This is a genomic window from Pseudomonas sp. B20 (assembly GCF_020515755.1).
Lineage (GTDB): Bacteria > Pseudomonadota > Gammaproteobacteria > Pseudomonadales > Pseudomonadaceae > Aquipseudomonas > Aquipseudomonas syringae.
In genome coordinates this window covers 1-55,013 of sequence record NZ_JAHPJG010000030.1, presented here as the reverse complement: position 1 = coordinate 55,013, position 55,013 = coordinate 1, and the positions used below count along the sequence as shown (strand labels likewise).

57 protein-coding genes (1 of these 57 running past the window's edge) are annotated in these 55,013 nt (G+C 60.0%); 29 read left to right on the top strand and 28 right to left on the bottom strand.

Annotation, left to right across the window (positions count from 1 at the left end):
- Positions 1-529: the 3' portion of a transglutaminase N-terminal domain-containing protein gene (locus LIX91_RS23935; protein WP_046236082.1), read on the top strand. 365 nt of this gene lie to the left of the window's left edge; only the last 529 of its 894 coding nucleotides appear in the window; the start codon falls outside the window, past its left edge; its stop codon occupies positions 527-529.
- Positions 530-681: 152 nt separating this feature from the next.
- On the top strand, positions 682-1,128 hold the full coding sequence (azu, locus tag LIX91_RS23930) for an azurin (protein ID WP_003414493.1): 447 nt from the start codon (positions 682-684) through the stop codon (positions 1,126-1,128).
- A 198-nt stretch (positions 1,129-1,326) separates the two neighbouring features.
- Here the strand turns inward: azu and nadE are convergent, their stop codons facing one another.
- The 3 genes from nadE to LIX91_RS23915 form a co-directional block, all read right to left on the bottom strand.
- Positions 1,327-2,154 (bottom strand): ammonia-dependent NAD(+) synthetase, encoded by an 828-nt coding sequence (gene nadE, locus LIX91_RS23925; protein ID WP_003414496.1) that lies wholly within the window; start codon positions 2,152-2,154, stop codon positions 1,327-1,329.
- Between the two features lie 26 nt (positions 2,155-2,180).
- Entirely contained in the window at positions 2,181-3,404 is a 1,224-nt protein-coding gene (pncB, locus tag LIX91_RS23920) for a nicotinate phosphoribosyltransferase (RefSeq protein ID WP_003393514.1), read from the bottom strand.
- 99 nt (positions 3,405-3,503) lie between these two features.
- Complete coding sequence (locus tag LIX91_RS23915) at positions 3,504-4,409, bottom strand: LysR substrate-binding domain-containing protein (protein WP_003393513.1); 906 nt, start codon at positions 4,407-4,409, stop codon at positions 3,504-3,506.
- 498 nt (positions 4,410-4,907) lie between these two features.
- Here LIX91_RS23915 and LIX91_RS23910 point away from each other — a divergent pair, with 498 nt between their 5' ends.
- The 6 genes from LIX91_RS23910 (at position 4,908) to LIX91_RS23885 (ending at position 11,506) form a co-directional block, all read left to right on the top strand.
- Positions 4,908-6,044 carry a branched-chain amino acid ABC transporter substrate-binding protein gene (locus LIX91_RS23910; RefSeq protein WP_003414500.1) on the top strand — a complete coding sequence of 379 codons (1,137 nt, stop codon included), beginning with the start codon at positions 4,908-4,910 and terminating at the stop codon, positions 6,042-6,044.
- A gap of 161 nt (positions 6,045-6,205) precedes the next feature.
- Entirely contained in the window at positions 6,206-7,120 is a 915-nt protein-coding gene (locus LIX91_RS23905; RefSeq protein ID WP_003317221.1) for an ABC transporter permease subunit, read from the top strand.
- A 2-nt stretch (positions 7,121-7,122) separates the two neighbouring features.
- Positions 7,123-8,436: a high-affinity branched-chain amino acid ABC transporter permease LivM gene (gene livM, locus LIX91_RS23900; RefSeq protein WP_100072777.1), complete on the top strand. Its 1,314-nt coding sequence runs from the start codon at positions 7,123-7,125 to the stop codon at positions 8,434-8,436.
- Positions 8,433-9,308, top strand: coding sequence for an ABC transporter ATP-binding protein (locus tag LIX91_RS23895; protein ID WP_003317225.1), 876 nt, complete (start codon positions 8,433-8,435; stop codon positions 9,306-9,308). Before livM ends, LIX91_RS23895 begins: the two co-directional genes overlap by 4 nt.
- Positions 9,305-10,021, top strand: coding sequence for an ABC transporter ATP-binding protein (locus tag LIX91_RS23890; protein WP_003317226.1), 717 nt, complete (start codon positions 9,305-9,307; stop codon positions 10,019-10,021). The genes LIX91_RS23895 and LIX91_RS23890 overlap by 4 nt, the downstream gene beginning before the upstream one ends.
- A gap of 720 nt (positions 10,022-10,741) precedes the next feature.
- A complete protein-coding gene (locus tag LIX91_RS23885) occupies positions 10,742-11,506 on the top strand; it encodes an SDR family oxidoreductase (RefSeq protein WP_003317227.1) in 765 nt (254 codons plus the stop codon).
- Positions 11,507-11,542: 36 nt separating this feature from the next.
- On the opposite strand, the gene LIX91_RS23880 is transcribed toward LIX91_RS23885, so the two are convergent.
- The 7 genes from LIX91_RS23880 to yghU form a co-directional block, all read right to left on the bottom strand.
- A complete protein-coding gene (locus tag LIX91_RS23880; RefSeq protein ID WP_003414515.1) occupies positions 11,543-12,757 on the bottom strand; it encodes an AGE family epimerase/isomerase in 1,215 nt (404 codons plus the stop codon).
- Positions 12,758-12,829: 72 nt separating this feature from the next.
- A complete protein-coding gene (gene dxs, locus LIX91_RS23875; protein WP_003414517.1) occupies positions 12,830-14,722 on the bottom strand; it encodes a 1-deoxy-D-xylulose-5-phosphate synthase in 1,893 nt (630 codons plus the stop codon).
- 162 nt (positions 14,723-14,884) lie between these two features.
- The gene (locus LIX91_RS23870; protein WP_226489298.1) at positions 14,885-15,772 is read right to left on the bottom strand and encodes a polyprenyl synthetase family protein; all 888 of its coding nucleotides are present in this window, start codon (positions 15,770-15,772) and stop codon (positions 14,885-14,887) included.
- Positions 15,769-16,014 carry an exodeoxyribonuclease VII small subunit gene (locus LIX91_RS23865; RefSeq protein ID WP_002551852.1) on the bottom strand — a complete coding sequence of 82 codons (246 nt, stop codon included), beginning with the start codon at positions 16,012-16,014 and terminating at the stop codon, positions 15,769-15,771. The genes LIX91_RS23870 and LIX91_RS23865 overlap by 4 nt, the downstream gene beginning before the upstream one ends.
- A gap of 102 nt (positions 16,015-16,116) precedes the next feature.
- A complete protein-coding gene (gene metC, locus LIX91_RS23860) occupies positions 16,117-17,283 on the bottom strand; it encodes a cystathionine beta-lyase (protein ID WP_226489297.1) in 1,167 nt (388 codons plus the stop codon).
- A 79-nt stretch (positions 17,284-17,362) separates the two neighbouring features.
- On the bottom strand, positions 17,363-18,379 hold the full coding sequence (locus LIX91_RS23855; protein ID WP_226489296.1) for a YhcG family protein: 1,017 nt from the start codon (positions 18,377-18,379) through the stop codon (positions 17,363-17,365).
- A 202-nt stretch (positions 18,380-18,581) separates the two neighbouring features.
- On the bottom strand, positions 18,582-19,424 hold the full coding sequence (gene yghU, locus LIX91_RS23850) for a glutathione-dependent disulfide-bond oxidoreductase (protein WP_057458432.1): 843 nt from the start codon (positions 19,422-19,424) through the stop codon (positions 18,582-18,584).
- A 306-nt stretch (positions 19,425-19,730) separates the two neighbouring features.
- Here yghU and LIX91_RS23845 point away from each other — a divergent pair, with 306 nt between their 5' ends.
- From LIX91_RS23845 to LIX91_RS23800, 10 genes are all read left to right on the top strand, one after another.
- A complete protein-coding gene (locus LIX91_RS23845; RefSeq protein ID WP_226489300.1) occupies positions 19,731-20,507 on the top strand; it encodes an ABC transporter permease in 777 nt (258 codons plus the stop codon).
- The gene (locus LIX91_RS23840) at positions 20,504-21,208 is read left to right on the top strand and encodes an ABC transporter ATP-binding protein (RefSeq protein WP_003414533.1); all 705 of its coding nucleotides are present in this window, start codon (positions 20,504-20,506) and stop codon (positions 21,206-21,208) included. The genes LIX91_RS23845 and LIX91_RS23840 overlap by 4 nt, the downstream gene beginning before the upstream one ends.
- A gap of 66 nt (positions 21,209-21,274) precedes the next feature.
- Positions 21,275-22,036: a glycosyltransferase family 2 protein gene (locus LIX91_RS23835; protein WP_103696018.1), complete on the top strand. Its 762-nt coding sequence runs from the start codon at positions 21,275-21,277 to the stop codon at positions 22,034-22,036.
- A 1-nt stretch (position 22,037) separates the two neighbouring features.
- Entirely contained in the window at positions 22,038-22,652 is a 615-nt protein-coding gene (locus tag LIX91_RS23830) for a phosphodiesterase (protein WP_103696017.1), read from the top strand.
- Positions 22,653-22,659: 7 nt separating this feature from the next.
- On the top strand, positions 22,660-23,298 hold the full coding sequence (locus LIX91_RS23825) for an HAD family hydrolase (protein WP_003414540.1): 639 nt from the start codon (positions 22,660-22,662) through the stop codon (positions 23,296-23,298).
- Positions 23,295-24,026, top strand: coding sequence for a glycosyltransferase family 2 protein (locus tag LIX91_RS23820; protein ID WP_003414542.1), 732 nt, complete (start codon positions 23,295-23,297; stop codon positions 24,024-24,026). The genes LIX91_RS23825 and LIX91_RS23820 overlap by 4 nt, the downstream gene beginning before the upstream one ends.
- Positions 24,023-24,343 (top strand): hypothetical protein, encoded by a 321-nt coding sequence (locus LIX91_RS23815; RefSeq protein WP_003317241.1) that lies wholly within the window; start codon positions 24,023-24,025, stop codon positions 24,341-24,343. Before LIX91_RS23820 ends, LIX91_RS23815 begins: the two co-directional genes overlap by 4 nt.
- Before the next feature lie 2 nt (positions 24,344-24,345).
- Positions 24,346-26,121 (top strand): hypothetical protein, encoded by a 1,776-nt coding sequence (locus LIX91_RS23810; RefSeq protein ID WP_226489295.1) that lies wholly within the window; start codon positions 24,346-24,348, stop codon positions 26,119-26,121.
- Complete coding sequence (locus tag LIX91_RS23805; RefSeq protein WP_046236091.1) at positions 26,118-26,723, top strand: hypothetical protein; 606 nt, start codon at positions 26,118-26,120, stop codon at positions 26,721-26,723. Before LIX91_RS23810 ends, LIX91_RS23805 begins: the two co-directional genes overlap by 4 nt.
- 54 nt (positions 26,724-26,777) lie before the next feature.
- Positions 26,778-27,821, top strand: coding sequence for a WavE lipopolysaccharide synthesis family protein (locus LIX91_RS23800; protein WP_003414549.1), 1,044 nt, complete (start codon positions 26,778-26,780; stop codon positions 27,819-27,821).
- Between the two features lie 31 nt (positions 27,822-27,852).
- Here LIX91_RS23800 and LIX91_RS23795 read toward each other — a convergent pair whose 3' ends face one another.
- The 8 genes from LIX91_RS23795 to LIX91_RS23760 form a co-directional block, all read right to left on the bottom strand.
- The gene (locus LIX91_RS23795) at positions 27,853-28,098 is read right to left on the bottom strand and encodes a helix-turn-helix domain-containing protein (RefSeq protein WP_226489294.1); all 246 of its coding nucleotides are present in this window, start codon (positions 28,096-28,098) and stop codon (positions 27,853-27,855) included.
- Between the two features lie 408 nt (positions 28,099-28,506).
- A complete protein-coding gene (locus tag LIX91_RS23790) occupies positions 28,507-29,238 on the bottom strand; it encodes a helix-turn-helix transcriptional regulator (protein ID WP_226489293.1) in 732 nt (243 codons plus the stop codon).
- Between the two features lie 355 nt (positions 29,239-29,593).
- A complete protein-coding gene (gene ppa, locus LIX91_RS23785; protein ID WP_003317259.1) occupies positions 29,594-30,121 on the bottom strand; it encodes an inorganic diphosphatase in 528 nt (175 codons plus the stop codon).
- 110 nt (positions 30,122-30,231) lie between these two features.
- On the bottom strand, positions 30,232-31,041 hold the full coding sequence (locus tag LIX91_RS23780) for a zinc-dependent peptidase (protein WP_226489292.1): 810 nt from the start codon (positions 31,039-31,041) through the stop codon (positions 30,232-30,234).
- A 3-nt stretch (positions 31,042-31,044) separates the two neighbouring features.
- Positions 31,045-31,692 carry a DedA family protein gene (locus tag LIX91_RS23775; RefSeq protein WP_004414903.1) on the bottom strand — a complete coding sequence of 216 codons (648 nt, stop codon included), beginning with the start codon at positions 31,690-31,692 and terminating at the stop codon, positions 31,045-31,047.
- A gap of 242 nt (positions 31,693-31,934) precedes the next feature.
- Positions 31,935-32,798, bottom strand: coding sequence for an ethanolamine ammonia-lyase subunit EutC (gene eutC / locus LIX91_RS23770; protein ID WP_046236097.1), 864 nt, complete (start codon positions 32,796-32,798; stop codon positions 31,935-31,937).
- Complete coding sequence (locus LIX91_RS23765; RefSeq protein ID WP_226489291.1) at positions 32,795-34,189, bottom strand: ethanolamine ammonia-lyase subunit EutB; 1,395 nt, start codon at positions 34,187-34,189, stop codon at positions 32,795-32,797. Before LIX91_RS23765 ends, eutC begins: the two co-directional genes overlap by 4 nt.
- Positions 34,190-34,619: 430 nt before the next feature.
- Positions 34,620-36,146, bottom strand: a complete 1,527-nt coding sequence (locus tag LIX91_RS23760; RefSeq protein WP_226489290.1) for an aldehyde dehydrogenase family protein — start codon at positions 36,144-36,146, stop codon at positions 34,620-34,622.
- A 225-nt stretch (positions 36,147-36,371) separates the two neighbouring features.
- Between LIX91_RS23760 and mpl the strand changes: the two genes are divergently transcribed.
- The 3 genes from mpl to LIX91_RS23745 are packed head-to-tail and all read left to right on the top strand — an operon-like array spanning position 36,372 to position 38,624.
- Positions 36,372-37,721: a UDP-N-acetylmuramate:L-alanyl-gamma-D-glutamyl-meso-diaminopimelate ligase gene (gene mpl / locus LIX91_RS23755; protein ID WP_226489289.1), complete on the top strand. Its 1,350-nt coding sequence runs from the start codon at positions 36,372-36,374 to the stop codon at positions 37,719-37,721.
- Positions 37,718-38,347: a flavin prenyltransferase UbiX gene (gene ubiX / locus LIX91_RS23750; protein WP_226489288.1), complete on the top strand. Its 630-nt coding sequence runs from the start codon at positions 37,718-37,720 to the stop codon at positions 38,345-38,347. Before mpl ends, ubiX begins: the two co-directional genes overlap by 4 nt.
- Positions 38,340-38,624, top strand: a complete 285-nt coding sequence (locus tag LIX91_RS23745) for a YceK/YidQ family lipoprotein (protein WP_226489287.1) — start codon at positions 38,340-38,342, stop codon at positions 38,622-38,624. Before ubiX ends, LIX91_RS23745 begins: the two co-directional genes overlap by 8 nt.
- A 251-nt stretch (positions 38,625-38,875) precedes the next feature.
- On the opposite strand, the gene LIX91_RS23740 is transcribed toward LIX91_RS23745, so the two are convergent.
- From LIX91_RS23740 to LIX91_RS23730, 3 genes are all read right to left on the bottom strand, one after another.
- Positions 38,876-39,517: an NAD(P)H-binding protein gene (locus tag LIX91_RS23740; protein ID WP_100072765.1), complete on the bottom strand. Its 642-nt coding sequence runs from the start codon at positions 39,515-39,517 to the stop codon at positions 38,876-38,878.
- A 25-nt stretch (positions 39,518-39,542) separates the two neighbouring features.
- Positions 39,543-41,270 carry a C13 family peptidase gene (locus tag LIX91_RS23735; RefSeq protein WP_100072764.1) on the bottom strand — a complete coding sequence of 576 codons (1,728 nt, stop codon included), beginning with the start codon at positions 41,268-41,270 and terminating at the stop codon, positions 39,543-39,545.
- Between the two features lie 140 nt (positions 41,271-41,410).
- On the bottom strand, positions 41,411-41,866 hold the full coding sequence (locus tag LIX91_RS23730) for a MaoC family dehydratase (RefSeq protein ID WP_100072763.1): 456 nt from the start codon (positions 41,864-41,866) through the stop codon (positions 41,411-41,413).
- 190 nt (positions 41,867-42,056) lie between these two features.
- On the opposite strand from LIX91_RS23730, the gene LIX91_RS23725 reads away from it, so the two are divergent.
- From LIX91_RS23725 to LIX91_RS23715, 3 genes are read left to right on the top strand one after another with little or no spacing between them, the layout of a single operon-like run.
- The gene (locus LIX91_RS23725; protein WP_003414586.1) at positions 42,057-42,419 is read left to right on the top strand and encodes a CidA/LrgA family protein; all 363 of its coding nucleotides are present in this window, start codon (positions 42,057-42,059) and stop codon (positions 42,417-42,419) included.
- Complete coding sequence (locus LIX91_RS23720) at positions 42,416-43,132, top strand: LrgB family protein (RefSeq protein WP_003414587.1); 717 nt, start codon at positions 42,416-42,418, stop codon at positions 43,130-43,132. The genes LIX91_RS23725 and LIX91_RS23720 overlap by 4 nt, the downstream gene beginning before the upstream one ends.
- Positions 43,133-43,146: 14 nt before the next feature.
- On the top strand, positions 43,147-43,737 hold the full coding sequence (locus LIX91_RS23715) for an LON peptidase substrate-binding domain-containing protein (RefSeq protein WP_003414590.1): 591 nt from the start codon (positions 43,147-43,149) through the stop codon (positions 43,735-43,737).
- Positions 43,738-43,778: 41 nt separating this feature from the next.
- Here LIX91_RS23715 and LIX91_RS23710 read toward each other — a convergent pair whose 3' ends face one another.
- The 6 genes from LIX91_RS23710 to LIX91_RS23685 form a co-directional block, all read right to left on the bottom strand.
- Positions 43,779-44,345, bottom strand: coding sequence for a DUF4136 domain-containing protein (locus tag LIX91_RS23710; protein WP_010436967.1), 567 nt, complete (start codon positions 44,343-44,345; stop codon positions 43,779-43,781).
- 18 nt (positions 44,346-44,363) lie between these two features.
- The gene (locus LIX91_RS23705; RefSeq protein ID WP_003414595.1) at positions 44,364-45,002 is read right to left on the bottom strand and encodes a DUF4136 domain-containing protein; all 639 of its coding nucleotides are present in this window, start codon (positions 45,000-45,002) and stop codon (positions 44,364-44,366) included.
- Between the two features lie 19 nt (positions 45,003-45,021).
- Entirely contained in the window at positions 45,022-45,771 is a 750-nt protein-coding gene (locus tag LIX91_RS23700; RefSeq protein WP_003414598.1) for a methyltransferase domain-containing protein, read from the bottom strand.
- Positions 45,768-46,073: a MazG-like family protein gene (locus LIX91_RS23695; RefSeq protein WP_010407916.1), complete on the bottom strand. Its 306-nt coding sequence runs from the start codon at positions 46,071-46,073 to the stop codon at positions 45,768-45,770. The genes LIX91_RS23700 and LIX91_RS23695 overlap by 4 nt, the downstream gene beginning before the upstream one ends.
- Positions 46,074-46,194: 121 nt before the next feature.
- Positions 46,195-47,052 (bottom strand): MaoC/PaaZ C-terminal domain-containing protein, encoded by an 858-nt coding sequence (locus tag LIX91_RS23690; protein WP_226489286.1) that lies wholly within the window; start codon positions 47,050-47,052, stop codon positions 46,195-46,197.
- A gap of 30 nt (positions 47,053-47,082) precedes the next feature.
- Positions 47,083-48,438: a 3-oxoacyl-ACP reductase gene (locus tag LIX91_RS23685; protein WP_226489285.1), complete on the bottom strand. Its 1,356-nt coding sequence runs from the start codon at positions 48,436-48,438 to the stop codon at positions 47,083-47,085.
- Between the two features lie 108 nt (positions 48,439-48,546).
- Here LIX91_RS23685 and LIX91_RS23680 point away from each other — a divergent pair, with 108 nt between their 5' ends.
- The 3 genes from LIX91_RS23680 (at position 48,547) to LIX91_RS23670 (ending at position 51,718) form a co-directional block, all read left to right on the top strand.
- Entirely contained in the window at positions 48,547-49,824 is a 1,278-nt protein-coding gene (locus LIX91_RS23680) for an acetyl-CoA C-acetyltransferase (protein WP_003393440.1), read from the top strand.
- A gap of 185 nt (positions 49,825-50,009) precedes the next feature.
- A complete protein-coding gene (locus LIX91_RS23675) occupies positions 50,010-50,288 on the top strand; it encodes a hypothetical protein (RefSeq protein WP_226489284.1) in 279 nt (92 codons plus the stop codon).
- Between the two features lie 32 nt (positions 50,289-50,320).
- Entirely contained in the window at positions 50,321-51,718 is a 1,398-nt protein-coding gene (locus LIX91_RS23670; RefSeq protein ID WP_226489283.1) for a DUF726 domain-containing protein, read from the top strand.
- Positions 51,719-51,725: 7 nt separating this feature from the next.
- Here the strand turns inward: LIX91_RS23670 and LIX91_RS23665 are convergent, their stop codons facing one another.
- Positions 51,726-52,754 (bottom strand): bile acid:sodium symporter family protein, encoded by a 1,029-nt coding sequence (locus LIX91_RS23665; protein WP_226489282.1) that lies wholly within the window; start codon positions 52,752-52,754, stop codon positions 51,726-51,728.
- An 85-nt stretch (positions 52,755-52,839) separates the two neighbouring features.
- Here LIX91_RS23665 and LIX91_RS23660 point away from each other — a divergent pair, with 85 nt between their 5' ends.
- Positions 52,840-53,643, top strand: coding sequence for an AraC family transcriptional regulator (locus LIX91_RS23660; protein ID WP_096133307.1), 804 nt, complete (start codon positions 52,840-52,842; stop codon positions 53,641-53,643).
- 244 nt (positions 53,644-53,887) lie between these two features.
- A complete protein-coding gene (locus LIX91_RS23655; protein ID WP_003414611.1) occupies positions 53,888-54,784 on the top strand; it encodes a PA4780 family RIO1-like protein kinase in 897 nt (298 codons plus the stop codon).
- Positions 54,785-55,013 lie beyond the last annotated feature (229 nt).

Sequence of the window (55,013 nt, the reverse complement as noted above, 5' to 3'; positions counted from 1 at the left end):
CTATCGCTTCGAATCTCCCTACGTTCACCTGAAGCGCTCGTTCGTCGAGTTCTCGCAGGTCTGTTTCCCGCCGGGCCGCCCGCTATTGCTGTGCGTACAAGCGTTGATGGAAAAGATTTTCGAGGAATTCACCTTCGATGAAGAGGCCACTCAGGTCGCTACGCCGCTGGTGGAGGTGCTGGAGCGGCGGCGGGGCGTGTGTCAGGACTTCGCCCATTTGATGCTGGCGTGTCTGCGCTCCCGTGGCCTGGCAGCGCGCTATGTGAGCGGCTATCTGCTCACCCAGCCGCCGCCGGGCCAGCCCCGGCTGATCGGTGCCGATGCCTCGCACGCCTGGGTCTCGGTATTCTGCCCGGCCTCTGGCTGGGTCGATTTTGACCCCACCAACAATGTGCAGCCTGCGCTGGAGCACATCAGCCTGGCCTGGGGGCGCGATTTCTCCGATGTCTCGCCGTTGCGTGGCGTGATTCTGGGCGGCGGCACGCATGATCCTGAGGTGCGGGTCACGGTGATGCCGGTCAGCGGCTAATTACCGGGTCCCGTGAATCGTTCTTCAAAAGGGCGCTCTCTCGCGAGCGTCCGCGGGACCATTTGACGCACGTTCTTGGAACCCCGGCCCTGATCGGGCACTCTCTTCTTACATCAGTTTTACGTTAATCAAGTCCTGCCCTGGAGATTCAAATGATTCGCAAGCTTTTAGCGATTTCGCTGTTGTCGTTGGCCAGTGGTCAATTGCTGGCTGCCGAGTGCTCGGTCACAGTCGATTCGACCGATCAAATGATGTACGACACCAAAGCCATTGAGATCGACAAGAGCTGCAAGGAATTCACCGTCAACCTGACTCACTCCGGCAGCCTGCCGAAAAATGTCATGGGCCATAACTGGGTGCTGGGCAAAAAAGCCGACACCCAGGCAATCGTTACCGACGGCATGGCGGCGGGCATCGACAAGGACTATTTGAAGCCGGACGACAGCCGCGTCATCGCCCACACCAAAGTGATCGGCGCTGGCGAAAAGGATTCGGTGACCTTTGACGTGTCGAAGCTCGACCCGGCACAGGAATACCAGTTCTTCTGCACATTCCCCGGGCACATCAGCATGATGAAAGGCGCTGTGACCCTGAAGTAACGACAGGTCTCCGGAGCGTCTGAGAGTATCGTTCCTCACGCTCCGCGTGGGAGTGCCGTTCGTGACGCTCTGCGTCACAGATCTGAGCCGCTGCGCACATTCAGGATCGGACGCGGAGCGTCCAGAACTGCATGCCGACGCAGAGCGTCGGCACGATAACCAGCAATGAGCGTCACAAATCCGTGCCGCGCAGATCACTCACGGCGCGTACGGCAACTCGCGTTTGTGCTGGGTCTTGGCGTAGGTTTCGCAAATGATCCGGAAGGCTTCCTCGCGTACCGGCTCGCCGTGCAGGAAGGCGTCGATCTCGGCGTAGGTCACGCCGTGCGAGGCTTCGTCCGGTTTGCCGGGTGACAAGTCCTCCAGGTCCGCAGTCGGCACTTTTTCGACCAGTGATTCCGGTGCGCCGAAATGGCGGGCGATGGCGCGTACCTGGTTTTTCACCAGACCGCTCAACGGTGCCAGGTCGCATGCGCCGTCGCCGAACTTGGTGAAGAAACCCATCACCGCTTCGGCCGCGTGATCGGTGCCGATCACCAGCCCATGGTAAGCACCGGCGACGGTGTACTGCGCGACCATGCGCATGCGCGCCTTGGTGTTGCCGAGCACGAAGTCCACCGAGGTCGCTGGAAGCCCGTCGAAGGCCTTCACCTCGGCGGCCAGGGCCTTGACGCTGCTGCCGATGTTGATGGTATGGCGCTCGTCCGGCTCGATGAAGTCGACAGAGGCCTGGGCTTCGTGCTCATCGGCCTGCACCACATAAGGCAGACGCACCGCGATAAAACGGTAGGCGTTGTCACCCGTGCTTTCACGCAGTTCCTTGACCGCACGCTGGGCGAGCAGACCGGACGTCAGCGAGTCGACCCCGCCGCTGATGCCGAGCACCAGCGTCTTGAGCCGTGCGTTCTGCAGGCACTCCTTGATGAAGTTGACGCGGCGGGCGACCTCGGCCTGCAGCGCGTTCTGGTCCGCGAAAGGTGGCTGGACCTTGAGCTGTTCAGCAATCTGGCGCTGTACGGCGTGCATGATTCACTCCTCGTAGATAGGACAATTCAAGCGGGTTTTTCCGGGCTCGGCAAATTCGGCACCTTGAACACATGCCGCAGGTAGGCGACAAAGTTCGGGTCCTTGCACTGCGTCTTGCCGGGTTCGTCAGAGATTTTCGCCACGGCCTGACCGGCGCACGCCGTCATTTTCAATACCATGTTCATCGGCGCAATGCCGGGGATGTCGGCCGTCAGGTTGGTGCCGATCCCGAAGCTGACATTGATGCGTCCGCGCAACGCACGAAAGATATCGAGCGCCTTGGGCAGGTTAAGCCCATCGGAAAACACCAGGGTCTTGCTCATCGGGTCGATACCGAGCTTCTGGTAATGCGAGATGCATTTTTCGGCCCACTTCACCGGGTCGCCCGAATCATGGCGCAGACCGTCGAACAGCTTGGCGAAGTACAGATCGAAGTCGTTCAGGAAAGCATCGGTGGTGATGCAGTCGGTCAGCGCGATCCCCAGCAGGCCGCGATATTCGCGGACCCAGCAATCGAGCGCGGCAATCTGACTGTCGATCAGGCGCGGTCCCAGCTGCTGATGCGCCATGATCCATTCGTGGGCCATGGTGCCCAAGGGTTTCAGATCAAGCTGACGGGCCAGATGCACATTGCTGGTGCCGACGAACTGACCTGGGAAGTCGTTTTTCAGGACGCCAAGCATTTCTTCCTGCACGCGGTAGGAAAACCGCCGACGCGTGCCGAAGTCTGCCACTTTCAGCTCGGCCAGTTCGTCCGTCGTGGCATGCGTGGTCAGCCACTCGAACTTGTCATACAGACGATTCCGCGCCTGACTCAGCAGGGTGTCCGGGTAACGATGCCGGTTGCGCACTTCGCTGACGATGGCCAGCAGCGGCACTTCAAACAGGATGACGTGCAGCCACGGTCCGTGCAGGCGAATGCACAGTTCGTCATTCTCGATGGTGGTTTTCACGTAGCGGGTATTGAAGCGGAACAGCCCGAGAAAGCGCAGGAAATCCGGTTTGATGAAGGTGATGCGCTCCAGAAAAGCCAGGTGTTCGGGGCTCAGCGACAGCTCGCACAGCAGCTCGATCTGGTGCTTGATTTCATCCAGATAGGGGCGAAGGTCCTCCCCGTTGCGGCAACGAAACTCCCACTCGACGTCCACGTTCGGGTAGTTGTGCAGGACGGCCTGCATCATGGTCAGCTTGTAGAAATCGGTATCGAGCAGGCTTTGCACGATGCGATTGGAAAAGGCGCTCTCGCTCATTGAATCAGGCTCTCCAGAGCAGCCGGATAAAGTGGGGCGCGTGACTTCCTGTCTGTCACCATGGAAGGCTCACGGCCGGATGGGTGTGCATTGTCGCCCTTAAGCGGGGGGTTGATCCAACTGTTCCAGCATCCACTGTAGAAAAACCCGGATTTTGGGCACGTCGGCGGTGTGTTCCGGATAGGACAGGTAGTAGGCGCTGTTAGTGCTGGGCAATGCGTAATCCCAGGCAATCACCAGTTTGCCCTCGGCCAGTTCCTCCTCGACCAGAAAGCGCGGCAGCAGCGCAACACCGCAGCCGACCTGGGCTGCGCGGATACACATATAGAAGGTTTCAAAGCGTGGCCCGTGATAGCTGTGGTCGGTGTGATAGCCCTGGCTTTCGAACCATTCATGCCAGGCTTCGGGGCGGAAGGCATTCTGCAGCAGGACCAGCTCGCTCAGTTGGGTCGGGTCGCCAAGCGGCTCGTCGGGCAGGCTTTCGGGGGCGCACACCGGCACCAGTTCCTCGCCGAACAACTTCACGCTTTCGGCACCGGGCATGGCCGCCTGGCCGAAATAGAACGACACGTCGCAGCGGCCCTTGATCAGGTCATCGGACTCCTGCTCGTTGATCAGGTCCAGGTGAATGTGCGGGTGACGCAAGCGCCAGCCCTTGAGGCGCGGCACCAGCCAGCGGGCGCCGAATGTCGACGGGGTGGACACCCGCAGCACTTCGGTCTCTCCGCCATAGGAGCGCAGGAAGTGGGTGGACATCTCGATCTGGGTCAGGATCTTGCGCACTTCGGCCAGGTACAGCGCCCCGGCTGGCGTCAGTTGCAGACGGCGGCGCACGCGCTGAAACAGCAGGTGCTGAACCAGCTCTTCGAGTTGCGCGACCTGCTTGCTGACAGCGCTCTGGGTCAGGTTGAGTTCTTCTGCTGCGCGCGTGAAGCTCAGGTGCCGGGTCACTGCCTCAAAGCATTGCAATGCGGCTATCGAGGGCAGATGACGTTTGTTCAGCATGATGACTTCTCTGTTTGCGGCGCGAAGGGGCTGGCGTAAGCAATATGAATTATCGGAATGATATCTCGCTTAAAGGTCGTTTGTCGGGCGTATGCAGGGACGTTATTACTGGCGTCGCGTGACGCGCGTTTCAGATCTGACGATGGCTGCGGCAGGTCGCGTTTAATCCGCGAGCCTCAAATGGTGCGTCTCGTAGCGTTCGCGCACCGGGCGTGTGCAATTCGGTGACGTGTGCTGTTACAGGTGGGTTGCCCATCACGGCATGCGCTGGTTGCTACTCGAGTGCGCTTGGGTTGCTCTTTTCTCGTCCGGGGTTGCACCTTGCGCGCTCGAAGCAACCAGAGTGCCCTGTTGCGCGGCGTTGCATGATGGATCGACACGAAAAATGCGACATCTCCTTCAACTAAAAAGCGATGGCACGCGCCTTGCTCTGAGCAACTCTGTATCTGTTCGATCATGAAAGTGCCAACTAAAAAAATATCCTCAGGAGCACCACTTATGTCGCATACGTTTTACAGGAAAGGTTTTCTGGCAATGGCAGTGGCTACTGCATTGGGCGTGTCTTCGTTTGCACAGGCGGACGTGAAAATCGGCGTAGCGGGCCCAATGACCGGCGCGAATGCGTCGTTTGGTCAGCAGTACATGAAGGGCGCGCAGGCAGCAGCCGACGCGATCAATGCGGCAGGTGGTGTCAACGGGGAGAAAATCGTACTGGTCGCGGGCGATGACGCCTGTGAGCCGAAACAGGCCGTCGCCGTTGCGAACCGCTTGGTGGATCAGGAAAAAGTGATTGGTGTAGTCGGTCACTTCTGCTCGTCGTCGACCATCCCTGCTTCGGAGATCTACGGCGATGCTGGCGTTATTGCCATTACGCCAGGCTCGACCAACCCGGCCGTGACCGAACGTGGCCTGAAAGAGATGTTCCGCATGTGCGGTCGGGACGACCAGCAGGGTATCGTTGCCGGCGACTACATCGTCGACGTGCTCAAAGGCAAGAAAGTCGCCGTTATCAACGACAAGGACACTTACGGTAAGGGCCTCGCTGACGCAACGGCCAAGCAACTGACCGCGCGTGGCGTCAAGCCGATCCTCGAAGAGGGTCTGACCCGTGGCGAGAAAGATTTCAGTGCGCTGGTGACGAAGATTCGTTCGGTGGGCGCTGACGTCGTGTACTTCGGCGGTCTGCACCCGGAAGCCGGTCCACTGGTTCGGCAGATGCGCGAGCAAGGCCTCAAGGACGTCAAGTTCATGTCCGATGATGGTGTCGTGACCGACGAGTTGGTGACCACTGCAGGTGGCGCACAGTACGTCGATGGCGTGTACATGACCTTCGGCGCTGACCCGCGCGCATTGCCGGACAGCAAGGCTGTCGTAGACCAGTTCCGCAAGGCCGGTTACGAGCCTGAAGGCTACACCCTCTACGCGTACGCTTCGGTACAGGCCCTGGCGGCCGGTTTCAATGGTGCCAAGTCCAACAAGGGGGACGCAGCCGCCGTCTGGCTCAAGGCCAACCCGGTCAAGACCGTCATGGGTGAAAAAGCCTGGGATGCCAAGGGTGACCTGAAAGTCTCCGACTACGTGGTTTACCAGTGGGACGCCGCCGGCAAATACAAGCAACTCGAAAAGCAGAAGTGAGATAAACCTCGCGTCGGCCCTGCGCGTCAGGCGCTGACCCGATGATGGGCTCGCCCAGGAGCGAGCCTGCATCTCTTTTATCGTTTTCGGACCTGTCGGTCATGCCTCACGAGGGTGTGACTGACGGGGTGCTGAGCTGCCTTTTTGTGTGAGCGTGCGTGATGGATGGAATCTTCCTGCAACAAATGGTCAACGGACTCACTCTCGGGTCTGTCTACGGCCTCATCGCCATCGGCTATACGATGGTCTACGGCATCATCGGCATGATTAACTTCGCCCATGGCGACGTGTACATGATTTCTGCCTACCTGGCCGCCATCGGCCTTGCGGTTCTGTCTTTCTTCGGAGTGGAATCCTTTCCGTTCCTGATTCTCGGTACGCTGATCTTCACCATTGTGGTCACTGGCGTTTACGGCTTCGTCATCGAGCGTGTGGCGTACAAGCCACTGCGCAACTCGACCCGTCTGGCGCCGCTGATCAGCGCCATCGGCATTTCCCTGATCCTGCAGAACTACGCGCAGATCAGCCAGGGCGCGCGCCAGCAAGGCGTGCCGACGCTGCTCGAAGGTGCGTGGCGCTTTGAAGTCGGCAGCGGCTTCGTGCAGATCACCTACACCAAGATCTTCATCCTCATTGCCGCCTTCGTCGGCATGGGCGTGCTGACCTACATCATCAAGTACACCAAGCTTGGCCGCATGTGCCGGGCCACGCAGCAAGACCGCAAGATGGCCTCGATCCTCGGCATCAACACCGACCGGGTCATTTCCTATGTGTTCATCATCGGCGCTGCCATGGCTGCGCTGGCCGGTGTGCTGATCACCATGAATTACGGCACGTTCGACTTCTATGCCGGCTTCATCATCGGCATCAAGGCGTTTACTGCGGCCGTGCTGGGCGGGATCGGTTCGTTGCCGGGTGCCATGCTGGGCGGTTTGATCCTGGGGGTTGCCGAGTCGCAGTTCTCCGGTCTGATCAACTCCGATTACAAAGACGTGTTCAGTTTCGGCCTGCTGGTGCTGATCCTGATTTTCCGTCCCCAAGGCCTGCTGGGTCGCCCACTCGTGGCGAAGGTATAAGTATGTCCGCTCCTGTTGCTGTTCCTGTTTCCAAGCCTGTTGAAATCAAGAAGAGTCTGATCGATGCCGTGGTTGCCGGGTTGCTGGCGCTGATCGTGTTCGGCCCCATCGTCGGGATCGTGCTCGATGGCTACAGCTTCAACCTGCAGCCGACCCGCGTGGCCTGGCTGGTGGGCGTGGTCATGATCGGTCGCTTTCTGATCAGTCTGTTTCTGCAAACACCCAGAGGCCTGCGTGTTTCCCAGAGTTTCGAAAGCTCCGACTCCGGCGTGCATGTGCTCAAACCGGATCATCGATCGAGCCTGTACTGGATCATTCCGCTGCTGATCGTGATTGCCATCGTGTTCCCGATCTTCGCCAACAAGTACATTCTGACCGTGGTCATCCTCGGCCTGATCTACGTGCTGCTGGGCCTGGGTCTGAACATCGTGGTCGGTCTGGCGGGGCTGCTCGACCTTGGCTACGTGGCGTTTTACGCCATCGGTGCTTATGGTCTGGCGCTGGGCTATCAGTATCTGGGTCTGGGCTTCTGGTCGGCTTTACCGCTGGCGGCGATTGCGGCGGCGCTGGCCGGATGCATTCTCGGCTTCCCGGTGCTGCGCATGCATGGCGACTATCTGGCCATCGTGACCCTCGGGTTCGGCGAGATCATTCGCCTGGTGCTGAACAACTGGCTGTCGTTCACCGGCGGTCCGAACGGTGTGCCGGTGCCCGCGCCCACCTTCCTCGGGCTGGAATTCGGCCGACGCGCCAAGGATGGCGGGGTGCCGATCCATGAATATTTCGGCTTCGATTACAACCCGGACCTGAAATTCATCTTCATCTACGCCGTGCTGTTCCTCGTCGTGCTGGCGGTGTTGTTCATCAAGCATCGCCTGACCCGCATGCCGATCGGGCGTGCCTGGGAAGCCTTGCGCGAAGACGAGATCGCCTGTCGTTCGATGGGCCTCAATCACGTGCTGGTCAAACTGTCGGCGTTCACGATTGGCGCATCGACCGCAGGCCTTGCCGGGGTGTTTTTTGCCAGCTACCAGGGCTTCGTCAACCCGACCTCGTTCACCTTTTTCGAGTCGGCGCTGATTCTGGCGATTGTGGTGCTGGGCGGCATGGGCTCGACCGTCGGTGTAGTGATCGCCGCGTTCGTGCTGACCGTTGCGCCTGAGCTGCTGCGCAGCTTCTCCGAGTACCGCGTGCTGCTGTTCGGGATTCTCATGGTGCTGATGATGATCTGGCGACCACGCGGCCTGATTCGCATCAGCCGCACCGGGGTGCAACCGCGCAAAGGCGCGCTGGTGACAGAGAGGGCTGCGCGATGAGCACTGAAGTGATTCTCTCCGTCGAGCACCTGATGATGCACTTTGGCGGCATCAAGGCCCTCAGCGACGTCAGCCTCAAGGTCCGTCGCAATTCGATCTTCGCCCTGATCGGCCCCAACGGTGCGGGCAAGACCACGGTCTTCAACTGCCTGACCGGTTTCTACAAGGCCACTGGCGGACGCATCGAGCTGCACACCCGTGGCAAGACCACCAACGTGATCAGGCTGTTGGGCGAACCGTTCCAGGCGACCGACTTCGTGTCGCCAAAAAGCTTCCTCAGCCGGGTGTACTACAAGATGTTCGGCGGCACCCATCTGGTCAACAGGGCAGGGCTGGCGCGCACGTTCCAGAACATTCGTCTGTTCAAGGAAATGTCGGTGGTCGAAAACCTGCTGGTCGCCCAGCACATGTGGGTCAACCGCAGCCTGATCAGCGGGATTCTGAATACCAGGGGCTATCGCAAGGCCGAAGAGGACGCGCTGAATACCGCGTTCTACTGGCTGGAGGTGGTCGATCTGGTGGACTGCGCCAACCGTCTGGCTGGCGAGTTGTCCTACGGGCAGCAACGCCGTCTGGAGATTGCGCGAGCCATGTGCACGCGGCCGCAGGTGATCTGCCTGGATGAGCCTGCTGCCGGTCTCAACCCGCAGGAAACCGAGGCACTCAGCGGCATGATCCGCCTGCTGCGTGACGAGCACGACATGACCATCGTGCTGATCGAGCACGACATGGGCATGGTCATGGGGATTTCCGACGATATTGTGGTGCTCGACCATGGCAACGTGATTGCGATGGGCGGGCCGGAACAGATCCGTAACGATCCTAAGGTGATCGCTGCGTATCTGGGCGCTGATGAAGAGGAGCTGGTATGAGCAAGCCGATCCTCGAACTGAAAGAGATCGATGTGTTTTACGGGCCGATTCAGGCCCTGAAGAAAGTCTCGCTGCACATCAATGAGGGTGAAACGGTGAGCCTGATCGGCTCCAACGGCGCGGGCAAGTCCACGCTGCTGATGTCGATCTTCGGTCAGCCGCGCGCGGCCAGCGGGCAGATCATCTATCAGGGCACCGACATCACCCAGAAGTCCTCGCATTACATCGCCTCCAACGGCATTGCGCAGTCGCCGGAAGGGCGGCGGGTCTTTCCCGACATGTCGGTCGAAGAAAACCTGATGATGGGCACCATTCCGATTGGCGACAAGCATTCGGCCGAAGACATGCAGCGCATGTTCGAGCTGTTCCCCAGGCTCAAGGAACGCCGCAATCAGCGCGCCATGACCATGTCCGGAGGCGAGCAGCAAATGCTCGCCATCGCCCGCGCGCTGATGAGTCGTCCGAAACTGCTGCTGCTCGATGAGCCAAGCCTGGGTTTGGCCCCGATCATCGTCAAACAGATCTTCTCTACCCTGCGTGAACTGGCAGCCACGGGCATGACGATATTCCTGGTCGAGCAGAACGCCAACCATGCGCTCAAGCTGTCCGACCGCGCCTATGTCATGGTCAATGGCGAGATCCGCCTGTCCGGCACCGGGAAGGAATTGCTGGTAAATGAAGAGGTAAGGAACGCTTATCTGGGCGGGCATTGAGTTCGTCAAAACCCTGCCGTTTTCTTCGCGCGCCCCGGATGCTCAAACATCCGGGGCGCGGTCGTATGCAATTGTGGAAAACAATTTTGGCGCGCCTGATAAGTGCGACATAAAACCGCTGCAAATGGTTGTTTTGTCACCGTTTTGACTTGTTCAGGTTTACTGTGGAACCGGCTGTTAATAACTTGGGAGTATTTACCTGCAGGCCTTTATGCGTAAGGCCTGTAGAAGAGTGGTTAAATTTCGTACAGAGGTTTTCGGCCGGCTTTATGGGGCATTTGTCAACTGTATTGGGGCTGGTCGTTCATACAGGTTTTACAGGCGAACAGCCTGTGGATAAGTCTGTTAACAAGCCTTGGAAAGACTGCCCCGGACGTTATAGGGTCTGGGCTACAGGCCATCACCGTTTTCTGACGCTTTCAACCCTCTTGGCAGTGTCGGGCAAAGTCAAGGGAAAAACTTCGCCTGATACGCTGCAGGCCCCGAAACACGTGATGTTCAGCGTTACTGACTTGCCCCCAGAGATTGTGGGTCTGACTGTGGATAAGGTGGGCAAAAGTGCCTGTGAGGCCCGTAGCGCAAGGCTCGCTCCGGGTTGGTTGTTTTTTGTACAAATACACTGGGTTGTTGCATCGATGTCCCGCTGACGGGCATTCTGCTGCCCTTGCCAGAAACTTATTAACAGGCAGCGCCGTTTGTGCGCCATGTCAGGAGAATGAAATGACTTCCACTGTATTCATCACGGGCGCCACTTCCGGTTTTGGCGAGGCGTGTGCCCGCCGTTTCGCCGAGGCAGGCTGGTCGCTGGTGCTGACCGGTCGACGCAAGGACCGCCTTGACGCCCTGAGCGCCGAGCTGTCGAAGCAGACCAAGGTGCATACGCTGGTGCTGGATGTGCGTGACCGCAAGGCGATGGAGAGCGGCATTGCAGGTTTGCCTGAAGAGTTCGGCAGCATTCGCGGGCTGATCAACAATGCCGGCCTGGCGCTGGGAATCGATCCTGCACCCAAGTGCGATCTGGATGACTGGGACACCATGATCGATACCAACGTCAAAGGTCTGGTCTACACCACGCGTCTGCTGCTGCCACGCCTGATCGCGCATGGTCGCGGCGCGAGCATCGTCAACCTGGGTTCGGTCGCCGGTAACTACCCGTATCCGGGCGGTAACGTCTACGGTGGCACCAAGGCCTTTGTCGGGCAGTTCTCGCTGAACCTGCGCAACGATCTGATCGGCACCGGCGTGCGCGTCACCAACCTTGAGCCGGGGCTGTGCGAGAGCGAGTTTTCGCTGGTACGTTTCGGTGGTGATCAGGCCAAGTACGACGCCACCTACGCAGGTGCCGAGCCGATTCAGCCTCAGGACATCGCCGACACCATCTTCTGGATCATGAACACACCAGCCCACGTCAACATCAACAGCCTGGAACTGATGCCTGTCAGCCAGACCTGGGCCGGCTTTGCGATTGACCGCAACCGCGGTTGATTGACGTGCTGATCGGGCCGCGCAGCTGCGGCCCGATCAGCTGTCTGCCGGCGTTGGCGGCGGGAATGCGCTGACGAAGCGATTTTCGACGAAATCCGCCAGGCCGATGTAGCAAGTGGCCAAGTGGTAGGGCGTGGTCGACGGCATGTCGCTACGGCTGACCCTGCCATCGGGCTCGACGCACTCGTTCCAGCCCCTGGCATGCAGAAAGCGCTGCTCGAAGGCCGACAGTTGCTGAGTCAAGGCCGCTTCGCAGTCCGGGCGCAGGGCCATGGCCCGCAAGTATTCCGCCTGGGCCCAGATACGCTGGGTGGCATCGCGCACCGTACCCTCGAGCGCCAGCATCGCCGTCACCGCCCCGCTGTGTGGATCGACGCCCTGCGCCTGGGCGTAGGCGAACGCGCGGGTCATGGATTCATGCAGCTCGCGCCCGTGCAGTTCCGGCGACGATTGCAGCAGGAAGAACCATTCGAACTGATGACCTGGCTCGTACCAGTTATCCACAGCGCCCAGAGGCTTCTCCAGCATCACGCCGGTTGCCGTATCGACGAAACGGCGTTGCATGTGGATAACCAGCGCGTCCAGTGCCGCCTGCGTGGCAGGGTCGGCACGCACCGACAGGGTGGCCAGAAAGGCCTCTGCCAGGTGCATCAAGGGGTTTTGCAGCGGTCCGGTGCCCAATACCGACCAGTCTTCATCGAGCTGCGCCTCGTACAGCCCGCCGTCGTCGGCAAAGCGTTCTGCCACAACGTTAAGCGCTGCGTTGAGCACCGACTCTGCCAGCGGGTCCTGCACTTTCGCCCAGTAATGCGCGCAGGCAAAAATAATGAAGGCGTGGGTGTAGAGGTCCTTGCGGCGATCCAGCGGCTTGCCCTGTGGATCGATGCTGTAGAACCAGCCGCCATGCTCGGCATCGTGGAAGTGCTGTTGCAGAGAACGGAACAATTCGCCGGCCCGCGCCCGTGCCCCCGGCACTTGTGCGTGACCGATGAGGCTGGAAAACAGAAACAGCTGACGCGCACATGCCATGGCGCGATAGCGTTGCGGCGGCAACGGTTGATCACTCGCGTCGAGTGCTTCGTAGGGCAATGCCAGTTTCGCGTTCCACCCAGGACCCTGCCACAGCGGAACGACGACCTGCATGAAGTGCTGCTGCAAGGCGGCGAACAACGAGGTCAATTCAGGCGTGGAGGCGGAGCGGGTCACATGAGGCATCGGCTGGCATCGCGGCAGTGTCGAAGTGCGCAGCATGTTATCAGGATTGCTGCACGAAGACGGGTGATGATCGTTCCTCACGCCAGGCGCGTGAGGAACCTCTGGCAGTCAGCCAATCAGCGCCAGTCGCTCGTTGATCGCGGCTTCGATCCCTTGGGCATCCAGGCCGCACTCGGTGAGCATCTGCGCAGGCTTGGCGTGCTCGACGTAGACATCCGGCAGGCCCAGGTGCAATACCGACTTGAGGATATTGGCGCGTGCCAGGAACTCGCTGACCGCAGCACCGGCGCCGCCCATGACGGCGTTTTCTTCCAGTGTGACCAGCAACTCGTGATTGGCGGCAGCTTCGCTCACCAAGGCTTCGTCCATTGGTTTGACGAAGCGCATGTCGATCACTGTTGCGTCGAGCTTCTCGGCCACCACCAACGCCTCGGCCAGTTGCACGCCGAACGCCAGTATCGCAACGCCCTGGCCTTGACGCCGCACAACGCCCTTGCCGATCTCGACCGGTTCAAGATTGGCCTCGATCACCGCATTAGGGCCGGTGCCGCGTGGGTAGCGTACTGCCGCAGGGCCGGTATGCAGGTAACCGGTGCTGAGCAGCTTGCGCAGTTCGTTTTCATCGCTAGGCGTCATCACCAGCATGCCGGGGATGCAGCGCAGGTAGGAGAGGTCGAAGCTGCCTGCGTGAGTCGGGCCGTCTTCGCCTACCAGTCCGGCGCGGTCGATGGCGAACAGCACGTCGAGGTTCTGTACAGCGACGTCGTGGATCAGCTGATCGTAACCACGCTGCAGGAAGGTCGAATAGATCGCCACCACCGGCTTGCTGCCTTCGCAGGCCATACCGGCTGCCAGGGTCACTGCGTGTTGTTCGGCGATGGCCACGTCGAAGTAACGCTCGGGGAAGCGTTCGCTGAACGCGACCAGGTCCGAACCTTCCTTCATCGCGGGCGTGATGCCGACCAGCCGTGCGTCAGCGTCGGCCATGTCACAGATCCACTGGCCGAACACGCCGGAGTATTTCGGTGCGCTGATCTTTTTCTGCGCGGCAGGCGCATTCAGCGGCTCGAGCTTGGTGATGGCGTGATAGCCGATCGGATCGACTTCGGCCGGCTCGAAACCCTTGCCCTTTTTGGTCACCACATGCAGAAACTGCGGGCCTTTCAGGTCACGCATGTTGCGCAGGGTGGCGATCAGGGTCGGCAGGTCGTGGCCGTCGATAGGACCGATATAGTTCCAGCCCAGCTCTTCGAAGAGCGTGCCCGGGACCAGCATGCCTTTGGCGTACTCCTCGGTGCGCCGCGCGATTTCCCAGGCACCGGGAAGGCGCGAAAGCACCTTCTTGCTGCCTTCACGCATGCTGCTGTAGGTGCGGCTGGAAAGAATCTTGGCCAGGTAATTCGACAGCCCGCCGACATTGCGCGAGATCGACATGTCGTTGTCGTTGAGGATCACCAGCATGTCGGCGGCTACTTCCGGCGCGTGGTTCAGCGCTTCGAAGGCCATACCGGCAGTCAGCGCTCCGTCGCCGATCACGGCAATCGATTTGCGCTCGCTGCCCTGCAGGCGCGAGGCAATCGCCATGCCCAGCGCGGCGCTGATCGAGGTGCTGGAGTGCCCGACACCAAAGGTGTCGTACTCGCTTTCGCTGCGACGCGGAAAGGCCGCAACCCCGTCCTTCTGGCGCAGGGTGGACATGCGCGCACGACGGCCGGTGAGGATCTTGTGCGGATAGGCTTGATGACCCACGTCCCACACCAGACGGTCGTCCGGGGTGTCGAAAACGTAATGCAGCGCGATGGTCAGCTCGATGACCCCGAGACCGGCACCAAAATGCCCTCCGGTCTGGCCAACGGAATACAGCAATTCCAGGCGCAGCTCATCGGCCAGGGTTTCCAGCTCGGCTTCGCCCAGACGGCGCAGGCCGTGCGGGGTATCGGCTCGGTCGAGCAACGGCGTGACCGGGCGCTCGCGTGGGATCTCTTTGAACGTCGTGGGCATCAGGCGAATCGTTATAAGTAAAAGAGGCGGCAGTTTACCTTATGCATCGTACGCTGCCCATGAAGTGAGTCGGCGGATGATCTGCCGACTGACATGTGTAATGACTGAGACCACGATAAAGCGTGGTTGATTCAGCGGATTTTCCGGTTCGGGTGACAGTGATCAGTGGCGACGTTCGACGATATAGAGCGCCAGCTGGCGCAGCGGCTCTGCGGCGGCATCGAACGGGCTCAGCGCCAGAAGCGCCTGATCACGCAGTTCCAGTGCGTAGTGTTTGGCCGCTTCCAGGCCCAGCAGCGCCGGGTAGGTCGGCTTGTCGCGGGCGATGTCGGCACCCTGGCGCTTGCCGAGGGTCGCGGTATCGCTTTCGACATCGAGAATGTCGTCCTGAACCTGAAAAGCCAGGCCGATTGCACGCGCGTAGACCTGCAGAGCATCGAGCCGCGGCTGATCGGCGTGACCGCTGGCCAGTGCGCCCAGCCGGACGCTGGCTTCGATCAATGCACCGGTCTTGTGGCGATGCATGTATTCCAGCGCGACCTGATCGAGCTTCACCCCCACTGAACCCAGATCGATAGCCTGACCACCCACCATGCCCGCCGGTCCGGCCGCAGTCGCGAGGGCGGTGACCATCTGCAGACGCGTCTCGGCATCGCGTGACGTCAGGTGGGGGGCGAGCAGGGCCGTGAAGGCCAGGCTCTGCAGGCCGTCACCGGCGAGAATCGCGCAGGCTTCATCGAAGGCCTTGTGTGTGGTCGGCTGGCCGCGACGCAGGTCGTCGTCGTCCATTGCCGGCAAATCGTCATGTACCAGCGAGTAGGCATGAATCAGTTCAACGGCACAGGCGGCGCCGTTGGCATCCTCGGCTACACCGCCCAGTGCTTCGCAGGCGGCATACGCGAGCAGCGGGCGCACGCGCTTGCCGCCGTTCATCACGCTGTAGCGCATGGCTTGGTAGAGGCGTTCGAGCTCAGGGCCCGGAGCCTTGAACAGCCCGTCGAGTGCTGCGTTGACGCGAGTCTGGCTTTGCGCTTGATAGCTCGCGATCATTCGGGGAGTTCCGCATCGTCGAACGGCTCTTCGCTCAGCTCGCCATCGCGTTCCAGCAATACCTGAACCTTCTGCTCGGCCTGGGTGAGGGCGCTCTGGCAGTCGCGGGTAAGGCGTACACCTTGCTCGAAGGCGGTCAGGGAGTCTTCCAGCGACAACTCGCCATTCTCCAACCGCTCTACCAGCGCTTGCAGATCAGCGAGTGACTGTTCGAAATCCAGTGCAGCTTTCTTGCGGGCCATGAGGGCATTTCCGGTAGAGGTTAAACCGGGCGACACTAGCAGAGCGATGGCGTCTGGGCAAATTGCGGCGACGGAGCCGCGCTCTTCAAGCGCCTGCCGGGGTCAACCTGCGGCAAACCCGTTGCGCAGGTCTGCGATCAGGTCTTCCGGACTTTCCAGGCCGACCTGCAGCCGCAACATCGGCCCTGCGCCGCGCTCGGGACCGTGTTGTTCGACTTCCGTGATGAGGCTTTCAAACCCACCCCAGGAGTAGCCGACGCCGAACAGTTTCAACGCGCCGGTAAAGCGATCCAGCACCTGCCGGTCGGTGGTATTGAATTCAAAACTGAGCAAGCCGTTGCAGCCATGGAAGTCGCGCTTCCAGATCGCGTGCCCCGGATCGTCCGGCAACGCAAGATAGAGCACGCGGGCAACCTGGGGCTGGGCGTGCAGCCATTGTGCGATCTGCAGCGCGTGACGCTCATGCATGGCCATGCGCGCCGCCAGACTGCGGGCGCCACGCAGCACCAGATAGGCATCATCGGGGCTGACGGTATTGCCCACGGCGGTGTTCATGGTTTTCAGGGCATGCCAGTGCGCTTCGGTGGTGCTGACGCTGCCCATCATAACGTCGGAGTGGCCGGCCACGTACTTGGTCAGGGCCATCAGCGAAATGTCCGCGCCCAGCTCCAGCGGCTTGAACAAAACCCCCGAGCCCCAGGAGTTATCCACAGCCAGTAGCAGATTCCTTGCTTTGCACAGCTGTGACAGGGCAGGCAGGTCACACATGTCGAATGTCAGCGAGCCGGGCACCTCGGCATAGATCATCCGGGTGTTGGCCTTGATCAGCGATTCCACGTTACTGCCGTCGGCCGCGTAGAAATCGAACTGGATGTCGAAGGCGGTCAGCATGGTTTTCGCCAGCCGCCGAACAGGGCCATAGACCGATTCGGTGATCAGGGCATGATCGCCGGGACGCAGAAACGATTGAAACATCTGCGCCACTGCGGCCAGCCCGGTCGGGTACAGGCAGGTGCCGTGTGCGCCTTCGAGCTCGGAGATCAGGTCCTGCAAGGCAAACGCAGTCGGGTTGCCGTTGGCGCCGTAAGTCAGCGAGCGCTCAGGCCCCGCTGTGCGAATTTCCGCCTGCCGCAAGCTTTCCAGACTGTCGAACAGCACCGTACTGAGGCGCACGACGGGTGGGTTGACCGCAATCCCGGGCCCGCTGCTGGCACTGCGGCCGCTCTGCGACAGGGCGGTGTGGGCACGAGGGTCTTTGTCTTGCGGCATTGGAGGCTCCGGGTGGAAAAGGCTTGCAGGCTGCGGCTCAGGTACCCGCAAGCGTAATGCATCGTGCGCCTGGCAGGTATCACTGATCGTTCAACACAGCGCTCGCGTAGAATTCATGCAGTTTCGCTTGCAGTAACTGTCTGTCCGGCAGGCGGGTCTGGTACTCGGCAATCAACGCGGGTGAAAGCGAGCGGTTCAGAGCGTACTCGACGACTTCGTCGTTTTTGCTGGCGCAGAGTAAGACGCCAATGGCCGGGTTTTCATGGGGTTTGCGTTCGTTGCGGTCCAGCGCTTCCAGGTAAAAGTCCAGCTTGCCGAGGTATTCGGGCTCAAAGCGGCCGACCTTGAGCTCAATGGCAACGAGGCAGTTGAGGCCTCGATGAAAAAACAGCAGATCCAGAGCAAAGTCCTGGCCGCCGACCTGCAACGCGTACTCGGAGCCGACAAAACAGAAATCGCGGCCTAGCTCAATCAGAAAGTCCCTCAGGCGTTTCAACAAGCCGCCATGCAGGTCCGCTTCGGCGTGCCCCGGTGGCAGCTCCAGAAACTCCACCATGTAGGCATCACGGAATATATCCAGTGCGGCCGGCGGGGTTTCCTTGAGCATCGCCGAGGCTTTGGCTGGCTGGGTGACAGTGCGCTCGAACAGAGCGTTCTTGAATTGGCGCTCAAGTTCGCGACTGGACCACTTTTCCCTGATTGCCATACGCAGATAAAACTCACGCTCTTCGGGGCGCTTGCTTTGACTGAAGATGATCAGGTGATGGGTCCAAGGCAATTGTGTCAGCACCGCTGACACTATCTCATCGTCGCGGTAGACCTCAAAGAATTGGCGCATGCGAAACAGATTACGACGTGTGAAACCACGCAGTCCTGGCTGGGTGGTGGCCAGATGCTCGGCAAGCTGGGTGACCACCGCGTCACCCCATTCAGCGTTTTCAAGCTTGCGACTGATGTAAGCGCCGACTTGCCAGTAAAGCTCGATCAATTGGGTGTTCACCGCTTGTGCGGCCTGCTGTCGAGCGCTCCGGATCATGGCGAGCACTTCATCAAAACGATCATGTACAGGCGTATGCGGTGTGTTGGGAGTACTCATACTGAAAGTACTCCACTGCGTGGCAACCTGATGGGCGATTGCAGGCGAAAGTCTGGAAGAACAGTTGTTCGGCTCATAAAGGCGCGTCCTTGGGCGGTGGCTAAGGTCGGCTACTTTACGTGCAGATCAGGACGTTCTGTTCCAGAGTTTCCTGTGGGTTTGTAGCATCAGGTTTCTGTCCGCGAAGGACTTGACGTGTGCCTTATTTATCCAGATCGGACGCCTGATGCCGCTCCGGAACCTGATCGGCTTCTTCGCCCCAGGTGCGGTTGACCTTCTGGCCTCTGATGACGGCAGGACGTGCGGCGATTTCTTCTGTCCAGCGAATCAGGTGCGGGTATTCGTGTACCGATAGGAATTCGGCAGCCGAGTACACCTTGTTCTGCACCAGTGCGCCATACCATGGCCAGACCGCGATATCGGCAATCGTGTAGGTGTCGCCAGCCAGGTAGCGGTGCTCGCCCAGACGACGGTTCAGCACATCGAGTTGGCGCTTGGCTTCCATCGCGAAGCGGTTGATGGGGTATTCGAGTTTCTCGGGCGCGTAGGCATAGAAATGCCCGAAACCGCCACCCAGATAAGGAGCAGCGCCCATCTGCCAGAACAACCAGTTCAGCGTTTCGGTACGGCCTGCCGGGTCGGCGGGCAGGAAGCTGGAAAACTTCTCTGCCAGGTACAGCAGGATGGATCCGGACTCGAATACCCGAACAGGTGTTTCATGGCTTCGGTCCAGCAATGCCGGGATCTTGGAATTGGGATTGATCTCGACAAAGCCGCTGGAGAACTGATCGCCCTCGGAGATGCGGATCAGCCAGGCATCGTATTCCGCGCCGCTGTGCCCGAGCGCCAGCAGCTCTTCGAGCATGATCGTGACCTTCACACCGTTGGGGGTGGCCAGCGAATAAAGCTGCAGCGGGTGCTTGCCGACCGGCAGCTCCTTGTCGTGCGTGGGGCCGGCGACGGGCCGGTTGATGCTGGCGAACGTGCCGCCCGCTTTTGTTTCCTGCTGCCAGACCTTCGGCGGGGTATAGGACGTTTGGGTCATGAGAAGCCTCGCTTGTTCAAGGGTGATCGCTGGAGCGGTCGTGTTGCAAAGGACCATTGACGTTATAGATCAACGCGCGTGCAGGGAAGTGCCTTGCGATCGTGAACGAGTGTGGCGAGGGGCGCATTTCGCTGCCGTTGGTAGCTTGTAGAATATTCCTACAGGAACTAAGGCGGCATCCTATAGCTGTAGCTGGGTAAAAGAAGAGAACATGTGTTCGCAACGTGAGGCCATAAGGTTATCCATTCATGATCTTGGTTGTCAAAGTCGCTCTCTCTGATTTACCTATTAATAGCTGGATACCGTATGCCGTCTTTTTGCAGTCCGGGCGTTATGAAGTGGCGTGACCTGATCATCAATCTTGTTTCCAAGGAAATAAAAATCCGTTACATGGGCGCAGCGTTGGGCTTTGTCTGGTCGTTGGGTAATCCGCTGGTTGTAACGCTCACGTATTACACCGTGTTCACCTATATTCTGCCCAGTAGTCAGGACCGCTTCGCGCTGCACCTGGTGACAGGTGTTGTCCACTGGATGCTTCTGGCACAAATTGTTTCGCAAAGCGGGGAATGGCTGATCAATAACGGCAACCTCATTCGAAAGTTGCGTTTTCCACGTTTGTTGTTACCCATTTCCGGGGCGCTGGCAATTGTAGTGTTCTGGGCCGGCTGCATGCTCGTCTATGCATCGCTATTTGCCATGCTCGGTGGTGTCTTTTCGCGTGCGCTGTTGTTTTATCCGATTGTGCTGATCGCATTCATGGCATTGATCATGGGCTTTGGTCTGGCACTCAGTGTCATTCAGGTCACCGTACGGGATGCCAAGCACTTCATCGACGTGTTTCTACCCTTGTTGTTCTGGCTCACACCCATCGTATGGGTGACTTCATCGCTGCCCGACGGTATCGCCCGCATTGCGGCTTATAACCCGATAGGCCTGTACTTCAACACGTTCACCAGCATTCTGCATGCCGGAGTCGTTCCGGAGACCCGTGATCTGCTGCTGTGCGTGTTCATGGGCGCTGCGTCGCTGCTTGTGGGCCTGTTGATGTTCAGGAAGGTGGACAACGTGGTGGAGTATCTATGAGTCGCGTCGTCATCAAGGCAGAGAACCTCACCAAACAGTTTGTTCTACGCCACAACAGGGGTGGTTTGAAGAAGAAGTTTCTCGGGCTGTTTGACGCTCAATACCGTGAGCGTGCCGAAACATTCACGGCAGTCAGCGATGTATCGTTCACCTTGCACAAAGGTGAGTCGCTTGCACTGGTGGGGCATAACGGTTCAGGTAAAAGTACCTTGTTGCAACTGGTTTCACGCATTCTTGTGCCCACCAGTGGGCGGCTGACCAGCGTGGGTCGGGTGGCACCGCTAATCGAAATAGGGGTGGGCTTTCACCCTGAGCTGACCGGCGAGGAAAACATCTACCTCAATGCCAGTCTGTTTGGATTGAGTAACAAGGAAGTGCGTTCGCGCTTCAACGAGATTGTCGATTTTTCCGGTTTGGGAAACTTCATCGATACGCCGGTAAAGAACTATTCGTCAGGCATGTACATGAGGCTGGGTTTCTCAGTCGCCGTTCATGTCGAGCCTCAGACGTTACTGGCTGACGAAGTACTTGCGGTAGGTGACGAAGACTTCAAGCGCAAATGCCACGAACGAATTCGCATGATGCAGGATGACGGGATGGCCTTGATTCTTGTTACCCACGCAGTAGAAGAAGGTAAAGAGTTTTGCCAGCGTTACTTGACGCTCGAGCGTGGCCGGATGACCGAACACGGTTATTACTGATTCATTGTTTCGCGATGCCATGCTTCCAATCAACTTGGCCATCACTCAATTCATAAAGGTATTTCCATGTTGCAAATTATCGTTCCGATGGCCGGGGCCGGGAGTCGCTTTGCGGTTGCGGGCTACACCGATCCCAAACCGTTGATCCCTGTACATGGTGTACCGATGATCAAGGTCGTGATCGACAACCTGACGCCGGAGTGCCCGCACAGATTCATCTTTATCTGTCAGGCGGAACAGGTCGCCCGTTATGGGCTGAGGGAAAAACTGAGTACCTGGGCGCCCGGCTGCGAGATCGTCGAACTCGGCGGCCTGACCGGGGGCGCTGCGTGCTCGGTGTATGCAGCGAGGCACCTGCTCGACGACAGCCAGCAAGTGATGATCGCCAACAGCGACCAGTACGTCGATGTGGATATAAACGCCTATCTGCAGGCAATGAGCGAGAGCGATGCAGAGGGTTTGATCATGACCATGAAAGCCAACGATCCGAAATGGTCGTTCGTGGGCTTCAGTGCAGCAGGCCTGATCGACCGTGTGGTGGAAAAAGAGGTTATCTCTGACGAGGCCACTGTCGGCATCTATAACTTTCGCCGCGCAGGTCAACTGATATCGGCCATCGAGGCGATGGTCGCGAAAGATCTTCGCGTCAATGGCGAGTTCTATGTCGCACCGGTTTACAACGAGCTCATCGGGCAGGGCGCCAGGGTCATTCATTACAGCATTGGTGCAGAAGGTCATGGCATGTATGGCCTGGGCATCCCGGCAGACCTCAACCAGTTCCTGTCGTTGCCGCTGAGCAGGCAGGCAGCCTCGGGAAAAGAGGCCTGACATGCAGATCATCAGCCATCGCGGCTATTGGCTGCAAAAGCCGGAGCGCAATCTGCCCGAAGCCTTTCATCGATCATTCGACCTTGGCTTCGGCACCGAAACCGATGTCCGTGATGTGGCGGGCCAACTGGTCATTTCCCACGACATGCCCGCGGGCGGCGAGCTGACGCTGGATGGCCTGCTCGACATCATGGCGGGCCGCAATCTGCCGCTGGCCATCAACATCAAGGCGGATGGCCTGGCACAGGCTCTCGCCGAAACCTTCGCCCGTTACGGCCATACCAACTGGTTCGCCTTTGATATGGCGGTGCCGGACATGCGCAGTTACCTCAACGCCAACCTCATCACTTACACCCGTCTCAGCGATGTTGAGCCGTCGCCAGCCTGGCTCGAACAGGCAGCCGGCGTCTGGCTTGACGGTTTTGAGGGTGAGTGGTTCCCCAACCAGGTCATTGGCGATCTTCTTTCCCTGGGCAAGCGAATTTGTGTGGTGTCACCCGAATTGCACGGGCGTGGTCATGACGCCCTGTGGCAGCAATTGCTCGAGTTCAGGTCGCAGGACCGTTTGACGCTGTGCACTGATCTTCCAGCAGACGCAGCCACTTTCTTCACGTGAGGCAACCATGATCAAGGCAGTGATTTTCGATATGGACGGTGTCCTTATCGACGCCAAAGAATGGCATTACGACGCATTGAACAAAGCGCTCAGCCTGTTCGGTTACAACATCAGTCGCCACGAACACCTCACCGCCTACGACGGTCTGCCCACTTCGCGCAAACTCGACATGCTGAGTGTCGAACGCGACCTGCCGGTTGCGTTGCACGCCTTCATCAACGAGATGAAGCAGCAGTACACCATGGAGATCGTTTACGCCCAGTGCAAACCGACCTTTGTGCATCAGTACGCGTTGTCATCACTGAAAACACTGGGTTACAAGCTGGCAGTGGCGTCCAACTCCATTCGCAACACCGTGGAGGTCATGATGAACAGGGCAGATCTTGACCGATACCTCGATCTGCGGCTCTCCAATGAAGACGTCAGGCATGCCAAGCCAGCGCCGGACATCTATACCAAGGCCATCAGCCAATTGGGTCTTCGGCCTGAAGAATGCCTCATCGTCGAGGACAACGAGAATGGCATCAAGGCCGCCAGAGACTCGGGCGCACATGTTCTGGTCGTGGCTGAAACATGCGACGTAAACCTCAATAACATTCTTGGCAAAGTCGAACAGATCAACTTCGACAAGGCGGCAGTCCTGTGAGCGCGTTGAATATCATCCTTCTGACCGGCAGGCAGTCAGAGGCGCTGCACGACGAGGGCGAGTACCCGCACTACCTGTGTGAATACAACGGCAAGCCGCTGATTCATACGCTGATAGACAGCTGCGCGGTACTTCAGCCACGCAGGATGATCTGCACATTCTCGAACCACGATATCGCCCGGCTGCACCTTCGCAACATGGTTCCGCAGATGCACCCGTCGGCCAGTGTTCTACCGGTTCACAACATCACCCGCGGCGCGGCGTGCACGGCGCTTCTGGCGAGTGAAGAAATCGACAACGATGACGAACTGCTGATTCTCAGTGTCAGCGACTTTCTGGATATCGAGTTGCAGGATGTAGTAAGCACGTTTCGGGAAAGTCATGAGGATGCCGGAGTGGTCATCTTCAATTCTCTGCACCCTCGTTATTCATTCGCGCGCCTGGATAGCGACTGCCGGGTTATCGAAGCTGCCGAAAAAAATCCGATCAGCTCAAACGCCATTGCAGGTGTGTTCTGGTTCAAGTCCGGCTCGCTGTTCGTATCGGCGGCCAAGGAGATGATTCGCAAGGACGCCAGGGTCAACGACAACTTCTACATAGCCCCCGCCCTCAATGAGCTGGTGCTGTTGCAGAAGAGGATCGGCGCCTACCGGATCGAACCCAATCAGTACCGGCCATTGAAAACCGACAGTCAGCTCCACGCTTTCGAAGCAGGAGAAATGCGATGAAAACGGCCAGACTGGAAGACATGGTCAAAGGCTGGTTCGTGGGCGGATTCGAACCTGCAGTTTTCAGTACCGAGTCCTGTGAGGTCGGGGTCAAGACCTACAAGGCAGGTGAAAAGGAAGCGGCTCATTACCACAAGGTCGCCACCGAGATAACCGTGCTCATTGCCGGGTCGGTCAACATGCGGGATCAGGTCTGGCATGCCGGCGACATCATCGTTCTGGAACCGGGCGACATCACGGCGTTCGAAGCGCTCACCGATGCGACCACCGTTGTCGTGAAGGTGCCGGGTGCGCTTGCTGACAAGTACGTCGTCTGACCATGAAAACGACCCATCTGCAGCATCACCCAAGCCTCGGTTACATCTCACCGTGTAGTCTGCGTAGCCTCCCGGTGGGGCTACTGCTGCCCCATGAGTGTTCCAGCTTCATCTCGTTCCGCGCGCATCCGTTCCGCAAGCCTGAACGGGTGATCAGGAAACTGCATGCCGCACAGCGTCCGTTGTGTCTGTATGGGGCGGGTAGCTACTGTTTTTATGGTGTCCAGAGTGATTCACCGCTGGCACCCCTGCTGCTGTGGGACGGTGCGCACTTTCTGAATGTTGGCGAAAAAATAACGGTTATCGAAGACACGCCTATCGAGTGTTATCTGGATCGTGATTACTTTGCGGGATCACTCAAGGTGATTGCGCGCTCGGCCAACTCGGTCACTTACAAGAAAGTATCCAGGCTGACTGCGGAATCGAACGACGATCTCGACAGCTGGACCTTCGGCATTCCTGTCGGTCCAGGCGACGCCACCGTTCTCAATGCCGTCGTGAAGCGCATTCTGGAAATTGACATCCCGCACAAGGAGGTACTGCTGTGCGGCACACCGGGAAGTAATTTCGCCTATTTCGACAAAGTCCGCATCGTGGGGGAGGACATCACTGCCCCGCCTGTGCAGATCTGCAAGAAGAAAAACCGTCTCGCGCTGGAGGCCAGACACAGCAATCTGGTGATCCTGCACGACCGCGTCTTTCTGCCAAAACACTTCGGGGAAGTTGTCCGCCGCTTTGGCCCGCGCTATCCGTTGATGACCTTGCAAAGCATGTTTTTCGATAACCGAATCAGCATGCACCCGCGTCGCTATTCGGATTACGGCATGGCCATGGACGAAGTCGCTCAGGGTCTGCTGGGGCTGCACCGCACCAGCGGTAATGCTCAGTCCATAGCGCCGTCAATATTCCCGGACGTCGACCGGACTGGGTTCTGTTTCGCCAGCCCGATGCGCTACAACAGCGACGCCAGCTACCCGACAGGCAGCCTCTACATTTGTCGCAAGGATGTCTGGAATGCCTGCCCGCTGGACGAGTCCCTGCACTGGGTGGAGTACGAAGACATCGAGCATGCACTACGCGCGTCCCGGGCAGGTATTCCAAACCGTATCAATCCCTTTGGCATCACTCAGTCGGTGACCTCCCGGGCGCTGTTGGGTGGCAAGGGGTCAGTCGAATCGGCTAACGGGCGCCTTGAGGTGTCCGGGCCTTGCTATGTGTCCCTGCTTCAAAAGAAACCTCTTTTCAATCTGTCTGCCGAGGCCGCATTGGCCAGACTGCAACAGTTCGGGGACAAATACCTGGCCAATCCATCGACAGTTGTCATTCCTACCGGTCTCGAGCGCATCTCTGTTCGAGCCTGGGTCGAACTGATCGATCGCGTGGCTCAGCAGTCCAGCTTCAGAAATGATATCGACGCAGTCAGAGAATTTCTCGCCGACTTCGAGAGGCTCATGCTGTTCGACCAATTGACAGAAACCCGTCAGGAATATCTGGTCAATCGCTTCCTCACAGACCCTGTGCTGGCCAAACAGACACTGATCACGCAAAGCTGTGAGGTACGCAATATGTTGCGTCAACGCAGCACGCAGACCTGGTTCGTCCGCCAGCAGGATGACTACTTTCACCACAATCTTCTTTCGCTCCCCGGCATTCTGATTTCTGCGATTCGTGTGTACAGAAATAACGGGAAAATCTTCTATTTTGAAAGCCTGTGGGCTGCCGTGAGGGCGGTCTACAACTCCACACCTTTCAAGTCCTACATCCAGGGGGCGAAGTGAAGGTATTCGTTGTTTCCCATCTGAGCCCCAGTCCCTCCAGTCATCAGTTGATCTGTCAGCTGGCGCACATTCAGCACGAGCACAGAAAGACCGTTCCCGTGCTTGTGATTGATGACCGCTACAACCTGACCGAACTACCCGTCAGCGATCTGCCGGCGGAACATGCCCAGTTCAGCCTGGAAGACTTTCTTCACGACAATGGTCTGAGCGGCATTGTGGCGAACAGAATTGCCCAGCACATGGATAAAGTCGAAAGCGACTGGGTGCTGATTGATTTTGGCCAGCATGACTCGGCTACCTGCATGGACTTCATCCAGAAAATTGCTCGTTACAACTATCTGAGCGCCAGGCTGCGAAAGCGAAATTTGGTGATCATGGTGCCCGCCATGCATCTAGGCATTTATTCGCGAACCCTCAATGCGTCGTTCAATAATTTACCGGCAAGCACAACCGCCTCAGCCCGTTCTGTTCAGATTAGAAGGCTATTCATGGTCACTCGTCTTGAGAGAGTACTGATAAGTCTTCCATTGCTGGCGGGCATCCTGCGTCGAATACGGCGTGTTGTTCTGCGCGTCTTTCGGCGTGTTGCAAGATCCCATTGACCGATCTGCCGCTAGCCGTTGGTAGCAGGCGCTTCTCATTACAAGGTTAAACACATGCCTCATCTTGTGGCCGTCGATTCCAGAAAAATCAGCGTGGTTATTCAGGGCCCCCTGTATCGCAACCTGAGTTCCAAACGAAACATCTTCGCTTGCATCGCGTCGATCCGGACGCACTTGCCAGATGCCGAAATCATCGTTTCGACCTGGCGTCATGAAGATACGTCCGATGTGAAGGCGGACCAGATCGTCATGTCGGATGATCCGGGTGCCTTCGTCGATGACGCCGGTAATCAGATCAATATCAATCGTATGCTGCGATCGACGTTATGCGGTATTCAAAGCGCCTCAAGACCCTATGTCATGAAAATGCGCGCCGACCACAATCTGACCAGCGCGGCACTGGCTGTCATAGGCCAGTCTGATGATACCGAGCCGGGCGAGACACAACTGTTCGACACACCCATCACCACCACAACGCTTTATATTCGCGACCCTGAACGGTTGCCGATGTTGTTCCACATATCGGATCTGGTTCAATTCGGCACGCGCGACGCGATGCTCGCCATGTGGGAGCAACCCCTGTTCGAAAGGGACGCGCTTTTCAACGACAGGCCGTCTCGCAACCCGTTTGGCAACTTCATTGGCTACACGTCCGCGCGCCTGGTCAGCGAACAGGCACTGATGCTGGGTGTCATGCACAGGAAGGGCATCGACGCCCGGCTTGCGCGACCCTGCGAGGTAGGGCTGAGCAACCTGAAGTTATGGGACAACGTCTTGAGACGCAACTTCAGAGTCATCAACCACTGCGAGGCTGGCGTCGACTTCCCGGAACGCTTTCTGACCAGCCGCCGCGTACTGACGACGCTCTACAAAGCCTCTGCGATAGAGCAATTGCAAAGGCTCGACCCTAAGGGCTACAGGCTGAGGATCGCGCGCATCTGGCTCAATCAATACCTGCTGACCTGCCTGCGCCCCGGCTGGTGGGTGTCCTTTGCGACCATCGTACTGTTCAGCACCTCACCGACTCTTGCCAAGCGCATCCGCTCGTACTGGCGCACGCTGAGGAAGGTCGCGCATGCGGAGTCTTATCGGGTTTGAGGGCTGGGCGTGGGCCGGTGTGGAAAACACGTCACGCGTTACGCAAGCGTTCATCCAGCTTGCTGAGCAACGTGTACGGATCAGTCCCGATCCCCCGGCAGACATCCATGAACTCAATGACATCGAGCCTGCGCTCGGCATTCTCTGTCTTCGATATAAACGACTGCGGCCGCCCTAGCCTGACGGCTAATTCTTTTTGCGTCATACCGGCTGCGTTGCGCGCTTCCAGCAAAAGATCAAGCAACACCTGATAGCGAGCGTTATGGATGGTTTTCACTTGGCAAACCCTCTAATAGTCCGGTTACCTGAATAAACCTGACTTGGGATTATCCTAAAGTGGGTTTTCGACCGGGACAACCAGCAAAGTGCTACCAGCGGCTGACTTGGCTGGAGGTTTCTCAAGCAGATGATATCCACTGACCGGCCGCAGGAAGAAAGCAGTAGACATTAAAAAGCCGGCTTGTGGCCGGCTTCTCGTAGGCGGTTCTGATCTATTTTTGATAGACCGCAATCGCCTTCAACAGATGCGCCTCTTGAAGAAGCGCGAATAGGCAACAGGGCAAACGGATCACATGCCCCGTTCAAGCACCGCATCGCATGACTGCGTCAGGTGCTCTGGATGGCAAACAGGATACTGAACTTCGCCCCCAATGCCCAGCCCGAATGCCTTTCAGCCGTAAACGCCTCACAACAGCAGCATGGCATTGCGTCGGCTGTTCAGTGTCGACCACCAGAATATCCAGCCCAGAATCCGTATTTTCTCCCGGTCGATGTCTTCGGCGCTGAACAGTTCGTCCGGGTATTCGGCGTCGTTGTGGCTGCGCAGGCGCAGGCCACCGTTGGGCAGGCGGTAGAGGTAGCGGACGCGCAGGATGCCGCCGTGTTCCAGGGCGTAGATTTCGCCGTCGATGACCTGGGTCAGCTCGCGGTCGACGCCGAGGATCGAGCCGTCCTGTATCTTGTCGGCCATGCTGTTGCCGACCATGGCGACGCACATGCAGTTTTTCGGGTCGATGCCCATGTTCTGCAGGACTTGCAGGGGCAGGCGGATTTTTTGTCCGGGGGCTTCGGCGAGGACGGTCTTGCCGATGCCGTGGGTGGATTCCGCTTCCATGAAGATCTGGATTTCCACGTCGCCGCGCGACACGTTTCTGGCCTGATGAATGATGACGCGGGTATCGCCGCCAGTGTTTTCATTGGCGCATTCGTTAGGGTGTTTGGGGCCTTCGCCGGTGCGCAGCCAGCGGGCGTTGACGGTCAACAGTTCAGCCACCTCGTCAATCCGCGCCATGGGCACGCCGCGCTTGAACCAGTTATTGACGTGTTGCGGCGTGATTTTGCGGTTGGCGGCAAAATCAGTCGCTGTGAGATGGCACTCCCGAAGGAGGATGCGGAGTCGATCACCTGATGTATTCATAGTGGCGAAGTCTACGGGCGTCGCCGGGGCGTTTAAATGAACGAGGTGTTGACGTCGACGTTATCCCAGGGTGGGCGTGGCTATCCGGACTACGGATGGAATGAATGTCGTGTAGGTGGATTCCGTAATAGCGCTTTTGGCGCTAAACGAGGTATTGCGCGTTTACCCCCGCTATACGGGCATTAACGAACTGTTCATTGAATGTCTAAAAGCCGGGCGCATTTTTAAACGTGCGTGCTGCAAAAAAGATGGATCGGGTTTCAGCGAGCGAGGTGTGCGGGGAGGTGCAGCGAGGAGGGGCGGGAAGCGTGTTTCAGGGCACGGGTGTGGCGTGCCCTGAAACGCCAATCTATGATCAGCCTTTGTACGCTGCAACCGATTTGGTGATCTCGGCACGGGCAGCGTCAGCATTGCCCCAACCTTCGATCTTCACCCATTTGCCTTTTTCGAGATCCTTGTAGTTCTCGAAGAAGTGCTTGATCTGCTCGAGCAGCAGCGGCGGCAGGTCGGTGTACTCTTTCACATCGACGTACAGCTGGGACAGCTTGTCGTGTGGCACTGCGATAACTTTGGCATCGCCGCCGCCGTCGTCAGTCATGTGCAGGATGCCGACCGGGCGTGCGCGGATAACCGAACCTGGGGTAACCGGGTATGGGGTTACCACCAGCACGTCCAGCGGGTCGCCGTCGTCAGCCAGGGTGTTGGGGATGAAACCGTAGTTGGCCGGGTAGAACATTGGGGTGGCCATGAAACGGTCAACGAACAGGCAATCGGAATCTTTGTCGATTTCGTATTTGATCGGCGCGTGGTTGGCCGGGATTTCGATGGCGACGTAGATGTCGTTCGGCAGGTCTTTACCAGCCGGAATCTTGCTGTAGCTCATTGGGCATTGCCCCCCTGGTTGAACAGACAGATTGTGGCGCGAACCGCCATAAAGTGGTCCGGATTATAGGCATATTCTGTTTTGGTTGCCACGCATGGCCTTGGCGGCCGTCAGCTGTCCCGGTAAGCCGGGTCCTGTTGGCGCAGCAGGTCGAGCCGCGCCAGGGTGTCCTGGCGGTAGAACGCTTTCAGTTGTTCGTAGACTGCCGGGTAACTGCCGTGCAGCAGGTCGGGCGCGCTGAAGAAGTATTCGCTGCTCACGGCGAAGAACTCGGCCGGGTCTTCGGCGGCATAGGGGTCGATGGCGGGTTCGGCGTCAGGGTTATCGTCCAGTTGCCGGTTGAGATCATCGAACGCACTTTGCATGACGCGAGCCCATTCGGTCACCTGCATGTCGCTGTGCAGCGGCGGCAGGCCATTGGCGTCGCCGTTGAGCATATCGAGCTTGTGCGCCAGTTCATGGATCACCAGGTTGTAGCCATCCCAGCCGCCGCTGCTCAATACGCCAGGCCAGGCCAGAATCACCGGGCCCTGCAGCCAGGCTTCGCCGCTGTGCTCGCCATCCCACTCGTGTTCGACGCCGCTGGCATCGCGATGGCGCTGCGGGCTGACGAAGTCGTCGGGGTACAACACGATTTCATGAAAGCCCTGATACCAGTTCAGTTCGCCGAGGTTCAGCAGCGGTAGCTGCGCCTGGGCGGCGAGAAACAGCCGCTGTTCGTCATCCAGATCAACGCCCGGCAGCGCACTGAGGTGCTTGTCATGCAGAAACAGCACGCAGGCGTCACGCAGTTGCACGCGCTGCCCGCTGCTCAGGCCATCGAGGATCGGCAGACGTGCGCAGACGTTCTGCCATAGTTCTTCAGCAACCGGGTGTCGGGCCAGCGTGCGCTGCCTGCGCCAGTGGCTGAATGACCACATGATTCAGCGCGCGTCGACCGGACGCGAGGTGCGGCTGCGCACCACGCCGATGACCATAGGCACCAGTGACAGCAGGATGATTGCCAGTACCAGAAAGGTCAGGTTGTGCTTGATGAATGGCACGTTGCCGAAGAAGAAGCCCAGTGTCACCAGGCTGCCGACCCACAGCACCGAGCCCAGCACGCTGAAGCCCACGAAGCGCGGATATGACATCCTGCCGACACCCGCGACGAAGGGCGCAAAGGTGCGGATGATCGGCAGGAAGCGCGCCAGTGTGACGGTCTTGCCGCCGTGGCGTGCGTAGAAATCCTGAGTGCGCAGCAGGTAGTCGCGGCGAAAGATTCGCGATGACGAGTTGCTGAACAGTTTTTCGCCGACCGTGCGGCCAATCACGTAGTTGGTGCTGTCGCCCAAGATCGCTGCGAGCATCAACAAACCAGCCAGAAGGACCGGGTCCATGCCGCCACCGGCAGCCACGGCGCCGGCGATGAACAGCAGCGAGTCGCCCGGCAGGAAGGGCATGATCACCAGTCCGGTCTCGCAGAAAATCACCAGAAACAGAATCGCGTAGACCCATGTGCCGTAGTTGGTCACCAACAGGTCAAGGTAAACGTCGAGATGCAGAATAAGGTCGAGCGGGTTGAATTCCATTAAGGCACCTGAGGCGAGAACCCTGTCCGGGGTCGCATGCGGAAGAAACGACTGCGCGGCATTATAGAAGCAGAATGCGCAGAAGGGGCTTTGGAATAAGCGGCGGGGTTGAATGGGGTGTGAGCGGTACAGCCTTGAGGAGGGAGGAGCAGGCCTCAATGTTCATCCGGGCTTATGCCGCAAGCCGGGATGATTACGCGAATCTGCCCGGCGGCTGTGAACGGCATAAGCCAGCGTGGAGCCTAGTGTGGCGCGGCAGGGCCGTCGAGCAGGAAGTTGCCGATGGGTTTGTCTGAATGATCGTCAGCGCCGTCTGATTCCAGTGTCTGCAGTTCCGCCTCGTCTTTCAGGTTGACCCCGGAAATCTGCCGTCTGCAGGCCTCGCGCATCAGGTACAGCAGCCGATGGGCGGCCATGCCGTAGCTCAAGCCTTCCAGGCGCACATTGGAAATACAGTTGCGGTGCGCATCGTTCAGCCCGACCTTTGGCGCGTAAGTGAAGTACAGGCCCAGGCTGTCCGGGGAGCTGAGACCGGGGCGTTCGCCGATCAGAATGACCACCATCTTCGCACCGAGCAGTTCGCCGACCTCATCGGCCACGGCGACGCGGCCCTGTTCGACCATGATCACTGGCGACAGCGACCAGCCCTCGGCGCTGGCCTGCTCTTCCAGGCGAATGAGGAAAGGCACCGCATGCCGATGCACCGCCAGGGCGGACAGACCGTCGGCGACCACTACCGCCAGATCGAGACCGCCCGGATGAGCCGCAGCATAGTCGCGCAACGTCTGCGCTGATTCATCATTCAGGCGACGGCCCAGGTCCGGGCGCTGCAGGTAGCTGTCCCGGTCTGCGGCGGCGCTGTGCAGCAGCAGGGTTTCACGACCCTTTTCCGTCAGTTGCGCGCTGATCGCGGCATGGTCGAAGGCCAGATGCACTGCGTCGCGTGCCTGCGCATGGGCGGCTTGAAAGTCCAGCTGCGCAGAGGTCGGCAGGCTGGTGCCGGTACGCCCCAGCGCAATGCGCGCAGGGGTCAGGCGGCGCAGCTCCAGCCATGGATTGGCGGGGGCGGCGCTGTCTTGTAGTTCGTTCATCGGCTCGTCACTCATGCTAGATGCGCCAGCGCCTGACGGAAGGCAGGCGGCAGGCTGTCGCCGAAGCGCACACGGCCTTCGGCCTGGGTGAAGATGCCCATTTTTTCCAGCCAGGCTTCGTATTCCGGCGCAGGACGCAGGCCCAGGCTTTGCCTGGCGTACAGCGCGTCGTGGAACGAGGTGGTCTGGTAGTTGAGCATGATGTCGTCGGAGCCGGGGATGCCCATGATGAAGTTGATCCCCGCGACGCCCAGCAGGGTCAGCAGGGTGTCCATGTCGTCCTGATCGGCCTCTGCGTGGTTGGTGTAGCAGATGTCACAGCCCATCGGCACGCCCAGTAGCTTGCCGCAGAAGTGATCCTCCAGACCGGCACGGATGATCTGTTTGCCGTTGTACAGGTACTCGGGGCCGATGAAGCCGACCACGGTGTTGACCAGAAACGGATTGAAATGCCGGGCGACGGCGTAGGCGCGGGTCTCGCAGGTCTGCTGGTCGACGCCATGATGCGCGTTGGCCGACAGCGCGCTGCCTTGCCCGGTCTCGAAATACATCAGGTTTTGCCCGAGGGTGCCGCGGTTCAGGCTCAGACCCGCCTCATAGCCTTCCTGCAACAGCTTGAGGCTGATGCCGAAGCTGGCGTTGGCGGCTTCAGTGCCGGTGATTGACTGAAACACCAGGTCGACTGGCACGCCACGGTTGATCACCTCAATGGAGGTGGTGACGTGGGTCAGCACGCAGGACTGGGTCGGGATTTCATAGCGCTGGACGATGGCGTCGAGCATTTCCAGAAGGGCAACGATGGACGAAGTGCTGTCGGTGGCCGGGTTGATGCCGATCATGGCATCGCCATTGCCATACAGCAGACCGTCGAGCACGCTGGCGGCAATGCCGGACGGGTCGTCGGTGGGGTGATTGGGTTGCAGGCGTGTCGACAGCCGGCCACGCAGGCCCATGGTGTTACGGAAACGCGTCACCACGCGGATTTTCTGCGCCACCAGCACCAGATCCTGCACGCGCATGATCTTTGAAACGGCTGCGGCCATTTCCGGGGTCAGGCCGGGTGCCAGCACGCGCAGACTGGTTTCGTCGGCCTTGTCGCTGAGCAGCCAGTCGCGAAAGCCGCCGACTGTCAGATGACTGACCGGGGCAAACGCCAGTTTGTCGTGGGTGTCGATGATCAGCCGGGTGACTTCGTCCTGTTCATAAGGGATCAGGGCCTCTTCAAGAAAGTGCTTGAGCGGAATGTTCGCCAGCGCCATCTGCGCAGCGACTCGCTCGCCGTCGTTCTGCGCCGCGACTTCGGCCAGATAATCACCGGAGCGCGCAGGACTGGCCTTGGCCATGACTTCTTTGAGGCTGTCGAAGCGGTACGTCTGCGCTCCGACAGAATGGGAAAAGCTCGCCATACAGATTCTCCATGACGTCGCGCTGCTTGCGTCGGACGTAGTCTTTCGCTGAACCGGGTACGTCCCGGTTCAAACGACTGTGGGAAGCGATGCAAGCAATTAATACTCCATCCTGACCGGGAGTGCGAGTTTGCAAGCGTAAGCGGATTAGTCCAGGGCAGGATGCATCACGCCGCAGCGTTAAGCCGGGGCGTGATGCACAGGGTTGGTGCGTGATGTGTTTCTTGTTACCGCGCAATAGGGCTCGGTGCTATACACAAGTCCGCTTTTGATTCTGGCCGAAGGCCGTGGGAGCGAACTTGTTCGCGAAAGGGCCAGTACATTCTCCGGGAAGGTATCGTCTGAACTAACCTCTTCGCGGACAAGCGAAGCGTCGCCCGGTCCGCTCCCACAGGGGGCGTGTTCCAACCTGAACAGGGGACCTAAATACCTAGAAAAACCCCAGCGGGTTGGTGTCGTAGCTCACCAGCAGGTTTTTGGTCTGCTGATAATGCTCAAGCGCGATTTTGTGGGTTTCGCGGCCGACGCCGGATTTCTTGTAGCCACCGAACGCGGCGTGTGCCGGGTACAAGTGGTAGCAGTTGGTCCACACGCGTCCGGCCTTGATCGCCCGGCCCACGCGGTAGGCGCGGTTGATGTCGCGGGTCCACAGGCCTGCGCCCAGACCGAACTCGGTATCGTTGGCGATGGCCACGGCTTCGGCTTCGGCTTCGTCCTTGAAGGTCGTGACGCTGACCACCGGGCCGAAGATCTCTTCCTGGAACACGCGCATTTTGTTGTTGCCTTTGAGCAGCGTCGGCTGGATGTAGTAGCCGGTGGACAGGCTGCCCTCGAGCTTCTCCACTTTGCCGCCGGTCAACAGTTCGGCGCCTTCGCCCTTGGCGATGTCCAGGTACGAAAGAATCTTGTCGAATTGTTGCTCGGATGCCTGGGCGCCGACCATGGTGTCGGTGTCCAGCGGGTCGCCGCGCTTGATCTTCTCGACCTTGCGCAGCACCGCTTCCATGAACTGCGGATAGATCGACTCCTGCACCAGCGCGCGGGACGGGCAGGTGCAGACTTCGCCCTGATTGAAGAACGCCAGCACCAGGCCTTCAGCGGCCTTGTCGATGAACTCCGGCTCGGCGCTCATGATGTCTTCGAAGAAGATGTTCGGCGACTTGCCGCCCAGTTCCACGGTGGACGGGATGATGTTGTCCGCCGCCAGTTTCATGATATGCGAGCCGACCGGTGTCGAGCCGGTGAAGGCAATCTTGGCGATGCGTTTGCTGCTGGCCAGCGCTTCACCCGCTTCGCGGCCATAACCCTGCACGATGTTCAGCACGCCGGGAGGCAGCAGGTCGCCGATCAGTTCGATCAGCACGCTGATGCCCAGCGGAGTCTGCTCGGCAGGTTTGAGCACGATGCAATTACCGGCAGCCAGCGCAGGGGCGAGTTTCCAGGCCGCCATCAGGATCGGGAAGTTCCACGGGATGATCTGCCCGACCACGCCCAGCGGCTCATGAATGTGATAGGCCACGGTATTGCCGTCGATTTCGGCGGCGCTGCCTTCCTGCGCACGCAGCACGCCGGCGAAGTAGCGGAAATGGTCGGCGGCCAGAGGGATATCGGCGTTGAGGGTTTCGCGGATTGCCTTGCCGTTGTCCCAGGTTTCGGTGATGGCCAGGACTTCCAGATTGGCTTCGATACGATCGGCAATCTTCAGCAGGGCCAGCGAGCGGGCCTGCACCGAGGTCGAGCCCCAGGCTGCAGCGGCGGCGTGCGCAGCGTCGAGTGCCTTGTCGATGTCTTCGGCAGTGGAGCGCGGAAATTCTGCGATGGCCTTGCCGGTGACCGGCGAGGTGTTGGTGAAATACTGGCCTTTGACCGGCGCGACGAACTCGCCGCCTATGTAGTTACCGTAGCGTTCCTTGAAGTTGACGATAGCGCCTTCGGTACCGGGATGAGCGTAACGCATGGTATGTCTCCTGGTTCTTGTTGTGAGGGAGTCTGAGTCGATTCTGCTTTCGGGTAGTTGGCAATGAGCGTTCAAGAATAGGCCATTTGCATTCGGCCGTGGCTAGGACTTTAGGCTTATCTGCCGGGCATTGAAATGGGGCGTGTGCGCAAGACGACGGACAAACTCAGGGTGCCATTTCACCGCCCCTACGTTAACCTGCGCATATGTTCTGAGAGGTTGGTCATGCATATTCATATCCTTGGTATCTGCGGCACGTTCATGGGGTCTCTGGCGGTGCTCGCCAAAGAGTTGGGGCACCGGGTCACTGGCTCCGACGCCAATGTATATCCACCGATGAGCACCCAGCTCCAGGCGCAGGGCATCGAGCTGACCCAAGGCTATGATCCCGTGCAACTGATCCCCGCGCCGGACCTGGTGGTGGTCGGCAACGCGCTGTCGCGTGGCAACCCGGCGGTTGAATATGTGCTCAACACAGGTTTGCCGTATGTGTCTGGCCCGCAGTGGCTGGCGGACCATGTGCTGCAAGGCCGCTGGGTACTGGCCGTGGCCGGCACGCACGGCAAGACCACCACCAGCAGCATGCTGGCCTGGGTGCTGGAACACGCGGGCATGAGCCCCGGCTTCCTGATCGGAGGCATTCCGCAGAACTTCGCCGTGTCGGCGCGTCTGGGCGAGACCCCGTTCTTTGTGGTCGAGGCGGATGAGTACGACAGCGCGTTCTTCGACAAACGCTCCAAGTTCGTCCACTACCGTCCGCGGACAGCGATCCTCAACAATCTTGAGTTCGATCATGCCGACATCTTCCCTGACCTGCCGGCCATCGAACGTCAGTTTCACCATCTGGTGCGTACCATCCCCAGCGAAGGCCTGGTGATCCATCCGACTACCGAGCCGGCGCTGTCGCGGGTCATCGAGATGGGCTGCTGGACGCCGGTACAGACCACGGGCCAGAACGGTCAGTGGCAGGCACGACTGTTGAGCGAAGACGGCTCGCGCTTTGAAGTGCTGTTCGAAGGTGAGCTTCAAGGCTCCGTTGACTGGGGCATGACCGGTCAGCACAACGTGGCCAACGCCCTGGCGACGCTGGCAGCCGCTCGCCATGTGGGCGTCGTGCCGTTGCTGGGTGTGCAGGCGCTCAGCGCGTTCAAGAGCGTCAAACGGCGTATGGAAAAGGTCGCCGACGTGCGCGGCATCACTATTTATGATGACTTCGCTCATCACCCCACGGCCATTGCGACCACGCTGGACGGCCTGCGCAAAAAGGTCGGTGATGCATCGATCATTGCAGTCATCGAGCCGCGCTCCAACTCGATGAAGCTTGGCGCGCATCGCGACGGTCTGCGGGAAAGCGTGATTCAGGCGGATCAGGTGGTCTGGTATGCCCCGCCCAATCTGGGCTGGGACCTGGCGGCAACCGTCGCGGGAGGCACTGTGCCTGCATTGGTCTGTGATTCCCTTGAGGCAATCATCGCCCAGGTCAAAAGCCAGGCGCAGCCCGGTACGCACATCGTGATCATGAGCAACGGCGGCTTCGGCGGCCTGCATGGCAAACTGGCGGAGGCGCTTAAATGAGTGGCCCGGAGCGCATTACCGTTGCCATGACTGGCGCTTCTGGCGCGCAATATGGCCTGCGCCTGCTGGATTGTCTGGTGCGTGAGGACCGGGAAGTACATTTCCTGATCTCCAAGGCGGCGCAATTGGTGATGGCCACCGAGACCGATGTGCGCCTGCCGCCCAAGGCGATGATGATGCAGGCGTTTCTGACGGAGTACACCGGTGCGTCTGCCGGTCAGATTCGCGTCTATGGTCGCGATGACTGGATGTCGCCAGTGGCCTCCGGCTCCGGTGCGCCCAGCGCGATGGTGGTGGTGCCGTGTTCCACCGGTTCGCTGTCGGCGATCGCCACCGGGGCCTGCAACAATTTGATCGAGCGCGCCGCTGACGTGACGCTGAAGGAGCGCCGCCAATTGATTCTGGTGCCGCGCGAGGCGCCGTACTCCAGCATTCATCTGGAACACATGCTCAAGCTGTCGAACATGGGCGCAGTGATTTTGCCAGCGTCTCCCGGCTTTTATCACCAGCCGCAGACCATCGACGATCTGGTGGACTTTATCGTCGCGCGGATCCTCAACCTGCTTAACATCCCTCAGGACATGTTGCCGCGCTGGGGCGAGCACCATATTGGCGGCGATGAATAAGCTGCTGATGGTAGCGTTTGCGCTGACGCTGACCGGCTGCGCGACGGCACGCACGCTCAATGCGGCCAAACCTGGCGCGCCGGTGGTGTATGCCGGTACGCGCTTGAATATGTATGCGCTGCAAGGTGGTTGCTGTGCCGCCGACCGATTCGGCGCAGACGCTCCCAGCTACCCGGGCCTGGACCTGCCGGGCAGTGCGCTGCTCGACACCCTGCTGCTGCCACTGTCATTGCTGACGGCAGCGGGGCTAGGGGTTCAGGCTACGGGCGGGCTTTAGTGTGACGCAGATCATTCCCACCGCGTGGGAATGCATTTCGTGACGCTCCGCGTCACAGCTACATGCTGTATCGGGCTGGACAGAAATCTTGGTGGGAGTGAGCTTGCTCACGAAGACTTTGGTCCGAACGCCATATTTCCGGGGGCTGCACCGGCCTCTTCGCGAGCAAGCTCGCTCCCACGAAGACTGTGTATTACGCTGAGCGCGGAGCATGGCGGCGATGATCTTGGCTGTGCTCCGGCGATCATCACCTACTTGCCCAGCTTGCGCAGCTCATCCGATTCGACGATTCGTTCGCCGTTCTGCTCTTCCAGCGCCAGTCGCCACAGGGCGCGGGCCAGGTGGCAGGCTTCGATGGCGCCGTATTTGCCGGGGATCAGTTTGGCGATGGGCGCCGCCAGTTGCTCGACCCAGCGGGTTTCAGGACGGCTGCCCACCAGCAGGGAAGGGCGGGCGATGGTCAGTTGCGGCCAGCCTTGCGCACGAAGCGCCAGTTCCATTTCGCCTTTGACACGGTTGTAGAAGGTGCTGGACGCCGGGTCTGCGCCGACTGCGCTGATCACCAGCAAGTGGCGAGCACCGAGTTCGCGGGCCCGGCTGGCGAACGCTGTGACCATGTCCAGATCAACCGCCTTGAAGGCGTCCTGCGAGCCCGCTTGTTTGATCGTGGTACCCAGGCAGCAGAATGCGATGTCCACCCGGCCAGACAGCGTTGGCAGCAGCGTCGCCAGTTCGCCGACCGGGTTCTCCAGATGCGAGTGCTCGGCCAGCGGCTTGCGGGTCGGCGCCAATACGCGGCTGACGGTCGGCTCGCTGAGCAGCCTGTCCAGCAAATGCTCGCCTGTAAGGCCCGTGGCTCCTGCGAGCAGGATGTGTTGCGGCGTCAGGTACATATCGTTCTCCTTGATACGGCTAAGCCTAGCGGCTACTCGAAGTCTTCGCTTCCGTGCGGTTCAACGCCGTGCTCAACGCGCGTTCGGCCTGGCTCTTGCGCAACTGCTGCCAGCGCGCCAGGACTCCTTTGGGTGCCCATATCTGCGGTTCGGAGGCTTCGAAGTTGTCTTCGGTCTCACGTTGCGCAACATAGGCCTTCGCTTCGTTGAAAGCGTGTTGCAGGTCATCGGTTTCGACCAATGCCCTGGCAAATAGTGCATCGCCAAAATAAGTGAAGTCCGCTTCTTCCGAGCAGCCGAACGAGACTCGGTCGGCGCGCGAGGCGGTCATGATCAGCGTGCGTTCATCTTTCAGGTCGGGAATGAACCCGCCGGAATAGCAGGCTGAAATCACCACGACCTTGTCACGGTTCTTCAGTGGCGCGAGGGCTGCGGCCAGGGCGTCGGCGGGCAGGTCTGCCAGCGACAGGCGCGGCTGGTCGAGCACCAGTTCATGATCCTGAGTGCCGTGGCTGGTCAGGTAAATGAACACCAGATCTTCCGGGCCGGTGCGCTGGGCGAGTGTCTGCACCGCGCGGGTGATGGTCTCACGCGTCGCCATCGGCCGGTCATCCATGTGATCGCGATGATTGACCAGGCTGACTTGTCCGACGGCACCAAAACGCGACTTGAGCAGATTGCTCACGTAGTCCGCCTCGCGCATGAACACGCTCTGCTTGCCGTCGCCACCCACGACCAGCGTGTACAGCTCGGTGGCCGGTGTCGACGCCGGCACTGCCGCCAGTGCCTTGTCCAGCAGCGAACCCTGGACCAGCAGCCCGGCTTCAAGTGGGTCCGGCAGCAATTTGCCTTTGGCATCACGGATTCGCTCGCCGTTGGCCCAGATGCCGCGCTGCTCTTTGCCGTCGGCGGAAATCAGCACGCCGTCGCCGTGGTAAGTGTCATCGGCGAACTGGCCGATGTAGCGGCTGCCATCGGCCAGGAGCAACTGGCCCTGACCCATGAAGCGCCAGTTGTCGAAATCACCCTGGTAGCGGCTGCCGTCAGAGCCGATCAACTCGCCTTTGCCGGTCAGCGCGCCTTCCTTGAACTCTCCGCTCCAGACGTCGCCGTCGCTGTTTTCGTAGCGACCTTTGCCGTCCAGCTGACTGTTGCGGAAATTGCCGACGTACTGATCGCCGTCAGTGCTGGTAAAACTGCCGGTGCCCTGCAACTGACCGTCGATGAAGTTGCCGCTGTATTGGTTGCCACTGGCGTCACTGCGCGAACCCTCACCATTGGCCTTGCCATTGGCGAACATCCCCTGATGCTGGCTGCCGTCCTCCAGTTCCAGGCGACCGGGGCCGTCGTACACGCCGGCCTTGAACTGGCCACGGTAAAGCACGCCCTTGTCTTTCTGGGTGCCTTCGCCGTCACGCATGCCAAGTTTGAAGCTGCCGACATAGCTCGCGCCAGCGCGGGTGGTCAGTCGGCCCTGGCCATTGAACAGACCTTGCTCGAAGCCGCCCTTGTAGACGTCGCCGGTGCTGGAGTGCCATTCGCCCTGGCCTTGCCGCAGGCCGTTTTCGAACTGACCTGCGTACCAACTGCCGTTGGGGTAATCGATGCGGCCCTGGCCCTGCAGGACGCCGTTGACCAGATCGCCCCGGTAGCGTCCGCCGTCGGGCAGGCGACCGTCGGGTGGCAAAATTGATTCGCCATCACCGCAGCCTGCGATCAAGAGTGTCAAAGCCAATGGAGCGAGCGCGCGCATGTGAGATCCCGGAAGAATGATTCAGGGGCGAGCCCGGCTCCGCTTGAGCAGATGTTATGGGTCACGACCGCAGGGGAGTATGCCGCAGCGAGTCAACGGGATGAAACAGTCTGTTACGACTGTTTCATGTTTTAAACGCTTTACACGAAACACAACGTTAAAGGTTCGGCCACAAAAGCGGGTTTTTCCTGACCTTCTATCTCCAGCGTGGCCGTTGCCTTGAGCAACCACTGGCCGGGTTTTTTCTCGCTCACGTCGGTCAATTGGACCTTGAGACGTACTCGCGAGTTGACCGTCACCGGTTGAACGAAGCGCACGCTGTCCATCCCGTAATTGACCGCCATCTTCAAGCCTTCGGGCAGTACCATGATGCCTTCCATGAGCTGGGGGATCAGCGACAACGACAGGAAGCCATGTGCGATAGTCGCGCCGAACGGCGTCTGCGCCGCTTTGACCGGGTCGACATGGATGAACTGGAAATCCCCTGTGGCGTCGGCGAACAGGTTGATACGCGGCTGGTCGATGGTCAGCCAGTCTGAATAGCCTGCGTCCTTGCCGATGTACTGCTTGAGTTCTGCGACGGGTACAAAAGGCATGCTGCTCTCCTTGTCTGATGAGGCGGTATCGCCCGCATAGCTCATGCCTGCGGGCGAATATCAGATCAGCAGAGGCTGGCTGGCCGGTCAAGCAACTGCGCCGATGCGAATACCCACTCATGACCTCTGGCGCAGCGTGTTTATAATGACGCCGATCGTTCGCCGGGTTCGTTTATCTGCTGGAGTCCTCATGCTGTTAAGGGGTTTGACATGGCTGGTGCTGTTCCAATTGCTGGGGACCGCGCTCAACCATCTGTTTCTGTCGATTTTGCCGGGGCCGATCATCGGCCTTGTGCTGCTTATGGCGTATTTGATGTGGCGCGGTGAAGTCAGCGAGCCGATCAGCATGGCGGCCAGCAGCCTGCTGCGCTATCTGCCGTTGCTGCTGGTGCCGCCTGCGGTCGGGGTGATGGTGTACGCGTCGGCCATCGCCGAGGACTTCTGGGCGATCTTCGGCACGCTGACCCTGTCGCTGATGATTTCCGTGGTCTTTGTCGGTTGGCTGATGCAGACACTGATCAAGCGTCAGGCCCAGCGCCGGGAGTTGCCATGAATCTTGACTGGCACGGTGCATGGCTGTCGGTGATTCACCACCCGCTTTTCGGCATCGCGATAACCCTGGGCGCCTATCAACTGGCGATGGCGGCCTACGAAAGAACCCGCTGGCTGTTCCTGCAGCCCGTGCTGGTCTCGATGGTGGTGGTGATCGGGGTTGTGCTGTTCTGCGACCTTGAATACACCGAGTACCGCAAAAGCACCGAGATTCTGGGCACGCTGCTGGGGCCTGCAACCGTCGCGCTGGCGGTCCCGCTCTATCTGAATATGCGGCGCATCCGCCAGTTGTTCTGGCCGGTCTTGACTACGCTGGTAGTCGGCGGGGTGTTTGCCACCGGCTTGTGCGTGGGGTTCGGGGTGCTGTTCGGTGCCGACCACATGATTCTGATGACCATGGCACCCAAATCAGTGACATCGCCCATCGCCATGCTGGTCGCCGAGCAGATCGGCGGGGTTGCCGCACTGGCGGCGGTTTTTGTGTTGATTACTGGTGTATTCGGTGCAATTTTCGGCCCCGGTCTGTTGTCACTGATCGGGGTGGATAATCCTGCTGCCCGAGGCATGGCGCTGGGGCTTACCGCGCATGCGGTAGGCACATCCGTGGCATTGCAGGAGGGGGAAGAATCGGGGGCTTTTGCTGCGTTGGCAATGAGTCTGATGGGCGTTGCAACGGCATTGTTCCTGCCGCTGGCAATGTCGCTGGCCATTTAAAAGGAGGCTTTTCTATGACGCTGCCATTGTTTCCGCTGAACGCTGTGCTGTTTCCGGGGTGCGTGCTTGATCTGCAGCTGTTTGAAGCCCGTTACCTGGACATGATCGGCCGCTGCATGAAGCAGGGGGAAGGGTTCGGTGTGGTGTGTATCACCGAGGGAAGTGAAATCGGCTCAGTGCCGGGCGGCTACTCGATGATCGGCTGCGAAGCGCTGGTTACCGATTTTCAGCAGCAGGAGAACGGCTTGCTGGGCATTCGTGTCGTCGGCGGGCGTCGCTTCCGGGTTGTCGCCGCTGAGGTTCAGCGCGATCAACTGCTGGTGGCTGACGTCGAGTGGCTGGATGAGCCCGTGGAGCGCCCGCTGCAGGAGGAAGACGCCGATCTCGTGGCCCTGCTCGAAGCGCTGGCCGAGCACCCGATGGTGGCTTCCCTGAACATGGGCGTGTCAGCCGGTGGGCAATACGCGTTGTCCAACCAGCTTGCCTATCTGCTGCCGTTCACCGAAAAAGACAAAGTGGAGCTGCTGGAAATCGACGATCCCGAAGAGCGCCTCGACGCGATTCAGGAATTGCTCGATGAAATGCAGGGCGATCTGCAGGCCTGAACCTCGCTCGAGCTGTCCATTGCGCAACACGTCAGGCGGGCTTAGCGCGGTGGATACTGCTCCAGGATTTTCGCCACGGTGGTGCGCATGGCCTGATCGCGTTCGGACGGGCTGCCGGCGTTGTCGTTGAGGATGCGCTCGGTGCTACCGCGCCAGACCAGTTTGCCGTCCTTGCCGTCGAACATATCGATCTGCACGGTGCCGACCTTGTAATCGACGCTGCGGGTTTCGGTGTTCATCGGCCCGTTCCAGTAGCCATAACCACCCCAGGGGCTCCAGCCGCCGCCGTAGTTGGTGCTGACCGTCTGCTGACGGTTTTCGACAATCAGCCAGGCCTGCACTTTCAAATCCGGCCGGGCGCCAGCTGCGGCCATGCGCAATCCACGCTGATCCAGCTGCTCGCCGATCGACTGGCGAAGGCGTTGCTCGGTCAGGTCGCTCTTGAGCCGTGGATCATTGTCGGGCTGATACTGAACGGCGGGCTCTTTCCAGCTCCAGCTGCGATAGCCGCCGAAATCCCGCTGGGCATCGAAGTCGCGATTGATCGAGTTGCTCTGACAGGCCGTCAGCAACACGGCACAGGTCAGCAGAACGATACGGCGAAACATGGCAGTTCTCCGAAAGGGTTACGAAGGCGGGTAGGCCGCCAGAGCCTGTTGCACGGCCTGACGCAACGCACTGCTGCGGTCGGCCAGATTATTGCTGGCGCGCGCATCGGCGCTGGCGCTCCATACTGGCTGGCCGCTGCGCGCGTCGATCAGGTTGATCTGCACCACCATGACCTTTTCCTGATAGGTGCGCACCACCGGCACACTGGCGTAGCCGCCGTAACCGGGCCGGTAGCCATCGTAGCGGCCATAGCCCATGCCGCCCCCATAGTAGGGATCGTAATCTTCACGCACCTGACGCAGTCGGGTTTCCTGGCGGGTCGTGGTCGTGACGTACAGGTCGGCCGGCTGATTGCCGCGAGCCGGTCGCAAGCCACGCTGGTCCAGGCCGTTGCTCACGGCTTCGACCACCTGCGCCGAATCCACCCACGCCGTTCCGGGAGGCAGTTGGCCGTTGAGCCAGCCCCAGGAGCGATAACGCCCATAGTCACGCGGCGGCGCAGGGTAGGCGCTCATGTCCAGCGTCTTTGCCGCCTGCGCAGGAGCGGGCGGCATGGGCAGAGAGCTGGCGACATACGGGTTGTCGCTCTGGCAGGCGCTGATCCCGAACAGACTGGTCCCCAGCAGCACGGCAAACAAGGCAGAACGGTGTTTCATGGTGGGCTCCGCAGTGATGTCAGACCGGACGGCACATCCAGTGAAGGTATCGACCCAGCCCGGCAAAGGCTGGGTGACGCCGGTGCGCCAGTTCCATTTCCAGCAGATCCGTCAGCTCGGCCCGAGCCTGGAATTCAACCGGCATGTAATCGTGAAATACCCGCACCCCGCTACGGGTTTCGACTTGCCACAGGCCTTCAAGTTGCGTCGCCAGTTCCCGAGGGTCGAGCGGTTGCTGGGGCGTCAGGCTCTGTTTTTCCCCGGCCATGTCATTTTTGCGCATCTTGCGGAAGTGGCCCTTCAGCAGGTTGCGATAGATCAAGGCATCGCGGTTGTAAAACGCCAGCGACAACCAGCCGTCGTCCTTGGTCAATTGGCGCAGCACCGGGAGGATGCTGTGCGGCTCGGCCAGCCACTCCAGCACCGCGTGGCACAGCACCAGATCATAAGTGTCGCTCAGTAAACCCGGCAGCGCCTGCCACGGAGCCTGAATGAAGGTTGCCGTCTGTCCGGCATCGGCGAAGCGCTGCCGTGCGCCTTCGAGCATCGGCTCGGCGGGTTCGGCGAGGGTCACCTGATGACCCTGTTCGGCCAGCCACAGTGACATGTGGCCCAGCCCGGCGCCGATATCCAGTACGCGGAGCGGTCGTGCGGGCAGGGTTTCGGTCAGATCGGCCTGCAGCACCGCCAGACGAATGGCCCCCTTGGCACCGCCATAGATCTTTTCCGCAAAGCGGGTCGCCAGCTGGTCGAAATGCCGATCACTCACTTGGCAAATCTCCGCTCGCTGTCAGCCAGCTTGTTACGCACCACCGTGTCCATGTCCAGCCCCAGTTCGCTGCACAGCAACAACAGGTAGAGGACGATGTCGCCGACTTCCTGGCCGGCGTGCTCCAATTGGTCGGCAGGCAGCTCGCGGGACTGGTCTTCGCGCAGCCACTGGAATATTTCCACCAGCTCGGCCATCTCCACACTGGCAGCCATGGCCAGGTTTTTCGGGCTGTGAAATGGCTTCCAGTCGTTCTGGTCGCGGATGCGGTGCAGGCGTTGGGTCAACTCGTCGAGGTTCATCGTGCTCTCCTGAAGACGCATAGCTTCAGGGGGAACGGGTCGCCAGGCAAGTGGGCGTTGAGGTTTGTTCAGCCGTCGATGGGAGCAGGGCTCCCGTCAGAGGTGTTCATCAGCCTGTACGTCACTCGGTGACAGGCTGCCAGCTACCGACCATATGCACGATGCCTTCCTGGCCTTCGACACGGAACTGGCCCTGCGAGCCGGCGGCACTGGCCGATAGCGTCACGTCGGCAGGCAGGCGCACAGGCTTCTGGAACTGCACGCTGATCTCGACATTCGAGGCCGGCAAATGCTCGCCCAGCGCCGCGAGCGCACGGGCCTTGAGCCACATGCCGTGGGCAATGGCGCGAGGGAAACCGAACAGCCTGGCGCTGGGGGCGCTGAGGTGAATCGGGTTGTAGTCGCCCGACACCTTGGCGTACTCGCGGCCTATCTGCGCCGTTGCCCGCCAGCCCTGCAGCTCGCTGAGCGGCAGCGGCGCGGCTTCGGGATAGCTCACCGGGCTGTCTTCCAGGTGCACGGCGGTGCACAGCAGGGTGCTTTCTTCTTCCCACAACAGCCCCATGCCGTCTTCGGCCTGAGTGACCAGGGTGAACGTCGCACCCTTGGCGTGCGGGCGCAGATCGGTGGCCTGAACACTGATGTACAACTGGCTCACCCCGCCCAGTGGACGATGCGTGCGGGTGCGATTGGCCAGGTGAATCAGCCCCAGCAGCGGAAACGGAAAGTCTTCGGAGGTCATCAATTGCATTTGTAACGGAAACGCCAGCACGTGCGGATAGGTCGGAGGCAGCAGGCTGCTTTCTTCGAAGCCGCAGACCTTGCGGTATGCCTCGAGCTTATCGGTATCGACCGCGATCCAGCTGCGCAAGCCCAGATCGGGTAGCTGCATCCCGGTGACCTTGCGCCTGAGCGCAGCCTGGATGAACAGGTTGGACAGGGGCTGCAGGGAATTGAGGTAGCGCCAGTGAGCCGTCATCATCCATCTCCTTGAATTCGATGCGGGTGCTTAAGCCCCGATCACGTTTTGACCACATACACGTAAGACCTGACCGCTCACCGCGCCGCTGCCCGGCTGGCTGAACCACGCCACTGCTTCGGCAACGTCCTGTGGCGAGCCGCCCTGACCCAGCGAACTCATGCGCCGCCCGGCTTCACGCAGAGTGAACGGCATGTGCGCGGTCATTTTTGTTTCGATGAAGCCCGGCGCGACGGCGTTGATGCTGATGCCGCGTGACTTGAGCCCGGGGGCCATGGCCCGTGCAAAACCGATCAGACCGGCCTTGCTGGTGGTGTAGTTGGTTTGCCCGCGATTACCGGCGATACCGCTGATCGAGGCCATGAGCACGATTCGCGCGTTATCCTTCAAGGCTCCCGCATCGAGCAGCACCTGAGTCAGCACTTGCGGCGCATTGAGGTTGACCGCCAGTACCGAGTCCCAGAAATCTTCCGGCATGTTGACCAGCGTCTTGTCACGCGTGATGCCGGCGTTGTGCACCAGTATGTCGACGCCATCGGGCAGGTGTTCGAGCAACTGTGCCGGGGCATCCGCCGAGCAGATATCCAGTGCCAGAGCCTGGCCTCCAAGCCGCGAGGCCAGTGCTTCGAGCTCATTCTTGGTCTGCGGTACGTCCAGCAGAATAACCTGCGCGCCATCACGGGTCAGGGTTTCAGCGATTGACGCGCCTATGCCGCGTGCCGCGCCCGTCACCACTGCCTTGCGTCCGGCCAGCGGGCGGGTCCAGTCCTGCACCTTGCTCGGGCAGGCACTCAGGTGAACGAACTGGCCAGAGATGAACGCTGCCTTGGGCGTGAGGAAGAAGCGCAGGGCACCCTCCAGTTGATCCTGCGCGTCGTCATCCACCTGCAGCAACTTGACCGTTGCACCATTGCGCACTTCCTTGGCCAGCGAGCGGCTGAAGCCGACGATGGCCTGTTGAGTGCTGGCCGCCAGCGGATCAGCGAGTGTCTCGGGGGATTTGCCGAGGATGACCACATGCGCGCAGTGATCGAGGTTGCGTAGCAGCGGCTGAAAGAAATCCCGCAACTGCCTGAGCTGATCGGTGCGCAGGATCTGGCTGGCGTCGAAAACCACTGCTTTCAGGCGCGGTCCCTGGTTGGACACCCACGTCGTGGCGCCGGGCATGTCGCTGCCGAAGCTGTACAGCGAGTCGGTCAGACGGCTGGCGAACTGGCGTACCTGATCGCCCAGCGGTCCTGCGCTGATCAGCAATGTCCCTTCGACGGGGCGCAGACGTCCGGCCTGCCAGCGCTCCAGGTGAGTGGGGGCGGGCAGACCGACGGCCTTCACCAGGCGCCGACCCATGTCGGAGTTGGCGAAATCAATATAGCGATCTGACGGCATGGAACACTCTCCTGAAGTCGGGGTTCAAAGGAATGGACCACGGTGGCATGACGTTTGTTCTTGCGATCGACACGGCTCATTCATTCGCTTGAAGAAAGGGAGTTTTCCATGACGCATCCTCGTCGGGTCGCCATCGTCGGCGGTAACCGCATTCCGTTCGCACGCTCCAATGGCCCTTATGCCACGGCCAGCAATCAGGACATGCTCACGGCTGCTCTGGAAGGGCTGATCGAGCGCTTCAATCTGCACGGGCTGCGCATGGGCGAGGTGGTGACGGGCGCGGTGCTCAAACACTCCAGAGACTTCAACCTGACCCGCGAATGCGTGCTCGGCTCGCGGCTCTCGGCACAGACCCCGGCCTACGACATTCAGCAAGCGTGCGGTACGGGGCTGGAAGCGGCGTTGCTGGTGGCCAACAAGATCGCTCTGGGGCAGATCGAGTGCGGCATTGCCGGCGGCGTGGACACCACGTCCGATGCGCCGATCGGCGTCAACGAGGGGCTGCGCAAGATCCTGCTGCAGGTAAACCGCAGCAAGACGCCCGGTGACAAGCTCAAGGCCCTGATGCAGTTGCGTCCGCACCACCTCAAGCCGGAGCTGCCGCGTAACGGCGAGCCACGCACGCGCTTGTCGATGGGCCAGCATTGCGAGCTGATGGCGCAGACCTGGGGCATCGAGCGCGGGCCGCAGGATCAACTGGCGCTCGAGAGCCATCTGAAAATGGCCGCGGCCTACGCCGAGGGCTGGCAGGATGATCTGATGACGCCGTATCTGGGGCTGATCCGTGACAACAACCTGCGTCCGGACCTGACGCTTGAAAAGCTGGCCAGCCTCAAGCCTGCGTTCGAGCGCAGCGCCAAGGGCACCTTGTCGGCGGGCAATTCGACACCGCTGACCGATGGCGCATCAGTGGTATTGCTGGCCAGCGAGGAATGGGCTCGCGAGCGTGGCCTGCCGGTGCTGGCCTATTGGCGCGATGGCGAAGCTGCAGCGGTAGACTTCGTCAACGGTGCAGAAGGGCTGCTGATGGCGCCGGTCTACGCCGTTCCGCGTCTGCTGGCCCGCAATGGCCTGACCCTTCAGGACTTCGATTACTACGAAATCCATGAAGCCTTCGCCGCGCAGGTGCTGTGCACCCTCAAGGCCTGGGAAGACGCCGATTACTGCAAGACCCGTCTGGGCCTGGACGCACCGCTGGGGTCGATTGACCGCAGCAAACTGAACGTCAAGGGCAGCTCACTGGCTGCCGGTCACCCGTTTGCGGCGACCGGAGGCCGCATCGTCGCCAACCTGGCCAAGCTGCTGGATGCGGCAGGCAGCGGACGTGGATTGATTTCCATCTGTGCCGCAGGCGGCCAGGGCGTGACGGCAATTCTGGAGCGTTAGGCAAATGCTGGGGTCATGGGCATAATCCACAACTGACTTACGCAGAGCATGGGCACGATTGCGGTCTACCTGACGACTATCGTTCCTCGCGCTCCAGCGCGGGAATGCATGTCGTGACGCTCCGCGTCACACCCGTACGCGGGATGAGCAATCAGCATTATTGGCCTGTAACGTTGAGGTAAGGCATGGGGTTCATCATTGGCGTATCGGTACTTCTGATTCTGATCGGCACCGTGTTCTATCTGTTCGACAAAGGCGCGCGGACTCGCTGGCTGAGGCCCTATATCGGGCTGATGCTGATCGGTTTGCTGATCGGCGGGATGGGCTTGCTGGTGGGGCTGGTCTCCGATGAAATAGAGGTTTATTTCCTGCTGGTGGCCAAATGGGGCATCGCGGTGACCGGTATCATGTTCTGCCTGCGACTGATCGTAATGATCGCCAAGCGCTTCATCGCCAGAAATTGAGCGTGCAATCCGCCCATGTGTGACAGGACAACGTGGAAAATCACTTCAAGTTTCTGACCCTGCCCAAGACCTCGGGCGAGGTCGCCAACGTCTTCATTCACGGCTATTCGTCAGGGCATGATCTGGATGACCGACGCCTGTTGGCCAACAGCATCCCCGGCGCCTTGCGCCAGAGTGTGAACATTCTGGCGTTCTGGCCATCCAGCCATTTCACCCAGATGGACAACCGTTCCCGTGGCCTGCTGATGGCAGCTGCCCGTGTGCATCCGCTTGCGGGTGCGGCAGCGCTGGCGGGGGACCGGGTCGTTCACTTTGCGCGTATCCGCAACCGTGCCCGCGACATGGGCAAGGTGCTGTTGGCGCAGCTGGATCGCTACCTGTTCGAGCATCATCCCGACGTCAAGCAAGTCAACCTGATCGGCCATTCCTTGGGCGGCCGGCTGCTGGTCAGCGCGCTCAAGGAGCTGCAGCAGACGCCCGAGCACGGGCTGGTGGTGGGCGATGTATTGCTGATGGCCGCTGCCGTGCGTATCGATGCCGCCGAGGCCGAGCTGCTCAAGCAGAGAATCAGCGGACGGCTGATCAATGCGTATTCCACGGAAGATCATGTGCTGTTGCTGAATCTGGGCGAGAAGAGCCTGGGGCGCACGCCGGTCGAGCACTTTGAGAACGTGCGCATGCAGGGTTATCGCCATCACCATTACTGGCAGCGCTTGCAGGAAGTATTGATCGCCACCCGCTTCAGTGGCTGTGAAGGGCTGGAAACCGGCGTTGCGGTGCTACCGGCAATGACCCGCGACCCGGTCCTGCAGGATGTCTGGCTGCACAGCGTTCTGGTCCGTTCGCCGGACTACGTGCTGGAGGCGGCCATCAAGCATTTGCGCAGCAGCCGCTGGACGCGCCTCAAGGCCACTGAAGCGGACCGCACTTACGCCTTCGTGCGCGAATTCCAGTTGGTCGCCGGGCACTTTCTGATCAATGCCGCCCGGCGTCGTGGCGTGCCCTACACGCGAGTGCTGGGCATGCTGGCGCGGCAATACGGTCTGGACGACGCGCTGCACCAGTGCGCGACGGTGGTCGAAGTGGAAGAACTGCTGCTCAGAACGTTCTTTCGCCATGCGTTCAACAGCGCGCACCCGCTGGTGCAGATGCCGCGCGCCAGTGTCCGCGCGATGAGCTGGGACATCTATGCCGCGCATGTCGATGCACTGGCCGAGCGCCTGACCGTGGCGGCATTTTTCAAGACCGCGCAGCCCGACGAGGCGCCCGGCGCGGTCAAGGGCTTGCTCGGTGCAATTCGCCAGGCCCCGGTGCAACGCTTGCTGACGCACTTCGGCACTGCGCTGCGACCGGGTTATTCCGCACTGATCCCCACCGTGACGATCGTCTTCTACGCGCGCGTCACGCTGGATGATGACGCGCTGATGTAAGACGCATTCACGCGGCGCGAGCTTCTTCCAGCGCGGCGGCCGAAAGCTGCTGGCGATGGCGACTGGCGTAGCTCTCGGCGATGATCGAGCACACGATCAGCTGCATCGGGTGGTAGATCATGATCGGCAACAGAATCAGGCCAAGCCCCGGATTGCTGCCGAAAATCAGTGCAGCCATCGGCGCACCCGCAGCGAGGGACTTCTTGGTGGCGCAGAACACCGCCGCGACCTTGTCGGCATGATCGAACTTGAGCACCCGCGCCGTGCGGGTCGTCATCAACAGGATCACCGCCAGCAGCAGCGCGGTGCCGACGAACGCCGTCAGGATCACGCTGTTGCCCTGGCTTTGCCACATGCCGGAGATCATCGAGTTGCAGAACGCCGCATACACCAGCAGCAGAATCACCAGCTTGTCGATCAGGTTGGTGTATTTCTTGTGGCGGGCGAAGAACTTGCCCAGCAACGGCCGCATTAACTGGCCAAGCACCAGTGGCAGCAGGAGCATGGCGCACAGGTCGAGCAGCGTATCGCCCAGATCGATCCCGCCAGCGCCGGTGCCGACCACCAGGCTCACTAGCCACGGCGTGATGAAAATCCCGATGACGCTGGACATGCTGGCGTTGAGAATCGCAGCCGGGACATTGCCGCCTGCGCTGCCGGTCAGCGCCACCGAGGAGGAAATGGTCGAGGGCAGCGCACACAGGTAAAGGAAGCCCAGCATCAGCAGCGCCGGCACCTGTGAGCCCAGCAGCTTGTTGCACGCCAGCCAGATCAGCGGGAACACCACGAACGTGAAAACCTGGATCATCACGTGCAGGCGCCAGTTGGTCAGGCCTTTCTTGATCTGCTCGCTGGACAGGTTCACACCATGCAGAAAGAACACCACGAACACGCCGACCTTGATGACGTATTCAGCGTGCATGCTGCCGCCGGTAGCGCCGAAACGCGGAAAGAAGTAGGCGAGCACCGTCGCCAGAACCATGCCCCAGAGGAACCAGTCGGTGGCGACGCGTTTGAAGTGTTTGAGTGATTGCATGCGGGGCCCGTAGAACTTTTGTAAACATAGATGCGTGCAGGCTACTCTGTTGCTCCATAGCCGTCTTGCGACATAAGGCCATAAGATGCCGAGTAACGGACAGATTAATCAGCAGCAGCCCACGGGCGAACGGCGGATACCGGAATTGTCCGGCCTGCCGCGCCCGCTGTATGCCCGTGCCGAAAGCCTCAGCGCCGGTTCGTGGACGCCGCCCCATCGCCACGACTGGGTGCAGTTTTCTTACGCGATCAGCGGGGTTCTGGGTGTGCATACCGCCGAGGGCAGTTTCTTCGCGCCGCCGCAGTGGGGCGTCTGGGTGCCTGCCGGGCTTGAGCATGAGGTGGTGACCTCCATGCGCGCCGAAATGCGCAGCCTGTACATTCGCACGGCTGATTCGGGGTGGGCACCGCAGCGCTGCCGGGTGCTGGAAGTCACGCCACTGGCCCGCGAGCTGATCAAGAGCTTCTGCCTGCTGCCCGTGGATTATCCCGAGCAGGACAGTCATGAGGCGCGGCTGGTGCAGGTCCTGCTGGATCAACTGGCGCAGCTGCCCGAAGTCGGCTTTTCACTGCCGTTGCCGCGTCATCCGCGTTTGCTGGGGCTGTGCAACGAGTTGATCGAGGAGCCAGGCCGGTTGATCACCCTGCATGACTGGGCTGCCCGTCTCGGGACCTCCGAGAAAACCCTGATGCGAATGTTTCAGCGCGAAACCGGATTGAGCTTTCGTGGCTGGCGGCAGCGGGCACGGCTGCTGTCTTCGCTGTCTGCACTGGAAGAGGGCGCCAGTGTGACGCATACCGCGCTGGCCTGCGGTTATGACTCGACGTCGGCGTTCATCGCCGCGTTCAAGGGTTTGTTCGGCCATACCCCCGGTGACTTGTTCAAGTAAGGCCTGGATGCCTTGTGCACTAACGAGTGCATCCAACGCTGTTTTTTCTGTTTTTACATGTTTTGTCCCGGAATATCTTTCACCGGTTGTACGGCACGAAAGGTGCTTTAAACCGGGGGATTGCGTGGTTTTTTCTTAAAAAACCTTTCAATCCACAGGGGGTTACCCCTACTCGCTGGCGGAGGATTGCCGTATAACGGCAACAATCGCGTATCTGGCAACAAAGGACCCACAATAAAAGCTGATGAAAACTCCTAAACGCATTGAACCCCTGATCGAAGACGGTCTGGTCGACGAGGTGCTGCGCCCGCTCATGAGTGGTAAAGAGGCAGCTGTTTATGTGGTGCGTTGCGGCAATGAGCTGCGGTGTGCCAAGGTTTACAAGGAGGCTAACAAACGCAGTTTCCGTCAGGCGGCCGAGTATCAGGAAGGCCGCAAGGTACGCAACAGTCGTCAGGCCCGCGCCATGGCCAAGGGCTCGAAGTTCGGGCGCAAGGAAACCGAAGACGCCTGGCAGAATGCCGAAGTGGCTGCGCTGTTTCGTCTGGCTGGCGCAGGTGTGCGGGTGCCCAAGCCGTACGACTTCCTGGAAGGCGTGCTGCTCATGGAACTGGTGGCTGACGAGTACGGCGATGCAGCGCCGCGTCTGAACGACGTTGTGCTGGAGCCGGATCAGGCGCGCGAGTATCACGCATTCCTGATCGAGCAAATCGTGCTGATGCTGTGTGCCGGTCTGGTGCACGGTGACCTGTCCGAGTTCAACGTGCTGCTGGCGCCTTCCGGTCCGGTCATCATCGACTTGCCGCAAGCGGTCGATGCCGCGGGCAACAACCACGCGTTCAGCATGCTGGAGCGTGACGTCGGCAACATGGCGCTGTACTTCGGCCGCTTCGCACCGGAGCTCAGAAAGACCAAGTACGCCAAGGAAATGTGGTCGTATTACGAGGCAGGCACCTTGTCGCCTACCACGGTGCTGACCGGTGAATTCGATGAGCCGGAGGACGAAGCCGATGTAGGCGGCGTACTGCGCGAAATCGAAGCCGCCCGCCTCGACGAAGCCCGCCGCCAGGCAGCGCGTGCGGCAGACGACGCGCCGCCGAGCAAATCCACCGAAGAACCCCCACCGCCGTGGATGCAGTAAGGCCCTTTCGCGAGCAAGCTCGCTCCCACAGTGAGTGCGTGTGGCAGGCGCTCCGTCGAGTGATGCAGTAAGTAAGACCACTGTGGGAGCGAGCCCGCTCGCGAATGCGATGGATCAGGCGCGCTGTTTTCGGAGCCTGTTCGGGCCCTTTCGCGAGCAAGCTCGCTCCCACAGGGAGTGTGTGTGGCAGGCGCTCCGTGGAGTGATGCAGTAAGCAAGACCACTGTGG

Excerpts from the sequence above, each read along its gene's own strand:
- LIX91_RS23725 (WP_003414586.1), top strand. The coding sequence starts at position 42,057 with ATGCTGTTAAGGGGTTTGACATGGCTGGTGCTGTTCCAATTGCTGGGG.
- LIX91_RS23675 (WP_226489284.1), top strand. The coding sequence starts at position 50,010 with ATGGGGTTCATCATTGGCGTATCGGTACTTCTGATTCTGATCGGCACC.
- LIX91_RS23890 (WP_003317226.1), top strand. The coding sequence starts at position 9,305 with ATGAGCAAGCCGATCCTCGAACTGAAAGAGATCGATGTGTTTTACGGG.
- LIX91_RS23845 (WP_226489300.1), top strand. The coding sequence starts at position 19,731 with ATGCCGTCTTTTTGCAGTCCGGGCGTTATGAAGTGGCGTGACCTGATC.
- LIX91_RS23905 (WP_003317221.1), top strand. The coding sequence starts at position 6,206 with ATGGATGGAATCTTCCTGCAACAAATGGTCAACGGACTCACTCTCGGG.
- LIX91_RS23830 (WP_103696017.1), top strand. The coding sequence starts at position 22,038 with ATGCAGATCATCAGCCATCGCGGCTATTGGCTGCAAAAGCCGGAGCGC.
- LIX91_RS23780 (WP_226489292.1), bottom strand. The coding sequence starts at position 31,041 with ATGTGGTCATTCAGCCACTGGCGCAGGCAGCGCACGCTGGCCCGACAC.
- LIX91_RS23665 (WP_226489282.1), bottom strand. The coding sequence starts at position 52,754 with ATGCAATCACTCAAACACTTCAAACGCGTCGCCACCGACTGGTTCCTC.
- ubiX (WP_226489288.1), top strand. The coding sequence starts at position 37,718 with ATGAGTGGCCCGGAGCGCATTACCGTTGCCATGACTGGCGCTTCTGGC.
- LIX91_RS23680 (WP_003393440.1), top strand. The coding sequence starts at position 48,547 with ATGACGCATCCTCGTCGGGTCGCCATCGTCGGCGGTAACCGCATTCCG.
- metC (WP_226489297.1), bottom strand. The coding sequence starts at position 17,283 with ATGCCGCAAGACAAAGACCCTCGTGCCCACACCGCCCTGTCGCAGAGC.
- LIX91_RS23910 (WP_003414500.1), top strand. The coding sequence starts at position 4,908 with ATGTCGCATACGTTTTACAGGAAAGGTTTTCTGGCAATGGCAGTGGCT.
- livM (WP_100072777.1), top strand. The coding sequence starts at position 7,123 with ATGTCCGCTCCTGTTGCTGTTCCTGTTTCCAAGCCTGTTGAAATCAAG.
- LIX91_RS23825 (WP_003414540.1), top strand. The coding sequence starts at position 22,660 with ATGATCAAGGCAGTGATTTTCGATATGGACGGTGTCCTTATCGACGCC.
- LIX91_RS23695 (WP_010407916.1), bottom strand. The coding sequence starts at position 46,073 with ATGAACCTCGACGAGTTGACCCAACGCCTGCACCGCATCCGCGACCAG.
- LIX91_RS23690 (WP_226489286.1), bottom strand. The coding sequence starts at position 47,052 with ATGACGGCTCACTGGCGCTACCTCAATTCCCTGCAGCCCCTGTCCAAC.
- dxs (WP_003414517.1), bottom strand. The coding sequence starts at position 14,722 with ATGCCCACGACGTTCAAAGAGATCCCACGCGAGCGCCCGGTCACGCCG.
- LIX91_RS23735 (WP_100072764.1), bottom strand. The coding sequence starts at position 41,270 with ATGCGCGCGCTCGCTCCATTGGCTTTGACACTCTTGATCGCAGGCTGC.
- nadE (WP_003414496.1), bottom strand. The coding sequence starts at position 2,154 with ATGCACGCCGTACAGCGCCAGATTGCTGAACAGCTCAAGGTCCAGCCA.
- azu (WP_003414493.1), top strand. The coding sequence starts at position 682 with ATGATTCGCAAGCTTTTAGCGATTTCGCTGTTGTCGTTGGCCAGTGGT.
- LIX91_RS23895 (WP_003317225.1), top strand. The coding sequence starts at position 8,433 with ATGAGCACTGAAGTGATTCTCTCCGTCGAGCACCTGATGATGCACTTT.
- LIX91_RS23790 (WP_226489293.1), bottom strand. The coding sequence starts at position 29,238 with ATGAATACATCAGGTGATCGACTCCGCATCCTCCTTCGGGAGTGCCAT.
- LIX91_RS23865 (WP_002551852.1), bottom strand. The coding sequence starts at position 16,014 with ATGGCCCGCAAGAAAGCTGCACTGGATTTCGAACAGTCACTCGCTGAT.
- LIX91_RS23810 (WP_226489295.1), top strand. The coding sequence starts at position 24,346 with ATGAAAACGACCCATCTGCAGCATCACCCAAGCCTCGGTTACATCTCA.
- LIX91_RS23775 (WP_004414903.1), bottom strand. The coding sequence starts at position 31,692 with ATGGAATTCAACCCGCTCGACCTTATTCTGCATCTCGACGTTTACCTT.
- LIX91_RS23740 (WP_100072765.1), bottom strand. The coding sequence starts at position 39,517 with ATGTACCTGACGCCGCAACACATCCTGCTCGCAGGAGCCACGGGCCTT.
- LIX91_RS23660 (WP_096133307.1), top strand. The coding sequence starts at position 52,840 with ATGCCGAGTAACGGACAGATTAATCAGCAGCAGCCCACGGGCGAACGG.
- pncB (WP_003393514.1), bottom strand. The coding sequence starts at position 3,404 with ATGAGCGAGAGCGCCTTTTCCAATCGCATCGTGCAAAGCCTGCTCGAT.
- LIX91_RS23765 (WP_226489291.1), bottom strand. The coding sequence starts at position 34,189 with ATGGCGAGCTTTTCCCATTCTGTCGGAGCGCAGACGTACCGCTTCGAC.
- LIX91_RS23745 (WP_226489287.1), top strand. The coding sequence starts at position 38,340 with ATGAATAAGCTGCTGATGGTAGCGTTTGCGCTGACGCTGACCGGCTGC.
- LIX91_RS23715 (WP_003414590.1), top strand. The coding sequence starts at position 43,147 with ATGACGCTGCCATTGTTTCCGCTGAACGCTGTGCTGTTTCCGGGGTGC.
- yghU (WP_057458432.1), bottom strand. The coding sequence starts at position 19,424 with ATGACCCAAACGTCCTATACCCCGCCGAAGGTCTGGCAGCAGGAAACA.
- LIX91_RS23710 (WP_010436967.1), bottom strand. The coding sequence starts at position 44,345 with ATGTTTCGCCGTATCGTTCTGCTGACCTGTGCCGTGTTGCTGACGGCC.
- LIX91_RS23915 (WP_003393513.1), bottom strand. The coding sequence starts at position 4,409 with ATGCTGAACAAACGTCATCTGCCCTCGATAGCCGCATTGCAATGCTTT.
- LIX91_RS23835 (WP_103696018.1), top strand. The coding sequence starts at position 21,275 with ATGTTGCAAATTATCGTTCCGATGGCCGGGGCCGGGAGTCGCTTTGCG.
- LIX91_RS23840 (WP_003414533.1), top strand. The coding sequence starts at position 20,504 with ATGAGTCGCGTCGTCATCAAGGCAGAGAACCTCACCAAACAGTTTGTT.
- LIX91_RS23800 (WP_003414549.1), top strand. The coding sequence starts at position 26,778 with ATGCCTCATCTTGTGGCCGTCGATTCCAGAAAAATCAGCGTGGTTATT.
- LIX91_RS23685 (WP_226489285.1), bottom strand. The coding sequence starts at position 48,438 with ATGCCGTCAGATCGCTATATTGATTTCGCCAACTCCGACATGGGTCGG.
- LIX91_RS23730 (WP_100072763.1), bottom strand. The coding sequence starts at position 41,866 with ATGCCTTTTGTACCCGTCGCAGAACTCAAGCAGTACATCGGCAAGGAC.
- LIX91_RS23855 (WP_226489296.1), bottom strand. The coding sequence starts at position 18,379 with ATGAGTACTCCCAACACACCGCATACGCCTGTACATGATCGTTTTGAT.
- LIX91_RS23760 (WP_226489290.1), bottom strand. The coding sequence starts at position 36,146 with ATGCGTTACGCTCATCCCGGTACCGAAGGCGCTATCGTCAACTTCAAG.
- eutC (WP_046236097.1), bottom strand. The coding sequence starts at position 32,798 with ATGAGTGACGAGCCGATGAACGAACTACAAGACAGCGCCGCCCCCGCC.
- LIX91_RS23880 (WP_003414515.1), bottom strand. The coding sequence starts at position 12,757 with ATGCTGCGCACTTCGACACTGCCGCGATGCCAGCCGATGCCTCATGTG.
- LIX91_RS23655 (WP_003414611.1), top strand. The coding sequence starts at position 53,888 with ATGAAAACTCCTAAACGCATTGAACCCCTGATCGAAGACGGTCTGGTC.
- LIX91_RS23885 (WP_003317227.1), top strand. The coding sequence starts at position 10,742 with ATGACTTCCACTGTATTCATCACGGGCGCCACTTCCGGTTTTGGCGAG.
- LIX91_RS23720 (WP_003414587.1), top strand. The coding sequence starts at position 42,416 with ATGAATCTTGACTGGCACGGTGCATGGCTGTCGGTGATTCACCACCCG.
- ppa (WP_003317259.1), bottom strand. The coding sequence starts at position 30,121 with ATGAGCTACAGCAAGATTCCGGCTGGTAAAGACCTGCCGAACGACATC.
- LIX91_RS23705 (WP_003414595.1), bottom strand. The coding sequence starts at position 45,002 with ATGAAACACCGTTCTGCCTTGTTTGCCGTGCTGCTGGGGACCAGTCTG.
- LIX91_RS23870 (WP_226489298.1), bottom strand. The coding sequence starts at position 15,772 with ATGATCGCGAGCTATCAAGCGCAAAGCCAGACTCGCGTCAACGCAGCA.
- LIX91_RS23815 (WP_003317241.1), top strand. The coding sequence starts at position 24,023 with ATGAAAACGGCCAGACTGGAAGACATGGTCAAAGGCTGGTTCGTGGGC.
- mpl (WP_226489289.1), top strand. The coding sequence starts at position 36,372 with ATGCATATTCATATCCTTGGTATCTGCGGCACGTTCATGGGGTCTCTG.